The sequence below is a fragment of the Streptomyces griseomycini genome, assembly GCF_014203535.1.
GTDB lineage: Bacteria > Actinomycetota > Actinomycetes > Streptomycetales > Streptomycetaceae > Streptomyces > Streptomyces griseomycini.
Genome location: NZ_JACHJI010000015.1, coordinates 113,091 through 163,727, shown reverse-complemented (window position 1 = coordinate 163,727; position 50,637 = coordinate 113,091). Strand labels below are relative to the sequence as shown.

Sequence of the window (50,637 nt, the reverse complement as noted above, 5' to 3'; positions counted from 1 at the left end):
GCAGCGTCGCACCGATGTCCGACGTACGCGTCGTCGTCATCGACTGCACCGACACCGGGGCGTCCCCGCCCACCGCCACCGACCCGACCTGGATCTGCCGGCTCTTCCGGCGCTCGGCGAGCTTGGTCGGAACGGACGGCATGCCGAGAGAAATCGCAGTCATCTGCTGTGCAACCCCAAGTCGTGGATCAAGGTCCGGCTCCCCGTGAGCAGCGGGCTCCGGGCTCCGAGATTACGGCAAGGGCCGACGCCCGAGCACATCCCGGTCGTAAACCCGTCCAAAGGGCGACGGCCCGGAACGAGAAGGTTCCAGGCCATCGTGAACGGCAGGTGTCGAAGTCCGGGGCTAGGAGATCCGGACCGGGTTCACCACGTCCGCGATCAGTACGAGGAGGGTGAAGCAGACGAAGATCCCGGCCACCACGTAGGCCACCGGCATCAGTTTCGCCACGTCGAACGGCCCCGGGTCGGGGCGGCGCAGCACCTTGGCGGTGTTGCGGCGCAGCGACTCCCACAGCGCGCCCGCGATGTGTCCGCCGTCGAGCGGCAGCAGCGGGAGCATGTTGAACAGGAACAGGGAGAGGTTGAAGCCCGCGAGCAGCATCACGAACATGGCCAGCTGCTGCGAGGCCGGGATGTCGAGCGTGGCGATCTCGCCGCCGACCCGGGCCGCGCCGACGACGCCCATCGGGGAGTCGGGCTCGCGCGGGCCGTCGCCGAAGGCCGCGTCCCACAGGGCGGGGACCTTGGACGGCAGGGCGGCGAGGGAGTCGACGGCGTCACCGACCCGGTCGGTCATCCAGACCACGGAGTCGCCGAAGTCCTGTTTGACGACGCCGGTGGCCGCGCTGAAGCCGAGGAAGCCGGCCTTGACGTACTCGCCCTCGACGTAGGCGCCGCTCGAGTCCTTCTTGGGGACCTGGTTGGTGGCGATCTCCGCGTGGAGGGTGACCTCCTCGCCCTTGCGGTCGACGACGATCGGCACGTCCTTGCCGGCACTGTCGCGGATGAGGTCGGAGAGGGTCCCCCAGTCCTCGGTCCGGACGCCGTCGAAGGCGACGATCCTGTCCCCCGCCTTCATGCCGGCCGCCTCGGCCGGCGACTCGGGGTCGGACTTCCTGCAGTCGTCGCGGTTCTCGCTGAGCGAGATGACGCACGGGGAGACCGAGCTGACGGTGGTGGTCTGCTGCTGGATGCCGAAGCCCATCAGCACGGTGAGGAACAGCACGACCGCGAGGATCAGGTTCATGAACGGGCCCGCGAACATCACGACGACCCGTTTCCACGGCTTGCGCGTGTAGAACAGGCGGTTCTCGTCGCCCGGTCTGAGTTCCTCGAACGCGGCGGAGCGGGCGTCCTCGATCATGCCGCGCCACGGTGAGGTGGAGCGGGCCTCCAGCCGGCCGTCGGGGCCGGGCGGGAACATGCCGATCATGCGGATGTAGCCGCCGAACGGGATCGCCTTGACGCCGTACTCGGTCTCGCCCTTGTGCCTCGACCACAGGGTCGGCCCGAAGCCGACCATGTACTGGGGCACGCGGATGCCGAACATCTTGGCCGTGGACAGGTGTCCGAGCTCGTGCCAGGCGATGGAGAACAGCAGGCCGACCGCGAAGACGACTATGCCGAGGATGAACATCAGGGTCGTCATGCACGCGCCTCCGCGCTCGCCGTCCGGACTGTCAGTTCCCGGGCCCGCGCGCGGGCCCAGGTCTCCGCTTCGAGGACGTCCGACACGGTCAGGGAGGTTCCCGATCGCGGTGTGCCGTGTTCCTCGACCACCCGCGTGACCGTCTCCATGATCCCGTTGAACGGCAGCGCGCCCGCGCGGAACGCCTCCACGCACTCCTCGTTGGCGGCATTGAACACCGCCGGGGCGGTGCCCGCGAGCTCGCCCACGTGCCGGGCGAGGTCCACCGAGGGGAACGCCTCGTTGTCGAGGGGGAGGAACTCCCAGGTGGACGCCTTGCTCCAGTCGAAGACCGGGGCGGCGTCGGGGACCCTCTCGGGCCAGCCGAGGCCGATGGCGATGGGCCCGCGCATGTCGGGGGGCGTCGCCTGGGCCAGTGTCGATCCGTCCGTGAACTCAACCATCGAGTGGACATACGACTGCGGGTGCACGACGACCTCAATGCGGTCGAAGGGAATGTCGTACAGCAGGTGCGCCTCGATGACCTCCAGGCCCTTGTTGACGAGGGTCGCGGAGTTGATCGTGATCACCGGGCCCATGGCCCAGGTGGGGTGGGCGAGGGCGTCCTCGACGGTGACGTGCGCGAGCTCCTCCCTGCTGCGGCCGCGGAAGGGGCCGCCGGAGGCGGTGACGACGAGCCTGCGGACGTCGGCTCGGGTGCCGGCGGCCAGCGCCTGGAAGAGCGCGGCGTGCTCGGAGTCGACCGGGATGATCTGCCCCGGCTCGGCCAGCGCCTTGACCAGCGGACCGCCGACGATGAGGGACTCCTTGTTGGCGAGCGCGAGGGTGCGGCCCGCCTCCAGGGCGGCGAGGGTCGGCGCGAGTCCGATGGAGCCGGTGATGCCGTTGAGGACGGTGTGGCAGTCGGAGGCGGCGAGGTGGGTGGCCGCGTCCGTCCCGGCCAGGATCTCGGGCAGCGGCTCCCCCGTCCCGTACTGCGCGGAGAGCGCCTCGCGCAGGGCCGGTACGACGTCCTCGCGGGCGACGGCGACCGTGCGCACCCGCAGCCGGTGGGCCTGCTCGGCGAGGAGGGCGACCCGGCCTCCGTTGGCGGACAGGCCGGTGACCCGGAAGCGGTCGGGGTTGCGCAGTACGAGGTCGATGGCCTGGGTGCCGATCGACCCGGTGGAGCCGAGGACCACCACGTCCTTCGGGCCGTCTCCCGCGGCGGGGTCGTACACCAGGTGCGGGTCGGCGAGGGGAGCTGGAGCGTCGGTCATGGACCCATTGTGTCCGGTCACCCCCACTGCCGGGGCCCCGCCCCGGCGGCCCGCGTCCGTGTCCCCGCGGTGCCGCGCCGGGCGGCCCGGAAGGGGACCGGCCCCTGTGACCGGCCCCTTCCGGGCCAGAACCGCGGCGGACCGGCCGGTACCCCGTGGGCGGCACCGGGATCCCCCTTCGGCGGTCGCGGGCGGCCGGGCGGCCACCCGGTCGGCGGGCGGGGCGTCGAGGACGTGCGCGATCAGCGGCAGGCCGTCAGGGCCCGTGTCCGGGGCACCGCGCTCGGCCTGCTCGATCCTCCGGCCACCGGGCCCGGTCGGCCTGCCCGGTTCCTCCGTTCCTCCCGGCCGGGTCCCCGGATTCCCGCGCCGCGCGGAGGCGCCCTCCGAGCGCACGCGGCCGGACGGCCCTGCCCGGTCGGGCGAAGGGCCGGGCCGCACGGGTGTGATCCGACCCGGGTGACCGCTTCCGGGGCGTCGTGAGGACCGTGGACGAGGAGCCCGTGCGGCCGCCCCCCGTCTCAGCGGATCGGCCGGTGCACGTTGTCCCGGGTGCTGGGGCCCGGGGCGGCGTCCGCGATCCACGGGCCGTCGCCCGAGGGGTCGACGACGCCCTCCTCCAGCCAGGCGTAAGTGCCCGAGAGCACCCCCTTGACGACCTTGCGGTCGAGGTCGTCGGTGTTGTTCCACAGCCGGTCGAAGAGTTCCTCGACGCGGATGCGGGCCTGGCGGCAGAAGGCGTCGGCGAGCTGGTAGGCCTCACGGCCGTTCTCGCCGCGGCTGCGCAGGAGCTCGGCCCGGACGCAGGCGGCGCTCATCGCGAACAGTTCGGCGCCGATGTCGACGATCCGGCCCAGGAATCCCTGCTTGGTCTCCATCCTCCCCTGCCAGCGGGACATGGCGTAGAAGGTGGAGCGGGCCAGCCTGCGGGAGGTGCGTTCGACGTAGCGCAGGTGCCCCGACAGGTCGATGCCGTGCTTGAACCCGCCGTAGGACCCGGGGAGCTGTCCGGCGCCCGCGACCAGCTTGGGCAGCCACTTCGCGTAGAAGACGCCCGCGTTCGCGCCCGCCCTGGCCTTGTCGGAGAGCGACTTCTCGGGGTCGATCAGATCGCCGGCGACCGACAGGTGGGCGTCGACGGCCTCACGCGCGATCAGCAGGTGCATGATCTCCGTGGACCCCTCGAAGATGCGGTTGATGCGCAGGTCGCGCAGCATCTGCTCGGCGGGGACCGCCCGCTCGCCGCGCGCCCGGAGGGACTCGGCGGTCTCGAACCCGCGTCCGCCGCGGATCTGGACCAGTTCGTCGGCCATCAGCCAGGCCATCTCCGAGCCGTACAGCTTGGCGAGGGCGGCCTCGATGCGGATGTCGTTGCGGTCCTCGTCCGCCATCTGCGAGGACAGGTCGAGGACGGCCTCCAGGGCGAAGGTGGTCGCCGCGATGAAGGCGATCTTGGAGCCGACCGCCTCGTGCAGCGCCACCGGCTTGCCCCACTGCTCCCGGGCCGCCGACCACTCGCGGGCGATCTTCAGACACCACTTGCCGGCGCCCACGCACATCGCGGGCAGGGACAGCCGCCCGGTGTTGAGCGTGGTGAGGGCGATCTTCAGGCCCTGGCCCTCCTCGCCGATGCGGTGCGAGGCGGGGACGCGGACCCGGTGGAAGCGGGTGACGCCGTTCTCCAGGCCGCGCAGGCCCATGAAGGCGTTGCGGTTCTCGACGGTGACGCCCTCGGAGCCCGCCTCCACGACGAACGCGGTGATGCCGCCCCGGTGGCCCTCGGACTTCGGCACGCGCGCCATGACGACGAGGAGGTCGGCGACCACGCCGTTGGTCGTCCAGAGCTTCACCCCGTCGAGGACGTAGTCGTCGCCGTCCGGGACCGCCGTCGTGGCGAGCCGTGCCGGGTCGGAGCCGACGTCCGGCTCGGTGAGCAGGAAGGCCGAGATGTCGGTGCGGGCGCAGCGCGGCAGGAACGTCTCCTTCTGCTCCTGCGTGCCGAAGAGCTTCAGCGGCTGCGGGACGCCGATCGACTGGTGGGCGGAGAGCAGGGCGCCGATCGCGGGGCTGGCGGAGCCGACCAGGGCGAGGGCCTTGTTGTAGTAGACCTGGGTGAGACCGAGGCCGCCGTACTTGGTGTCGATCTTCATGCCGAAGGCGCCGAGCTCCTTGAGCCCGGTGATCACCTCGTCGGGGATGCGTGCCTCGCGCTCGATCAGGGCGCCGTCGATCTCCGTCTCGCAGAAGTCGCGGAGCTTGGCGAGGAACTCCTCGCCGCGCTGGGCGTCCTCGTCGGCCGGGAGGGGGTGGGGATGGATGAGGTCGAGCCGGAAGCGGCCGAGGAACAGCTCCTTGGCGAAGCTGGGCTTGCGCCAGTGCTGTTCCCGGGCGGCCTCCGCGACTTGGCGGGCCTCACGTTCGGTGACGGTGGGCCGAGACGGGGACGGGGGTGTCTCGGGTGCTGCGGACATGAGGCTCACCTCGCCGCGAATAGGATGGTGTCGTTGCGTTACCGATTGGTGCTACTCGATCGTATGTACCCGATTCGTAGCCACCCCACCACCCTTCGTGCGGCCGTTCGGCCGATGCCGCGGCTCGGCACCTGCGGGAAAGAAAGCTGTCGAAGCGCTTCGACAACCTATGGACACCCACCTCCGCTAGGGCTACTGTCGAACCACCCTCACCCGCCCTTGTACGCTCTGCGCACTGTCGAAGCGCTTCACAAAACTTGGAGAGCTGGATGGTCACCCTCGCCGAGGTCGCCCAGCACGCCGGAGTCTCGGCGAGCACGGTGAGCTATGTCCTCAGCGGCAAGCGGTCCATCTCCGCGAACACCCGGCAGCGGGTCGAGCGGAGCATCCGCGAGCTCGGGTACCACCCGAACGCCGGGGCCCGCGCCCTGGCCAGCAGCAGGTCGAACATCATCGCGCTGATGGTCCCGCTGCGCACGGACATGTACGTACCGGTGATGATGGAGATCGCCATCGCCGTGGCCACCACGGCCCGCACGCACGGCTACGACGTGCTGCTGCTCACCGGCGAGGAGGGCCCGGACGCGGTGCGCCGCGTCTCGGGCAGCGGGCTCGCCGACGGGATGATCCTGATGGACGTCGAGCTCGACGACGAGCGGCTGCCGCTGCTGAGGGACGGGGGTGCCCCCGGTCGAGCGGAGTCGGGAGTGGGGGACGACCAGCCGGCGGTGCTGATCGGACTGCCCGCCGACACCACCGGTCTGACCTGCGTCGACCTCGACTTCAAGGCCACCGGCGCGCTGTGCGTGGAGCATCTGGCGACGCTGGGGCACCGGGACGTCGCCGTCATCGGCGAGGCCCCCGCGGTGTACGAGCGGCACACCGGCTTCGCCGAGCGCACCCTCGACGGACTCCGCTCCCGGGGGCGGGAGCTGGGGCTGCGGCTGCTGCACCGGCCGTGCGAGGGCGGGTACGACGCGATGGCCGCGACGCTCGCCCGGATCCTCGACGAACGTCCGGGCACCACCGGGTTCGTCGTCCAGAACGAGTCGGCGGTCGAGCCGTTGCTGGCCCTGCTGCGGCAGCAGGGCCGGGCCGTGCCCGAGGACGTCTCGGTGGTCGCGATCTGCCCCGAGCAGGTCGCCGTCCAGGCGTCGGTGCGGCTCACGTCCGTCGCCATCCCGGCGCAGGAGATGGGCCGGCACGCCGTGGAACAGCTGGTCGCCAAGCTCGACGGGCGGGGCGGCGACGAGGTCGTGCTGCTCGCGCCCGAGCTGACGGTCCGGGCGAGTTCCGGCCCGGCCCCCGTCCAGTAGCCCCGTCTCCCCTCCCCGCTTCTCCCTCCTCCCTTTCCGCCTCCCTCCTTCTCTCCTTCTCTTCGGCCTCTCCTTCTCTTCGGCTTCAGCGAACGCTCGCCCCCACCAGGGCACCTCCATGTCTGCTTTCCTCCAGGAGCACGCCTCGTGACCCAGTCCGCCGAGACACAGCCCAAGGTCAGCCTCGCCCAGTCCTCCCCCACCGTCGGGACGTTCCGTGAGCGGGACGGTGCGCTGGAGTGGAGCGGCCGTCAGGAAACCGTACGGATCGAGCCGTGGGGGCCGGACGCGGTCCGGGTACGGGCCCGGCTCGGCGGCCCGGTGCTCCGGGACCTGCCCGGAGCCCTCCTGGACGGGGCCCCCGCCACCGAGTCCACCGTGAAGATCGAGGACGGCCGGGGCCGGCTGACCGTCGGCGCGCTGACCGCCGAGATCGACGCCGAGGGCATGGTCCGCTTCCTGCGCACCGCCGACGGGGGCGAACTGCTCGCCGAGGAGCGCGCCCACTTCTGGTGGCCCGGCCCTCGCCTGTACACGGCGGTCGGCAACGGTCACCACCGGCTGGAGCAGCGGTTCGCCGCCTACGACGACGAGCGGCTGTACGGCCTGGGCCAGCACCAGCACGGGCGGCTGGACCAGAAGGGCCTGGTCGTCGACCTGGTGCAGCGCAACGCCGAGGTGAGCATCCCGGTGCTCACCTCCAGCCGCGGCTACACCCTGCTGTGGAACAACCCGGCGATCGGCCGCGTGGAGCTGGCGCACAACGGCACCCGCTGGGTGGCGGACTCGGCCCGGCAGATCGACTACTGGATCACCGCGGGCGCCCCGGCGGACGCCCAGCGCCGCTACAGCGCGGTGACCGGGCGGTCGCCGATGCTGCCCGGGTGGGCGGCCGGCTTCTGGCAGTGCAAGCTGCGCTACCGCACCCAGGACGAGCTCCTCGCCGTGGCGAGGGAGTACAAGCGCCGGGGCCTGCCGCTGGACGCGATCGTCTGCGACTTCTTCCACTGGACCCACCTGGGCGAGTGGAAGTTCGACCCGAAGGAGTGGCCCGACCCGGCGGCGATGGTGCGCGAGCTGGACGAGCTCGGCGTCAAGCTGGTGGTCTCCGTGTGGCCGTCGGTCTCCCCGCTGAGCGAGAACCACCCGGTGATGGAGCAGCGCGGCTACTTCATCGGCACCCAGTACGGCCCGATGGCGCACGCCGACTGGCCGGACAAGGAGGTCGCCTCCACGGTCCAGGTCGCCTTCTACGACGCCACCAACCCGGAGGCCCGGGAGTTCGTGTGGTCGAGGATCAAGGAGAACTACCTCGACCCGTACGGCATCACGGCCTTCTGGCTGGACGCCTGCGAGCCGGAGCTGAAGCCGGGCTTCCCGGAGAACCTGCGCTACTGGGCGGGTCCGGGCCTGGAGGTCGGCAACCTCTACCCCGCCGAGAACTCCCGCGCCTTCCACGAGGGTCTCACCGCCGCCGGCGAGGACGAGGTGATCACCCTCAACCGCTCGGCGTGGGCGGGCAGCCAGCGCCACGGCGCCGCCCTGTGGTCCGGTGACATCGGCACCGACTTCGCCACCCTGCGCCGCCAGATCGCGGCCGGCCTCAACACCTCGCTGTCGGGCATCCCGTGGTGGAACACCGACATCGGCGGCTTCCACGGCGGCGACCCGGACGACCCCGCCTACCGCGAGGTGATGGTCCGCTGGTTCCAGTTCGGCGCGCTGTCCCCGCTGATGCGGCTGCACGGCTTCCGCGACCCGGGCATGCCGCTGGGCCCGGACATGACCGGCGGCCCGAACGAGGTGTGGTCGTACGGCGAGGAGGCCGGCGCGATCCTGGAGAAGTACCTGCGGCTGCGCGAACGGCTGAAGCCGTACGTCCTTCGGGTCATGCGGGAGGCGCACGAGGAGGGGCTGCCCGTGATGCGGCCGCTGTTCCTGGAGTTCCCCGGCGACCAGGTGGCCTGGTCGGTGGACGACGCGTACCTGTTCGGCCGCGACCTGCTGGTGGCCCCGGTGCTCACGGCGGGCGCCACGGCCCGCACGGCGTACCTCCCGGCGGGCGCGCGCTGGACGGACGCGTGGACGGGCGAGGCGTACGAGGGCGGTGCGGCCGTGACGGTCGACGCCCCGCTGGACCGCATCCCGCTGTTCCTGCGGGACGGGGCGAGCCTGCCGATCACGGCGCCGGACGCCGCGTAGGACCGGGCCGTGCCGGAGATCCGGCCGCCGCGGTCCGCGGCGGCGGCCGGGGCCGTCCCGGGCGGCTCAGCCGTGCGGCGGACGGGGATCGGTCCGCGGGATGACGCCCCGTCACCGCACGCAGTGCGACCTTCGAGGCATGACGGGTACGGCGCGGGCGACGAACGCCCCCTGGAACACGCGGCGGTGGCGGCGGCCGGAGGGGACACTCCGGGCGGTGACGCTCTGGGCTTCGGTGCACGCCTGCTTCGGCGTGGTCTGCGCGCTGAGCGGCACCCCGGTGCTCCGTTGGGTCGGCGGTCCCGCCCCCTCGGCCCTGGGATGGGCCGTCGCGGCACTGGCCGTGCTGGCCGCACTGGTCTGCGCGGCGGTGGCGCGGTACGGGCTCCGGCCACCGCTGCGGGCTCTGCTGTGGGCGGTCTGCGGACTCGCCGCGGCCACCGCGTTCAGCCTGCTCATGGACATCCTCGTGCTGCTGTTCGGTCAGGCGGTGGACAGTTGGGCGGTCACCGCGAACCGTGCCCTGGCCGCGATCGGGACACTGCTGCTCGCGGCCACCGCCCGCGCCGCCCGCCGCCCTTCCGCGGTGGCCGCCGCGACCACCCCGGCCACCGCCGTCGCGGCTCCGCCCGCCGCCTCCCTCCGGGTCCACCTCGTCGCCTGCGCCGGGACGGCGGCCTTCCTTCCTTACGTGGTGATGAAGCAGATCTGGGCGTCCGGCGGCACCTTCGCCGGAGTGACCGGCGAGGAGACGGCCGCGATCTCCGAGCGCAACGGCGCGTCGGGGCTCTGGCTCACCCTGGAGTCGTGGGGCCTCGACGGCACCGTGCTGATGGCCGCGCTCGGCACCTTCCTGCTCTGGGGCCTGGTCCGTCCGTGGGGCCAGGTCTTCCCGCGCCGGGTGCCGTTCCTGCGCGGCCGGCGCGTTCCGCGCGGACTTCCCCTGACCCCCGCGCTGATCGGTGCCGCCACCCTCGTCCCGTACGGGGTGCTCGGCACCGGCTACGTGGTCCTGGCCACGGCCGGTGTCGTGACGGTGCGGCGCGGCGACTTCCCCACCTCGGCCGACGCGCTGCTGGTCGGCTGGATCGGCATGATCGCGTTCGCCGGGTACGGGACCGCCCTGGCCGTCGCCGCCCGCTCCTACTGGCTCCGGACCCGTCCCGTCGGCCGGGGTGGCTGAGCGGCCGTCCGCCCCGCCCGTGCGCCCGTGCCGTGGACACGGGCCCCGCAGGTCCGGGACCTGCGGGGCCGCCGCGTCCTCGACGGGGCGAAGATCACTCACGGCGCCACAGCGCGGGGACGCGGGGCGGCTCCCAGCCGGTCATGGAGGTGTGGGCCTGCAGGCAGCGGTAGGCGGCGCCGCCGTGGGTCACCCGGTCGCCCGCCGCGTACGGGCGGCCCGGCGCCCAGCTGCCGCTCGGCGGGTCGGTGGGCGGGTCGGTCGGCGGGTCGGTGGGGCCGCCGTCCACGTCGAGCACGAAGTCGAAGGTGGCCTCCTTGCCGCCGCCGACGCTGCGGACGTTCATCAGCAGGGCCGGGTCGAAGATCGTGTCCGTGCTGTTGCGGGGCTCGCCGGGGAAGTACAGCTGGGTGGTGAGCACGGGCTCGCCGGGCGCCTGGGCCTTGACGTGGATGTGCCGGGTGCGGCCCGGGTAGAGGCCCGGCACGATCGTCCGCAGGGTGAAGGCGCCGGAGGCGTCGGTGAACTGGTGTCCGCGGAAGGCGTACCCGACGTTGTCGTAGGCGCCCGCGTCGTCGGCCTGCCAGAAGTCGAGCAGGACTCCCGCGAGCGGGACGCAGTTCCGGCCGAAGACGTAGCCGCCGACGGTGAGCGGGGTGCCGGGGGTGCCCGGTGTCACGAGGTTGCCGCGCAGCGGGGAGTTCGGCTTGAAGTAGGGGCCCTCCATCTGGGGGATCGTGGGGTCGTCGCCGTCGTCGCAGAAGGGGGTCGGCGTGAGGGGCCGTGCCCGGGTGCCGGCGTCCCGGGCGAGCGCCACCGTGCCCGTGGCGAGCAGCGGGACGGCGGCTCCGGCGGCGACGGCCGCCCTGAGCAGGCTCTTGCGGCTGATCCGGCGGTCTGCGCCGGTTCCCGCACCGCTGTCGGTGCCGGGTGCGCCGGGGCCGGGTGCGTCGGGGCCGGGTGCGTCGGGGCCGGGTGTGTCGGGGGCGGATGGTGTCATGGCGGGTTCCTCGGTCTCCTCGGTGGGGCGGAAGGACGGGACATGCCTGACCCGGAACACGCCCGCGCACGCGGGGCGGGCTGTCATGTCACGCGGGCGTGCTCCGACGGTGATCGCCGGAAAACGTAACCGCGGCGGCGACCGCGGAGGGAGATCCCGTTCCGGCCCCTGCACGGCGTTATGGAGACCCGCGGGCCCCCGGGACGCGCGGCCGCGGCCGGCCGGTGCCGGCCGGTGACGACGTGATCAACGCCACTGGCCCGTCCTGCCACCGAGGCGGCCGCAAGATCGTCTTCTTCGTCACCACACCCCTGCGCCGTACGAGCACGAAGGACTTCGTTGACTGCACTTCTCGACCGGATCGGGCGGCCCGTCGCCGCCGTCCTGGCCGTCGCCGGAATCGCCGCCGCCGTCCTGGTCGGCGGGGGCGGTCTGGACACGGTGGTGGGCTGCGGGATCGCGGACGACGACCGCCCCTCCCGGACCGCCGAGGACTGGGTCACCCACGCCGACCGCCGAGCGGGACACCGGCCGGCGCGACTTCACCGAAGGCGCCCTCCGCTACGCGACCGACCGCACGGTGACCTTCCGCACGGACGACGTCCTGTGGTCCGCGAAGAGTCCCCGGCACTCCCTCGGCGAGAACTTCGACATGGTGGCCGCCGGCTGGCAGGTGTACCGGAACGGCACCCGCACGAAGGCCACGACCGCGTACGCGCCCCGTCTGGAGACCGGCCACACCTATCTGCTCGCCCTGCGCCGGGCGGACGACCGGTGGACCGTCCTCGGCGAGGGCGCCGCCGTCCCGTTCGACGACCGCACCGTCGCCCGGGGCGAGTGGTGCGGGCGGGTCCTGGGCGAGGAGGACGTCGCACGGGGCGAGCGCTTCTCCCGCACGGACGACAGGAGTCTGGAGAAGCTCCTGGCCGGCCGGGATGAACAGGCAGTGAAGCGCGCACTCGACAGCGCGGGCGCGAAGGCGTCCGCGCCGAAGCCCTGACGCGGAGGGGCGCACCGGAACCGGAAGGAACCGGGGCGCCCCCGTCGCTTCGCGGTGGACGCCTAACCGCCCGACACCGTCAGGTTGTCGGTGCGGAAGTCCAGTCCGCCGGGCGACGAGGTGATCTCGTACCCGAACTGGACGTCGCCGATGGTCTCGTCGCCCATCCAGCCCTTGGTGTCCTTGATCCACTTCAGGATCGGGAGGATGTTCACCGTGCCGGAGGTGGAGTCGGAGGTGCGCAGGAACGAGAAGACCTCGTTGTGTCCGTTGCTCCCCTTGTAGACGTTCCAGGTGTGGCCGCCGAGGGTCACCGTGCCCTGGGAGGTGCCGAGCGGACCGACCGCTCCGTGGTGGTTCACCCAGAGCATGATCTCGTAGTCGTAGTCCGTGTCCCAGATGTCGTACGAGGTGTTGTACGCGCCCGAGGACGGGACGGTGACGTCGTAGCTGCTGCTGAGCGAACCGAGCGAGGAGATCGGCTTGCCGATCACCTTCTTGGCGTTCGGGTAGGACTTGATGCCGCCGGTGTTCGGGTGGTCGGCCCAGACGCCCCAGTCGGTGCCGGAGTTGGCCCAGACGCACTGGCTGCCGGCGCCGGAGCCCCAGATGTTGTTGTAGAGCGTGTAGCCGTTCAGGCCGGTGTTGCCCCACTGGTCGCAGGAGCTCCAGACGGCGGCGTGCGCGGGGGCGGAGGCGAGGCCGAGGGTGGCGCCGAGCGCGAGGGCGGGGGCCAGCAGGGCCCTGGTGATCCTGCTCGAGATGCTTGTTGCCATGGCTTTCCTTCCATGGGTGGGGGGAATCGCGGGGGTCACCGCGTCTTCAGCGTGAGGACGCGGTCTTCTCCGGCGACGAGGTCGAGGGGCTCGGCGCCGGCGGAAGTCCACAGGTCGATGCGGTGGGTGCGGTCCGGCCGCAGGACGGCGGTGGCGCCGTCCGGGGACCAGGTGAGGTCGAGTGCGGCGCCGAAGCGGGTGCGCACCCCGCGCAGGGCGCCGCTCGGGTACGCCGGCGGCGGGGCGGGCAGCAGGACCAGCCGGTCGGGGGTGGACTGCACGAGCGCCTCGATCAGCACGGCGGGCAGGGTGTGGGCGGCGTCGGCGTTGTAGACGTGGCGGTGGGGGTAGTGCGCGCTCATCAGGGAGGCGTGGAAGAAGTCGCCCTCCAGCACCTGGGCGAGCGCGTGGGCGACCCGCTCGCCGTCCCGCAGCCGCGCCGCGATCAGGGCGTGGTGCAGGTGGCCGTGCGCGGAGTCGTTCTCGGCACCGCGCAGTTCGAGGGCGCGGTGCGCGGCGGCGGCCAGGTCGGGGGTGTCGTAGGGGGTGATCTCCTCCAGGGGCCAGACGCCGTAGAGGTGGCTGAGGTGGCGGTGGTCGTAGGAGTCCTCCAGGCCGGGCCAGGCCCATTCGGCGAGCGCGCCGTCGGCGTTGATCCGGTGCGGCGGGAGCCGGTCGGCGAGCGCCCGCCAGCGGTCGGCGTGCTCGGGGTGGTGGTCGGCGGCGGTCAGCAGGGCGTGCCGGGCCGCGGAGAGGTCCATGGCCGCGTTGATCGCGCCCCAGCTCGCGTTCGCGGGCCGGTTCTCGGGCGAGTAGGAGGGGACCACGACCAGTCGGCCCCCGGTGTCGGTGCGGGTGAGGAAGTCCTCGTAGAACAGGGCGACCTCGGCGAGCGCGGCGGCGGTGCGCGGGTCGCGCTCGCCGCGGGTCTCGTCGTGGTCGACGAGGGGTTTGAGGAGCCAGTCGGCGCCGGCGGTCCACAGGTGGAGGGGGTACTCGCGGCTGAAGTGGTACGCGTGTCCGGACTCGCCGTCGGTGTGCGCGGGCGCGACCGCGCCCCGCGTGCCGAAGACCGCGCGGGCGTTGTCCCGCCAGTCGGGCAGCTGGCGGTGGACGAGTGACGCCAGGGCCTCGGTGACCTCGGGGAGGGCGGCGGCCGCGGCGGAGGCGGTCTGCAGGTTGAGGTTGGCGTCGTTGGTGAAGGCGCCGGACCACGCGGTGTCCCAGTCGCCGGTCCACAGTCCGGTGAGGCGGGGCGGGAACAGGCCGCTGGCGGACAGCAGGTGGTAGCGGCCGGCCGCGAAGAGGCGTTCGAGCAGGGCGGCGCTGTGCGGCCGGGTCAGCAGCGCGGAGCCCGGCAGGGCGCGTTCGGCCGGGTCGGCGGCCAGGTCGAGGGTGACGCGCTCGTACGCGGTGCGGTGGTGCGGCAGGTGGCGGGCCAGGAGGCCGTCGTACGGGCTCCGCCGCCCCTCGCCGTGCGGCTCGTCGAGCAGCCCGCGCAGCGCGCGGCCCTCGGCGAGCACGTCCGCCTCCCCGGTGTGCCGCCGCACCCGGGTGAGCAGCAGGACGGACCGCGCGCCCTCGACCCGGGCCCCCGGAGGGGCGAGCGTGGTCGTGCCGCCGGTGACGACGACCAGGGTGACGCCGGTGTACGCGCGGTCGCCGTCCGGGTAGCGGGCGCGCAGGCTCAGCAGGGCGCCCTCGGGGGTGAGGACGGCGCCGTGGCCGACGCCCAGTGCGGTGGGGGCGCCGGGGAGGCGGTGGTCCAGGGACACGTCGAGGGTGAGTCCGGGGGCGGTGACGTGCTGGACGACCACGTCGTCGGCGCGGGAGACGAAGACGCGGCTGGTCCAGCCGGCGCGGGTCGCCTCCGTGACGCCGGTGGCGAAGTCGACCGTGCGGCGGTACCGGGTCCGGTCGTCACCCCGGTCGTCGCCCGGGGCGTCGTCCGGGCGGCGCAGCCGTACCTGGAAGGCCGGGTGGAAGGGCTGCACCCACGTCAGGGGGCGGCCGTCGGTGAAGTCCTCGGCGGCGGTCAGGTCACCGGAGAGCAGGCGGTCCCGGAGGCCGGGGAGCCCGTCGGCCAGGCGGGGCGGCAGACGGTGCTCGCCGCGCTCCGCGTGCGGGCGGACCAGGGTGTGGTGCGTGACGACGGTCCGGTCGTCGTCCGGATCGCCGAACACGAGGGCGCCGTGGTGGCCGTTGCCGCTCAGGAAGCCGTCCTCCCAGCGGGCGGCCGGATCCGGTTCCCAGGTTCCGTGGACGGGCGTGGCGCTCATGACCGCAGCACCGCCACGCCGTAGCGGCCGAGGGTGAGCCGGTCGGTCACGGCCTCTTCCGCCAGCAGGTCGTGATGGGCGCCGGGGACCTCCACGGTGACCGGCTCGCGGCCGTGGTTGAGCAGGAACAGCAGTTCGCCGCGGCGCACCGCCTCGACCCGGTCCGGCAGCCCGTCGAGCACCGGCCGGACGCCGGCCTCCCCCGCGGCGCGGGCCAGCAGCTCGCGCAGCGCCTCCGGCTCGGGGAGCGTGGAGACGTACCAGGCGCGGCCCTTGCGCAGGACGGCGGGCAGTCCGTCGAGTTCCCCGCCCTTGTAGGGCGTCGTCTCGTCGGCGGTGCCGTCGGGTTCCAGCTCCTCCGACCACAGGGTGCCCCGGAAGCCCTCGCACTCGGCGGTCTCCCCCGCCTCCAGCGGCCACCACTCGTGCAGGGTGCGGATGCCGAAGAGCGCGCGCAGCCGGGCGTCCATGCCGCCGGGCCGCACCCGGTCGTCCTGGTCGGCGACGCCGGTCAGGAAGCCGCAGACCAGGGTGCCGCCGCCGCGCACGTACGCCAGGAGGTTGTCGACGGCCGCGTCGGTGAGGAGGTAGAGCTGCGGGACGACGACCATCCGGTAGGCGGACAGGTCGTGCGCGGGGTGGGCGAAGTCGGTGGTGAGGTGGGCCTGCCACAGCGCGCGGTGCCAGGCGCGCAGGACCTGCGGGTAGTCGACCTCGCGCGACGGCCGGGCCTCCTGGTCGCCGGCCCACCAGGAGTGCCAGTCGTGCAGCACGGCGACGTCGGCGGCGATCCGGCCACCGGTGACATGCGGGGCGATCCGCGCCAGGTCCGCGCCGAGCTGCCTGACCTCCTGGTACGCACGTCCCCGCTCGCCCGCGTGGCCGACCATCCCGGAGTGGAACTTCTCCGCGCCCTGCCGGGACTGGCGCCACTGGAAGTAGCAGACGGCGTCCGCCCCGCGGGCCACGGCCTGCAGGGACCACAGGCGGTTGAGGCCGCGCGGCTTGGGGTGGTTCACCCCGCGCCAGTTGACCGGGCCGGCCGCCTGCTCCATGAGCATCCAGGGACCGCGGGCCTGGGAGCGGGTCATGTCCTGCACGAGCGCGCCGTCCTGGGCGCCGAGGGGGTCGCGGGGGTCGGGGTAGAGGTCGACGGAGACGACGTCCTCCTCCTCGGCCCAGCGCCAGGCGTCCTGGCCGGCCCACAGCGGCATGAAGTTGGTGGTGACCGGCAGGTGCGGGGTGTGCCGGCGGACGATGTCGCGTTCGGCGGTGTAGCACTCCAGGAGCATGTCGGACGTGAAGCGCTTGAAGTCCAGCACCTGGGTGGGGTTCTTCAGGTAGTGCGCGCGGCGGGGCGGCAGCACCTCCGCCCAGTCGCCGTAGCCCTGGCTCCAGAAGGCGGTGCCCCAGGCGGTGTTGAGGGCGTCGAGGGTGCCGTACCGGGCGCGGAGCCAGTCGCGGAAGCGGGCGGCGGCCTCGTCGCCCCAGTCGTAGGTGCAGTACTCGTTGTTGATGTGCCACATCGTGAGGGCCGGGTGGCCGCCGTAGCGGGCGGCCAGGTCCTCGGTGACGGCGGCGGCGAGGCGGCGGTAGGTGGCGCTGGAGTGCGAGAAGTGCTGCCGTCCGCCCCACCACTCGGTCCGGCCGTCCTCGTCGCGGGGCAGGGTGTCCGGGTGCAGGTGGCCCATCCAGGGCGGCGGGGAGGCGGTCGGGGTGGCGAGGACGACGCCGATGCCGTTCTCGTGCATCAGGTCCATCAGCCGGTCCAGCCAGCCGAAGTCGCGTTCGCCCGGCCGGGGTTCGATCCTGGACCAGGAGAAGACGCCCAGGGTGACGGAGTTGACGCCGGCCTCCCGCATGAGGCGGACGTCCTCGTGCCAGACCTCCTCGGGCCACTGCTCCGGGTTGTAGTCGCCGCCGTAGAGGATCCGGCCGCGGGTGGCGTCGGCGAGCGTGGGTCCTTCGTGCTCGGTCACCGGACGGGCTCCCCGTACTGGATGCCGCGTCCGTTGGTGGCGAGGTAGACCCGGCCGTACACGCGCGGGTCGCCGGTGATCGCCTCGCCGGTCCAGCCCCACTGGTGGTCGTCGTCGTTGACGCGCACCCAGGTCCTCGCCTCGTCGTCGGAGCGGTACACGGCGGTGATCGCCTCCGTCGAGCCGACCTGGTAGATCGCCGGGTAGTCGGCGCCGTCGGCGGCCTTGCCGAAGCCGAGGGTGTGGGAGGCCCGGCAGCTCTCGACCCTCGTGAAGGTCCCGCCGCCGTCGGTCGAGCGGTACAGTCCGTCGCCCTTGGCGCTCAGCCACAGGTCGCCGGACCTGCCGGGCGCCGCGACCAGCTTGAACTGGCTGTCGCCGGACGGCAGTCCGCTCGCCCGCGCGGCGAAGGTGCGCCCGCCGTCGGCGCTGGCGAACAGCGTCCCCGTGTCGGTGTCGTACGCGTAGAAGAGCGCCGGGTCGGCCGGGTCGGCGACCGGGGTGGCGCCCTTGGGGAAGGTGGGGACCTCGGACCAGGTGGCGCCGTTGTCCGCCGAGCGGTGGGCCGGGTGCCTGGTGCCGTCCCAGTGCACGAAGGACCACAGCAGCACGCTGCCGTCGGCGCCGGTGGCGATCGGCCCCGGTGCGTCCTTGGCGATGCCGGGCTGGGCCGCGAAGGGCGCCCAGGTCCGCCCGCCGTCGTGGGAGTACGCGCCGTTGCCGTGGTCGCCCCAGCCGGTGCGGACGACGTACGCCGGTCTGCGCGCCGCCTGTGCGAGGCCGGTCGCGGTGCCGAAGACGGGGTCGGTGGCCATGCCGCGCGGCGGGGACGCCGTGAGCCGGTCGTGGTACAGCACGCCGATGTCGCCGCAACCGCTGATCAGGTGCGCCTTTCCGGCCGGGGGCGAGATCAGCTGGCGGACGGACGTCTCCTCCAGGCCGCGGATCTGCGGCGCCCAGTGCCTCAGGTCACGGGTGCCGTAGAGGGTCGCGCCGGTGCCGTAGACGATGTGCCGCGAGTGGTACGGGTCGAGGGCCAGGGCCTGGATCCACCAGCCGAACTTGGGTTCGTCCTCCCCCCACCTCAGGTACGGCGTCTCGGAGACGTCGAGGACGGCTGACTCCTTCAGGGACCGCCAGGTGCGGCCGCCGTCGGTGGAGCGGTAGAGCGTGTCGACCGCCGCCCAGCGGTTGTTGGTGGAGACGACGACGGTGCCGGGGCGGCGGGCGTCGACGGCGACCCCGCCGTAGCCGAAGGTGTCGGCGGACCCTCCCCCACCGGTGGTCCCGCCCGGCCGCACCGGTGTGACCTCGGTCCACGTGCCGCTGCTGGTGCGCAGCTTGTGCACGCTGCCGTCGGACTGTCCGTTGGGTCCCGGGGCGTCGGCGTACGTGACGTACAGCTCGCGGGCGTGCCGGTCGTACGCGGCCCGGATCGGCACGCGGGCGGCGGTGCCGGACGGCTGTCCGGGGACCGCTTCCCAGGTGGCGCCGTCAGAGGTGCGGAACAGGTTGGCCGAGGCGCCGTCGCCGTCGCCCCAGCCGGCGTAGACGGCCCGCCCGGCGGCGACGAGGAGGGTGACGCCCTGGCCGGTGGCGGACGGGACGGCCGGGAAGCCGCTCACCGGCGTCCAGGTGGCGCCCCGGTCGGACGACTTCAGCAGGCCGTCATGCCGGGTGCCCAGCCACAGGGTGTCGCTGTCCCGCGGGTCCACCAGCAGCCGCTCGCCGGTGCCCCGGCCGTCCTCGTTGGCGCCGAGCTTCACGGTGAGGTCGGTCCGCCGCCAGGTGGCGCCGCGGTCCTCGGAGCGCAGCACGGCGCCGTTGCCGGCCCAGGGCTGGGCGTAGGTGCCGAGGGCGAGGTAGAGCCGGTCGGGGTGGGCGGGGTCGATCGCCATCGCCTCGACGCCGAGCAGGTTCCAGTCGTCCCAGCCGATGTGGTCCAGCAGCGGGACCCAGCGGTCGGTCCGGTCGTCCCAGCGGTAGGCGCCGCCGATGTCGGTGCGGGCGTAGGCGAGCCCGCGCACGGAGGGGTGGAACAGCACGCCGGTGATGAACCCGGTGCCGCCGATGACGACGTTGCGCCAGCGGTAGGCGGCGGGGGCCGCCTCGGACTCGGCGGCCTCGGCACGCCCGCCGGGGAGGGGGACGCCGGCGACGGCGGCGGTGGCCGCGGCCCCGGCGAGAACGGCACGTCGGCTCAGAGGGGACGCATACATGACAGAACCTCGTCTACGGGGTGGGTGGAGGAATCTCGGGGACGGGGCTGTGCGGCTCGCCGCGTGGGCGCGGCCGCGGCGGACCGCGGCCGGCGCACCGCGCGAGCCCCCTGCTCGGGCCTCAGCCCTTGACCGCCCCCGTGAGCATCCCCTTCTTGAAGTGCTTCTGGACGAACGGCGACAGCACGGCCACGGGCAGGAGCGCCATGACCATGACGGCCATCTGGACCGCCAGTCCCGACAGCTGACCTGTCTTGATGGCCTGGCCGAGGCCGACCGGGGCCTCCTGCTTCTGCACCAGCTGGATCATGACGTTCTGCAGCGGCAGCATGTCCTGGTCGTTGAGGTACAGGGAGGCGTTGAACCAGGCGCTCCAGTAACCGACGGCGTAGAAGAGCGTGATCACCGCGATCACCGCCCGGGACAGCGGCATGACGATCTGCCACAGGATCCGGAAGTCGCCGGCCCCGTCGATGCGGGCGCTGTCGATCAGCTCCTGCGAGATGTTCATGAAGAATCCGCGCAGGACCAGGATGTTGAAGACGCTGATCGCACTCGGCAGGATCAGCGCGAGGTAGCTGTCCGTCAGGCCCAGCGACTGCACCAGCAGGTAGGTGGGGATGAGACCGGCGCTGAAGAACATGGTGGCCAGCAGCACCATCAGGATCCAGCGGTGGCCGAGGGAGTTGCTGCGGGACAGGCCGTAGGCGCACAGCACCGACACCGCCATCGAGAACAGCGTGCCGACGAGGGTGACGACGAGGCTGATGACCGTGGCGCGGGTGACCTGGCCGCCGCTGAGCAGTTCCTGGTAGGCGACGAAGGTGATGTCCTTCGGGATCACCACCAACCCGCCGGCCTCGTCGATGGTCCTGCGCGAGGACAGACTGGTGACGACGACGATCCAGAGCGGGAACAGGATGCCCAGGCAGGCGAGGAGCAGGACCAGCCCCTTGCCCGCGAGTCCGACCCGGCCGGGTTTCTCCTCCCACGCCGGCCGGGGCGGGGCCGCCCACCGGCCGGGGGTGCGTACGGGCTTTTCCGTCACGGTGGTCACTTCTTGTACACCCCCTGCTCGCCCATGAGGTGGGCCACCTTGTTCGCCGCGAGGACCAGACCGAGGCTGATGACGCCCTTGACGAGTCCGGCCGCGGCGGCGTAACCGAAGTCCTGGTTGCGTACGCCGTTCCACCACACGAAGGTGTCCAGCACTTCGGCGGCGCCCGGCCCCACGGCGTCCCGTTGCAGCAGGATCTGCTCGAAACCGACGGTCAGCGCGTCGCCGACCCGCAGCACCAGCAGCAGGGCGATCACCGGGCGCAGCGCGGGCAGGGTGACGTGCCACATCCGCCGCCAGCGTCCGGCGCCGTCCATCGCGGCGGCCTCGTACAGGTCGGGACTGACCGAGGACAGCGCGGCGAGGAAGACGATGATGCCCCAGCCCGCGTCCTTCCACACGCTCTGCGCGGTGATCAGGAACTTGAAGGTCTCCGGGTCGGTCATGATGTCGAGCCCGTCGTACCCGTGCGCGCGCAGCAGCTGGGACAGGATGCCGGCGCCGCCGAAGAGCTGCTGGAAGACGGCGATGACCAGCACCCACGAGAAGAAGTGCGGCAGGTAGAGGATGGCCTGCGAGATCGCCCGGACACGCGGCCTGACCACGCTGTTGATGAGCAGCGCGAGCAGGACGGGGATCGGGAAGTACAGCACCAGCTGGAGCACGAACAGCACCAGCGTGTTCTGCACGGCGTTCCAGAAGGCGGAGTCCTCGAAGATCCGCTGGAAGTTCTCCAGGCCCACCCAGGGGCTGTGCAGGATGGAGACGACCCCGTTGTCACTGATGTAGGGGTCGTACTCCTGGAACGCGACGACGTTGCCGAGGATCGGCACGTAGTTGAAGAGCAGCACCAGCAGCACGGCCGGCAGCGTCATCAGCAGCAGCACGCGGTCGCGCCTGAACCTCACCCGCAGGCTCAGCTTCCCGGCGGGCGGTTTCCTCGTGGCCCCGGCGGCGCCGCCGTGCGCCGCCGGGGGGTTCTCCTTGACTTCGGCCTCGGCGTCGGCCCGAGGCACCGTGCTGTGGGACACGGCGGTTCTCCTTGCCTCGGTACCTGGTCAGCCGGCCGCCGAACCGTTCTCGTCGAGGATCTTCCGGTACCAGTCGCGCAGCTTGTCCCCGCCCTTGCTCTTCCAGTCGGAGACGGCCTGCTGCACGTCGCTGATCTTCTTGCGGCCCCGGACGACGTCGTCCTCCAGCTGCTCGAAGTCGTTGGAGAGGTTGGTGTAGCGGGCGGGCTCGGTGATCTGCATGCCGTAGAAGGACGACTTCCTGGTGAAGGCGCCCATCCGCTGCTGCCACTCCACCTGCCCCTTGGCGACGTCGGGGAAGTCGGGGTGGGCGATGGTCGGGGCGGGGCTCGCGATCATCACGTAGGCGTTCATCACGTCGATGTTGCCCTGGTCGGTCTTGGTGGGCACGCCGTCCTCGACGGTGTAGTGGGTGCCCTCCACGCCGTAGTTGGTCATCATGTGTTCCTTGGTGCCGTACGGCGCGGCGGTGACGTTGGCGACGGCCAGCACGTCACGGATCACGGCCTCGGACGCCTTCTTGTTGACGAAGGCGAAGATGCCGGCCGGGTTCTGCGCCCACAGCGTCGGGTCGCCGCCGTCGTGCCCGAAGATGTCCATGCCCCAGATCTTGAACTCGGGGTTCTGGCTGGCCTGTTCGGCGGTGCGGCTCCACCACTGCGAGGAGTCCTGGTTGTAGATCAGGAACTCGCCGGCGGCGAACTTGGGGCCGGGGTCGGTGGCGTTGCTCTTGCCCAGCTCGGCGTCGGGGTGCACGACCCCGGCGGCGAACAGCTTGCGCGTCCACTCCAGGGCCTCGAGGTACTCGTCGGTCTCGATGCGGTAGACCAGCTTGCCGTCGATCTCGTGCCAGCCGAGCGACTTCTCGTTGCCGGAGAGCACACCGAAGGCGTTGAAGGCGGTCCACTTCATGTCCAGGCAGGCCCAGCGCTTGGCCCTGGCGTTGGTGGCGTCCTTGGCCAGCGTCATGAACTCGTCGCAGGAGCGGGGTACTTCGTACCCCTCCTTCTCGAAGATGTCCTGGCGGTAGAGCGGCACGATGCCGGTCACGTACGAGGCCGGCATCGGCAGGCCGCGCAGTTTGCCGCCGAAGATGGACCGCTGCCAGGCGTCGGTGGGGATCGCCGCGAGGTTCGGGTAGTCCTTGACCGCGTCGCCGGAGAGGTACGGGCCGAGGTCGGCGAACTTGCTGATGATGGCGCTGGGGATCTTGCCCGTCATGTTCCAGCCGGGCACGACCACCACATCGGGCACCTCGCTGGAGGCGAGCACCGCGCCGAGCTTCTGGTCGTAGGTGTTGCCGTCCTGGTTCTGCCAGACCACGTCGACGCCGATGAGGTCGTTCATCGCCTTGTAATAGGCGTTGCCGTCCTTGGGCGGGGAGCCCCAGAACGGCGACATGACGGTGACCTTGTTGCCCTTGCCGAGCTTCTTCGGCACCGACGTCTTCAGTCCCGCGAGGTCGAGCTTGCTGGTGAAGCCGACCGCGGAGCCGTTCCTGCTGGGGATGTCGGGGGTGACCACGTTGCTGGCCACGTACGCCGGCAGCAGCTTCTTGGCGTCCTTGCCCGACGTGGTGCCGTCCCGCGAGCCTCCGTCGGACCCCCCGCAGGCGGCGAGCAGCGGCATCCCTCCGGCCACCGCTGCGGTGGCGACCGCCGTGGAGGCGAGGAAGCTTCTCCGGCTGGGCCCGGAGGAGTTGGGGGCGGCGTTCGGCGTCATTGCGTCAACCCTTCATGGCGCACCAGGACACCCGGCGGTGGCCGTCGGCTGCGGTGTCTTCAGTGGAACTGGCTGAGCTGAAGCGGACGTTCGGCGGAGGGTGTGCCGGATGGCGGGCCTCTTAGTCGAAGCGCTTCGATGTTGCTGCGAGGTTAAGTGAACACCCCAAGGCGCACAAGGGTCGCTTCCAAGATTCCTCGGACGTATGCGCGATCGCGACCCGGCCGTACACGGTATGGGCTGCCCCGGATTCGCAGGATCTGCCACCTCCGGTCCCTTGACACCCGCCCCCGCTCCGAATGAGCATCGAAGCGCTTCGAAAGCGCCTCATCGCTCCATCCCAAGGGGAACCCCACGTGACCGCACCCACGCCGCCCGCCCTGCCTTTCCGCGATCCGCAACTGCCGTTCGCGAAGCGCATCGACGACCTCCTGTCGCGGCTCACCCTCGACGAGAAGGTCGGTTTCCTGCACCAGTTCGCGCCGGCCGTCGAGCGGCTGGGCGTCGCCGCCTTCCGCACCGGTCAGGAGGCCCTGCACGGCGTCGCCTGGATGGGTCCGGCGACGGTGTTCCCGCAGGCCGTCGGCCTGGGCGCGACCTGGAACCGGGAGCTGGTGCGCCGGGTGGGCGAGGCGGTGTCCCGGGAGGCCCGCGCGATGCGCGCCCGGGACGAGCGCGTCGGCCTCAACGTCTGGGCCCCGACGGTGAACCTGCTGCGCCACCCCCTGTGGGGCCGCAACGAGGAGGGCTACTCCGAGGATCCGCGGCTCACCTCCGCGATCGCCACCGCCTACACCCACGGCCTGCGCGGCGACCATCCGGTGCACTGGCGCACGGCGCCCGTCCTCAAGCACTGGCTCGCGCACAACAACGAGACCGACCGCGACACCTCCTCCAGCTCGGTCCGCCCGCGCGTGCTGCACGAGTACGACCTGCGTGCCTTCCGCGACACCGTCGAGGCGGGCGCGGTGGCCGGGGTGATGCCGGCGTACAACCTGGTCAACGGCCGCCCCAACCACGTGTCGCCGTACCTGCGCGAGCAGTTGCGCGCCTGGACCGAACAGGAGCTGCTGGTCTGCTCGGACGCGGGCGCACCGTCCAACCTGGTCGACTCCGAGCACTACTTCGACACCCACGAGGAGGCCACCGCGGCGGCGCTGCGCGCCGGTGTCGACAGTTTCACCGACCACGGCACGGACAGCACGAAGATCGTCGCGCGCGTCAAGGGGGCCTTGGAGCGGGGCCTGCTGACGGAGGCCGACGTCGACACCGCGGTCCGGCGGCAGCTCTCGGTGCGTTTCCGGCTCGGTGAGTTCGACGAGTCCGGCGGGCCCGGCGAGGGCACCGGTCCGGACGCCGGCGACCACGCCTTCGACACCCCGGAGCACCGGGCGCTCGCGCAGGAGGCCGCCGAGCAGGCGGTCGTCCTGCTCAAGAACGACGGTCTGCTGCCGTTCGCCCCCGGCACCCGGATCGCGGTCGTCGGACTGCTCGCCGACGAGTGCAAGCTCGACTGGTACAGCGGCACCCTCATCCACCGCTCCACCCCGCTGGAAGGGCTCCACGAACGGTTCGGCGCCGAGCGCGTGGAGTTCGCGGAGGGCGTGGACCGCGTCCTGCTGAAGACGGCCGCCGGTACGTTTCTGCACGTCCCGGCCGCGCCCGACGCCCCCGGGACGGCACGCGGCGCCGAGGGCGCCCTCGACCCCGCGCTGCTCGCCGGCCGCACCGATCTGCCGCCGCTCACCACCGACGCGGCCGGCACCGAACTCGCCCTGGTCGACTGGGGCGGGGGCGTGCTGACCCTGCGCGCTCCCGACGGCCGCTACCTCTCGGTCGCCGAGGACGGGTACGTCCGCGCCTCCGCCGACCAGCCGGGCGGCTGGGTCGTGCAGGAGACGTTCCGTCTGGAGCCGCACGGGGACGGTCACCTCCTCAGGCACGTGGGGACGGGGCGCCACGTGCAGGTCGCCGCCGACGGCGTGAAGGTTGCCGAGGCGGACCCCGAGGTCTTCGAACTGGTCGTGGCCGAGCGCGGGGAGGACGCGGTGGCGCGGGCCGCGGCCCGGGCCGACGTGGTCGTCGTGGTCGCGGGCAACGACCCGCACATCAACGGGCGCGAGACCGAGGACCGCACGACGCTGCGGCTGCCCGCCCAGCAGGAGCTGCTGCTGCGCGCGGCCCGCGCCGCCAACCCGAACACGGTGCTGGCGCTGGTCTCCGCCTACCCGTACGCGGTCGACCCGGCGGACCTGCCGGCGATGCTGTGGACCGCGCACGGCGGGCAGGCCGCGGGCACCGCGCTGGCCCGGGTGCTCGCCGGTGACGTCTCCCCCGCCGGCCGGCTGCCGCAGACCTGGTACGCCGACGACGCCGACCTGCCGGACCTCCTCGACTACGACGTGATCGGCAGCCGTCAGACCTACCTGTACTTCGAGGGCACGCCGCTGTTCCCCTTCGGCCACGGCCTGTCGTACGCGGCGTTCTCCTACGGCGCGCTGACGGCCCGCGCGGACGGGTCGACGGTGCGCGTCTCCTTCACGGTCACCAACACCGGGGACGTCACCGCCGACGAGGTGGCCCAGCTCTACACGCGCGCCGTCCAGGCGTCGGTCCCGCGTCCGCGGCGTGAGCTGGTGGCGCACCGGCGGGTGCGCCTGGCGCCCGGGGAGACGGCTGAGCTCTCCTTCGACGTCCCCTTGTCCGCCTTCGCGTTCTGGGACGTCGCCGTGGGCCGGTGGCGCGTCGAGCCGGGCCCGTACGAGCTGCTGGCCGGCGCCTCCAGCGAGGACGTCCGGCTCCGTGCGACCGTCGTGCTCGACGGCGAGCCCGGCGCCGCGCGCCCCGTCCTCGCACGCGGCCTGGACGCCGCCGGCTTCGACGAGCAGCGCGGCACCCGGATCGTCGACCGCACGAAGGTCTCGGGTGACGCGGTGACCCCCGTGGACGGCGGGGACGGGGAACTCCTCTTCCGCCGCTGCGACTTCGGCGGCGGGGTGGCGGAGGTGACCGTGGAGGTGTCCGGCGGGGGCACGGTCGAGGTCTCCCTCGACGGCGGCCCGGTGCTCGCCGCGCTGTCGACGGAGGCGCCCGCCTCCGGCCCGTACGACTACGTCACGCTCACCGCGCCCGTCACCGCCGCCGTGGACGGCGTGCACGACGTGCGCCTCGGGCTGCGCGGCCCGCTGCGGGTCGCGCGGGTCGGCTTCTCCGGCTGAGGGTCCGGACGCGGCCGGCACGAAGAAGGGGCCCGGCACCGAGGAGCATCGGTGCCGGGCCCCTTCGGGAACCTGTGTGACGACGGTCCCCGACGACGGGAGGGCCGCTAGAGGGCGAGGCCGGTCAGGACCAGCACGCGCTCGTACGTGTAGTCGTCCATCGCGAACCTCACGCCCTCACGGCCCACGCCGGACTGCTTGGCGCCGCCGTACGGCATCTGGTCGGCGCGGTAGGAGGGCACGTCGCCGACGACCACACCGCCGACCTCCAGGGCGCGGTGGGCCCGGAAGGCGGCCTGCAGGTCGTGGGTGAACACGCCCGCCTGGAGGCCGTACTTGGAGTCGTTGACGGCGGCGAACGCCTCGGCCTCGCCGTCCACCTTCTGCACGCTGAGGACCGGCCCGAAGACCTCCTCGCAGGCCAGCGTGGTGTCGGCCGGCAGGTCGGTCAGCACGGTCGGCGCGTAGGAGGCGCCGTCGCGCTCGCCGCCGGTGAGGAGCTTCGCGCCCGCGGCGACGGCCTCGTCGACCCACGCCTCCACGCGCCGCGCGGCGTCCTCGCTGACCAGCGGGCCGACGTCGGTGGCGTCGTCGTTCGGGTCACCGGTGACCTGGGCCTCGACGGCGGCGACGATGCGCGGCAGCAGCCGGTCGTACACGGCGGCGTCGGCGATCACGCGCTGCACGGAGATGCAGGACTGGCCGCCCTGGTAGTTGGAGAAGGTCGCGATGCGGTTCGCGGCCCAGTCCAGGTCCTCGTCGCTCGCCCAGTCGGCGAGGACGACGGCCGCGCCGTTGCCGCCGAGCTCCAGGGTGCAGTGCTTGCGCGGCACCGAGTCCATGATCGCGTAGCCGACCTGCTCGGAGCCGGTGAAGGAGATGACCGGGAGCCGCTCGTCCTGGACCAGGGCGGGCATGCGGTCGTTCGGGACCGGCAGGATGCTCCAGGAGCCGGCGGGCAGCTCGGTCTCGGCGAGCAGCTCGCCCAGGACCAGACCGGAGAGGGGGGTCGCCGGGGCGGGCTTGAGGATGATCGGGGCGCCGGCCGCGATCGCGGGGGCGACCTTGTGGGCGCACAGGTTCAGCGGGAAGTTGAACGGCGCGATGCCCAGCACGACGCCCTTGGGGAAGCGGCGGGTGAGAGCGAGCCGGCCCTGGCCGCCGGCGTCGGTGTCGAGCCGCTGGGCCTCGCCGCCGTTGAACCGGCGGGCCTCCTCGGCCGCGAAGCGGAACACGGAGACGGCCCGGCCGACCTCGCCGCGCGCCCACTTGATCGGCTTGCCGTTCTCGGCGGAGATCAGCCGGGCGATCTCCTCGGTGCGCTCCACGAGCCTGCGGCTGACGTGGTCCAGGGCGGCGGCGCGGACGTGGGCGGGGGTGGCGGCGAACTCGTCCCGCACGGCGTACGCGGCGGCCACGGCCTCCTCGACCTGGGCGTCGGAGGGCACGCTCACCGTGCCGACGGTCCGGCCGTCCCACGGGGAGGTGACGTCGAAGGCGGCCTCGCCGGTGACCTGGCGGCCGGCGAGCCAGAAGGCGTGGGTGGAAGTCATAGGGGATCCCGGCCCTTCCGCGTTGGGGTGAGTGCGTGGATTGCTGAGATCCACGGTAGGGGCGGGGTGACGGGGGGTCGTTTGTCCGAGTCGTACTAGTCGTGGACTCCGGGACTCCGCAGTGTCCAGATCAGCAGGGGAGGGAGGAGAGGTCCGTCCGCTCCCCCGCTTTCACGCCTCGCCGACGGGCTGTGCGGACACGACGCGGTCGATGGCCCGCTCGACCGCCAGTCGCCCCTTGCCCGCGTCCCCGAGCCGCCGCGTCATCAGCCGCACCAGCGCGTGCTGGAACAGGGCCGGCCCGCAGGCCGTCCAGTGGTTCAGGGCGTCGGGGCCGAGCATGAACCTCAGCACGTCGTCGGGCTCGGCCGGGACGAAGCGGAACTCGCTGTGCTCCCACTTGTCGTCGATGCCCCGGCTCCACCGGTCACGCAGCCGCTCCTCGTCGAGGTCCGGCAGCACGGCCAGGAAGAACGCCGCCCACTGGTGGCGTTCCGTGTCCATGGCGAACGAGAGCAGCTCCAGTTCGCAGGCGTCGTCCTCGTGCACGGCGAGTTCCTCGCGCAGGGCACGCCGGGCCGCGCCGAACAGGTCGGGGGCCCCGTCCTTGAGGTCGTGCCGGCCGGAGAGTCCCTCGTTCGCCGAAGAGTTCCACTGCCCGGCGTTCCCGCCGACGGTCGCGCTCCGCCGCGAGAACAGCATCTTCTGGTCCCGGCCGGTCACCACGGCCACGTTGGCGCCGAAGCTCGCGGAGAGGAAGCCGTTGACCAGGACGGGGTCCTCGCCCTCCAGATAGTGCTCCCGCAGTGTGAGTCCCGCACCCTCCCCCTCCTCGAGGACCCGGTCCAGTTGCTGGGCGGCGAGGAAGGTGAAGTAGTCGGCGGGCGAGAACCGGATCTCCACGATCGGGTCCTCACGGTCGTCACTGCGGGTGACCGCCACCGTCTCCACGGCGAACCGCGGATGGTTCCAGCGCCGGTCCTGGCCCGCCACCGCGCGGGTGCGCTGTTCGTCCTCGATCTCCTGGCGCCAGCGCCGCACATCCTCCGGCACGTACACGGGCTCGTCGGCGTCGTAGTAGACCTTGAGATTGTGCTCCGAGATGGGCCGGGTGCCATCCCCCTCGTAGACGTAGCAAGGGGTGCGCAGCGGCCCGATCCGAAAGTGATCCCGATCGTTCAACGGTGTCCCCACTCCATCAACGGCCCTGTTCGCGAGAACAGTTGCATACGGCAGTGACAGACGGCAACATTCTCGTCCCACGGTGTGATGAGGGGAGTCGGAGACATGGACGGGGAGCATGGCGAGGCTCTCGTCGTGTCACTGGGCACCTACGACCACCACCCCCACTACGACCTGCCGGACGCCGACCGTCACGCCGAGGAGTTCCGTCTCCTGGCGCGCAGGCTGGGCTTCGCCGCCGACGTCCCGCCCGTGACCGGGACGAAGGACGAGGTGGTGCAGTCGCTGCGCGGTTTCGCGAAGTCACCGGCCCGGCGAAGGCTCGTCTACTGGATCGGCCACGGCGTACAGACGGGGCGGGACCAGACGGTCCTCCCGTGCCGGGACTACAGTCCCGACGGCCTCGACGGACACCTCCGCCCCGGGGAACTGGCGGACCTGGTACGGCGGATGAGCGGCGACGTGCTGCTGGTCATCGACGCCTGTCACGCCGCGTTCACGGCGCAGGACGTCTACACGGACGTCTTCAGGAGCGAGGACAACCACTTCGGTCCACGGCCACTGGCGAAGGGCTCGGCCGACTTCCGCGGCGTGGGTGTGCTCGGCACGGTGCGCGGCGACGAGCGCGCACAGCTCGGCACCTGGCTGAACGCCTTCCGAGCGGTCTGCGACAACCCCCTCTTCGAGTTCCGGGAGCGGCTGCTGTGGACGCCCTACGCCCAGGCGCTGCACGCCGCCGAGGTCATCGAGGCCGTCAACACCGTCCTCGCCGAGGACTGCGTCTACCCGCAGCTCCACGGCGGCCAACGGCTGCTGGGGCTGTTCGTCAATCCGTACCACGACGCGATGGCCCGCCCGCTGTCGGCGGCCGCGCCGTCCCGGCGGCGGGAACTGCTCGACGCCCATGTGCAGGACCTGCTGAAGCGCCGCTTCACCGGCCTGCTCCTCGAGGACGACACCGCGTACTTCACCGGCCGGAAGCACTGCCTCGACCGGCTCGTCGAGTGGCTCGCCGCACCCGACCGCAGCGGTGCGCTGATCGTCACGGGCAGCCCCGGCAGCGGCAAGTCGGCCCTGCTCGCTCAGCTGGCCCTGACGACCGTCAGCCACACCCCGCAGTCCGAGGGACTCTCCCCGGAACGCCGTGGTGCTCTGCTGTACGCCATCGACGCCGGCATCCAGTGCCGCGGCCGCAGTGCCGTGGAGTGCGCCCGCGAGCTGGCGGGGGGACTGCGCGTCAAGGAGCCCGAGGACGGCTGGCCGGACCTGCGTGCGGTGATGGACGACCTGCTCGCCGCCTGCCGGTCCGCGGCGTCCGTCGCGTTCCTCGTCGACGGGCTCGACGAGGCCGACCGGACCCAACTGGACACGCTCATCGCCGACGTCCTGGTGCCGCTCGCCCAGGAGCCCAACGTCCGGGTCCTGATCGGCACCAGGCCGCTCGACGGAGGAGCCGCCCCGCTCCTGGACGGCGCCACCACACTGGACCTGGACACGGCACCGGACCGGGACGCGGACATCGCCGGCTACGTCCGCGCCCGCCTGAGCGGTCCGGCGAGCCCGTACCGTGACGCCGAGGAGACACTCGAGTGGGTGTGCCAGGAGTTGGTGCGGCGCAGCCAGGGCACCTTCCTGGTGGCCAAACTGCTCAGCTCCGCGCTGTTACGCCTGAACAAGCGGGTGGGTCCCGGGGACGCGGCGTTCCGGCGGATTCTCGCCTCGGGGCTGGAGGATGCCTGGGACCACGAGATCCGGGCACTGGACGACGCCGCGCCCGGTGCGGAGCCCGGTTCCGGATGGGCCCTCGGACTGCTGCTTCCGCTCGCTCTCTCCTTCGGCGCCGGACTGCCCGAGGACGACAAGACCTGGCTCACCGCAGCCCGGGCGCTGGCGGCCGCACGGGGGGACGTCCGCGTCTACGGGGAAACCGACGTGATCTGGATCCGGCGCGTCGCCGGGGCGCACATCGTGGCCCACGGTGAGGGCGGTCAGCCCGTTTTCCGACTCAACCACGAGGCCCTCGCCCATCACGTCCTTCGCTCCAGCGGACTGACGGACCAGGTCGCCCACGAAGCGATGACGCAGGTGCTCCGGACGATCCACGAACAGCTGTACCGGGGACGTGTCACCACCAATCCCTACATCGCGCGGTACGCCGCGGCGCACGCCTCTCGCGCCGGCCTGCTGCCGGAACTGCTCGACGACGGCGATCTGCTGGTACGACTGGACCCCGAGCGGTTCGTGGCCCAGCTCGAGCAGTCGGCCGCCACCTCGGCCAGGGCACAGCTGTACCGGTCCGTCGCGGACGACCTGGTCCGCAGGACACCCGAGGAACGTGCCGCCCTCCTTCAGGCGGCGGCGCTGCGGCAGCATCCGGAGCTCCGCGCCTGGGCCCGCTCGGCGGCCCGACTGCACTGGGAGGACCTGTGGACCACCGCCGAGTGGTCGGCTCCCGAGCGCAGCATCGCCCTGCCGTTCGGCGATGTCCTCACCGTCTCCGCCGGCCCGGACGGCTCTCTCCTCTTCGCGGGTGAACGTCTGTGGCGCTGGACCGGTACCCACGGCCGGCCCGACCTCGTGCGCGGGTACCTGCCGGCCGACGCCCACGGCAACCCGGTCCGGCTCAGGGCGCTGGCCACTCCCCCGCGTCTGTGCGAGGTGGAGGCGGTGGCGGCCGATGCGGAGCGGGTTCTGGTGTGGTCGCGGGGCAACTCAGGACGGGTGCACGTGCTCGGCTGGGGGGCTCCCGTCAGCTCCGTCGCCGTCGGCGCGGCGGACGACGCGGAGATCGTCGCGGCCGGCTCCGGGACGTACGCGGCCGTGTGGGAGTGGCGGGACGGCCGCCCCCGGCACCTCGGGTTCTGGGCGAGCGGGGTGGGACGCGTGTGCGCCCTGGCCGTGACGACCCCCGGGCGTGGTCCCCGGCTGCTGGTCGGCGGTGAGCGGGGGGCGGCCGTGCTCGATCCCCGGACGGGCCGGTGCCTGGGCCGGTTCGCGGCGGAAGCCGGACGGATCGAGTGCCTCAGCGCCACCACCGCCGACGGCCGTTGCTGGGTCGCCGCGGTCTGCACCGCCGGCCCGCAGATCCGCGTATGGCTGCTGCAGGAACCCCCCGAAGACGGCCGGGGGACGGACGGGGCGCAGGACACCGACGGCCCGCGCCCCGAACCGGTGCTCGGCGCCTGGCTGCGGCACCCGTCCGGGGCCACCGTCGCCCTGGACGAGAGCGCCGGCGGTGCCGGTCCTCTGCTGGTCGCGGTGGACGGCGGGCAGGTCCGCCGGTGGTCCCTCGCGGACGGGCACGAGCTGGGCCCGCTGACCGGGCACCGGTCGCGCCCCACCTCGGTCACCGTGCTGCGCGACGACACCCGCCGGGTCGCCGTCGCCGACGGCAGGCGGGTGCGCCTGTGGGAGCACGGGTCGTCGGCGGACCCCCGTCGCGGCGGCCGGACGGGGCTCCCCACGATGGGCACGGAGCACGCCGGGGCTCTCGTCTGCCCTTCCCCGGAGCAAGGAGCCGTGGCCCTCGCCGCGGGACGGGCCGCGCGGGCGTGGGACCTGACGGGACGGGTGCTCCACGACGAGTCGGAACTCGCCCTCTACACCTCACTCGACCTGCGTGCCGACGCCTCCGGCACGGTCTGGTGGGCGGCGGGCGGGCAGAGCACCACGGAAGGGCCGGTGGTCGTGGTACGCCGGTTCGACGGCCGCTCGGCCACCACACTGCCTCTTGCTCCGGGCGCGGACGGAGCCGTGACGGCCGTAGCCCTGGCGACCCGTGGCGACGTCCGGGTGTTCGCCGCCGACGACCGCTACATCTACCGCTGGGACGTGCGCGCCTCCAAGATGCTGCCCCGTCTGCACGTGCCCAACGACAAGGTGCGTCACCTCACCTACGTCGAGTCGCCCGCCGGCCGGCCCTTCCTGCTCGCTGGTGCCGGCGACTCGGTCTGGCTGTGGGACGAGGGCCGGGCGGAGTCCCCTCTGCGACTGAGGCTGCCCGAGAAGTCACCCGTCCGGGAGGTCGCCGGCACGCACGACGACCTGGGCGGCCGGCATGTCGCGGTGGCGGCCGACGCGGGCGTCTACACCGCCCGCCTGCCGGCCGAGGACGGAGCGGAACCGCCCTCCGCCGTCTTGCTGCGTCCGCTGAGCACGACGGTGACGAGCGTCCGCTCCCTGGCCTGCCGGAGTCTGCCGGGCAGCCGGGTGCTGGTCATGGCAGCCGACGGCTCGCACGTCCTGCACCTGTGGGAGGTGGGCGAGGCCGCACGCTCGCTCGCCGTGCCGGACCGGGGCTTCCAGGTCGTCGGCGTGCTGGCGCAGCCCGAGCCGAACGGCCGAGGGCTTCTGGTGGCCTCTGTCGGACGGGAACGCATGGACCTGCTGCGCGTCACGCCGCCGGGCCCGTGACGCACCTTCCCCTCCCCTCCCTGTGAGCCGTCAGTTGTCCCACCCCAGTGAAGGAGAGCCGGTACGTGGCGCACGACCTTGTGGTAATCGTCCCCGGAGTGATGGGCAGCGTCCTGCAGGACGCGGAAGGCGACGACGTGTGGAACCTGTCGTTGCGCGTCGGCGGAAGGCTGGCCCTGGGCATGCAGACCTTCTTCCGGCGGCTCGCCCTGCCCAGGGGGCTGGGTGACGAGGCACCCGACGGCCCGCAGGCCCTGCGGCCGGCCGCGCTGCTGCTGGAACCGCGGATCTATCCGGGTCTGCTGCCGCATGTGGCCTACCGCGGTCTCACCCGCCACCTGAAGGAGCTGGACGAGGGCCGGGTGGCCGTCTTCCCCTACGACTGGCGGCTGTCCAACCGGCACTCCGCCCACGCGCTGAAGGCCTTCGTGGAACGCGAGCTGACACGGTGGCGTGAGCGGCGGCGCGCGGCGGGCGACACGGAGGAGCCCCGCGTGGTGTTCGTCTGCCACTCCATGGGCGGCCTGGTGACGCGCTACTACCTGGAAGTGCTGGGCGGACGTGAGATCGCCAGGTCGCTCGTCACCGTGGGCACACCGTTCTCCGGTGCGGTGAAGGCGGTACGGATCCTCAGCGGCACCCTCTCCGGCCGCAAGCTGCTGGGCGTCGGGGACAGGCTGCGCGACGCCCTGGTGGAGGCCGCGCGGACGATGCCGGCCGTGCATCAGCTGCTCCCCACCTACCAGTGCGTGACGGCGCACTCCGACGGCACGCGTCTGGACTCCGTGTCCGTGCCGGACCTCGACAGCGCCTGGGTCGCCGACGCGTTCGCCTTCCGCCGCGAACTGGACACGGCGATGCGCACGAACACCGCCGAGGACCTGCTCGCCGGCCGGCCCGCCCCGTACCGGGTCTTCGCCTCCGGCGGCAAGGGGGAGCCGACCGACGTCACGCTCAGCCTGTCGGCGGGCGGCATCACCTACGCGGACACCTTGGGCGACCGGGACCGCTGGCAGGGCGACGGCACGGTGCCCTGCCTGTCCGCCACTCCGCCCGAGTGGGAGGACGGTGCCCGCGTCGACTGGTTCCGCCTCGGCCACACGGCCCTGCCCAACGACGGTCTGCTCCACCGCCAGCTCCGCGACCGCTACGAGGCGCTGGACCACCGCCCCTACCAGGTCCTCGGAACGAGCTTCGGCATCGACGTCCCCGAGGCGGTGGCCGCGGGCACTCCGCTTCCGGTGACCGCGGTGTCCGAGGACCCCGATCTGCTGCTGGAGGCCCGGCTCGTGTCACCGGACGACGACAAGCCCGTCGCACGCCGGCGTCTGCGCCCCGACGGGGACGGCGGCTACCACGCCGTCCTGCAACCGCCGCCCGGCGTGTGGCTGGTGGAAGCGGCGGCCGTGCACGCCACCGGCATGCCCGTGCAGCGCGAAGCGGTGATGGTCCTGGACTGAGGGCCCGTCACTCGCCGCCGGACGTCGCCTTCAGCGCCAGCCACAGCTCCATGCGGACGTCCGGGTCGTCCAGCGAGCGGCCGAGGATCTCCTCGACCCGGCGCATGCGGTAGCGCAGGGTGTGCCGGTGCACGCCGAGGTCGGCCGCCGCCGCGTCCCACTGCCCGTGCCGGGAGAGCCAGGCGCGCAGGGAGGCGACGAGGTCGCCGCGTCCGGTCGCGTCGTGTTCGTGCAGCGCCCGCAGCAGGCCGTCCGCGAACGCCCGGACCGCGTCGTCGGCGAGCAGCGGCAGCACGGACCCGGCGGCCATCCGCTCGTGCTCCACCAGCACCCGCCCGCGCCGCCGCGCCACCGACAGGGCCTGTTCGGCCTGTTTGTAGGCGGCGGACGCGGCGATCGGGCCGGCCGGTGCGGACAGGCCCACGACCAGGTCGTCCCCGTCGGCGCCCGCGCGGGAGGCGCGGGCGCCCCCGCCGGTGCGGGCCGCCTCCCGTGCGGCGGCGTGGTCGCAGCAGGCGGCCACCACGGCGCCCCCGTCGGCGGCCAGCACCACCAGCCGCTCCCCCTCCGGCACCACCAGGACCGCCTCGCCCGCGCGGGCGGCGGCGGACTCCGCGGCCTCGGCCAGGGCGCCGAGGGCTTCGCCGTTCGTCTCGTCCCGGTCCCGGCCGGCGGACACCGTCCCGGTCTCGGCGACGAGGAGCCGGAACGGCGCGTCCAGGAGGCCGCCGTACAGGTCCCCGGCCACCGCGCGGGCGTGGTCCGGCTCCCCGGCGAGCAGCATGCGCAGCACGGCGGCGCCGATGCGCTGCTCGGCGGCGTGCAGGGAGCGGGAGCGTTCCGTGGTCAGGGTGAGCAGGGCGACGGCGGAGTGCACGGCGTACCGCTCGGCGGTCCCCAGGGCCGCGGCCGTGCCCACGGCGAGCGCGGCCCGGGGGCGGCGGCCGGTGCCCAGGGAGTGCAGCTCGACCCGGTCCTCGTCCTCCGGCCCGGCCACGACGGAGGAGGCGGGCGCGGGCCGCTCCCGCAGCCGCTGGACGTCCGCGGTGAGCCGCGCGGCGCGCCGGCCCGCCCACTCCGGTGCCGTGGCGACCACGGCGCCCGAGGCGTCGTAGAGCGCGGCCCATCCGTCGACCTGGGAGGCGAGCGCGGCCAGCAGCCCCTCCGGGCCGTCGGTCAACGCCTGCCTGGTCAGTTCCCGCTGGGCGGCGAAGCCCGCGGTCACCGCCCGGTACTGGTCGGCGGCGATGGCGGCGGACACGGCCTTGCTGATCGCGAGGAAGGGGGTGCGGCGCGGCACCTCCAGCAGCGGCAGCCCCTCCTCGCGGGCCGCGTCGACGAGGGCGTCGGGGATGTCGTCGTAGTGGACGCCGACGGCGAACCCGAGCCCGACGACTCCCGCTCCCACCAGCCGCTTCACATAGCGGCGCATCGCCGCCGGGTCCTCCGCGTCCAGTTTGAGCGCGGTGATCAGCAGCAGCTCCCCGCCCTCCATGTAGGGGACGGGGTCGGCGAGCTCGCTGGCGTGCGCCCAGCGGACCGGCACGTCGAGGCGGTCCTCGCCCGCGCGCACGGTCAGCTTGAGCGCGGAGTGGTGGACGAGCGAGGCGAGCGTCGGGGGCATGGGACCTTCAGGTCGGTGGACGTCGGGGTGCCGGGAGGGTGGGGGTTCGGTGATCGCAGTGATCTTTTGGCCGCCGCGTATGAACGACCTGTGTCGATTCTGCCTCACCGTACGGTCGCCGCGTCACCGTGCGTCCGCGATGCCCGGCCCGCCGGCTCAGTCCCGCAGGTTCACCAGCAACGGGGGCGCGTGCTCCCCCTCCACGGTCGTCAGCGACAGCACCGCGTGCCCCGGCGGCACCGTGTGCGCCAGCTCGGACGCGGACCACCGCTCCCGCTCGACCTGCCGCACCGTCACCGCGTCCGTCGTCACCGCCTTGCCCGTCACCAGCTTGCGCAGCGCGTGGATGGCCCGGGTCATCGGCTGGTCGGCGAAGACCGTGTGCTTGGCGACCTCCGTCGTCTCCACCCACTCGGTGCCCCAGGTCTGCGCGAACCGGCTGCCGTCCCAGGTGGTGACGCCGCAGAAGGCCATGCGGCAGCCCACCGCCCCGTAGAGCGGGCCGTGCAGCGCCTCGGGGACGTCGCCGAGGGTGCGCAGGGCGAGCAGCACGCCCGCGTTCTGCGACCGCAGCCGCTGGATGCGGCGCACCGACTCCGCGGTGACCGCGCCCGTCGCGTCGTCCAGGACCAGGCAGGCGAAGTGCGCGCGCCGGCCCTCCCGGGCGACGGCGTGGAACTGTGCGAGGACCAGCCGGGTGATCACCCGGCCGGCCTCCTCGTGGCCGCGCTCGGGCAGGTCGATCCGCACCCGCAGGGGGTGGTGGGCGACCGCGCGCAGGGAGAACGGCCGGCTCGGACCGCCCCCGCCGAAGAAGTCCGCGAACACCGGCCGGTTCAGCAGCGCCAGCCGGTCGGCCAGGGTCCGGCCCGCGTCGCCCGGGGTGCCCGTCTGCCGGACACGTGCCTCGAGTTCGCGGCGCATGACGTCGTTCCCGCTCGCGGCGAGCGCCTCCCGCAGCGGGGACAGCGACCTCTCCTCGCCCTCCAGCAGCTCGCGCAGTTCCGGCAGGGAGGGGAAGCGGCCGTGCACCGCCCGGAAGGGGCCGAGCAACTGGGCCAGCGCGGTGGCGGCGCCCTGCGCACCGACCGTGTCGAGGTCGCCCACCAGCGCCTCGGCGAGGATCGCGGCCGCCTCGTCCGGATCGTCGGACTCGGCGTACGGGTCGAGGTCGTGCACCGAGGACGGATCGCCGATCCGCACGATCACGTCGAAGGCGTCGTCCGCGCCGAGCGGGCTCCCGGCGGCGGAGACGGCGACGACGGCGCAGCGCCCGGTGAGCGCCTGCAGCGCGAGCGCCTCGGTCACCGGTTCGACGAGGGTGCGGGTCTTGCCCGACCCGGAGGGACCGACGGCGAGCAGGGAGGTGCCGAGCACGTCCGGGCCGAGGGCCGCCCCGGCGTCGTGGTACGGCTGCGGGGCGCGCTCGGCCGCCACCCAGCGGCCGATGCGCACCTGCCCGGCGAGCAGGTCGTGGCGGGCGGTCCGGCGGGGCAGGTCCCGGGCGCCGGAGGGGTGCGTCCAGGCGGCGCCGCCCCGGCTCAGGACGGTGTCGCGGAAGGCGCCCGGGGCGACGCCGCTCCGGGCGCCTTCCGCGAAGACGTGCTCGACGCGGACGCAGTCGACGTCGTTCATCCGGCCGCCGGCGACCTCGGCGGTGAGCAGCTCGGCGGCCTCGTGCTGGCCGGCGTCGCGGAGGGCGGGCCACTGGGAGCGGGGGCGGACGGGCGCGGGGTCCCCGGGGACGGGGGCGTCGGGGGCACTGCTCGCCCGGCGGGCGGCGAGCAGCCCCTTCGCGTACGGCCACCAGGCGCCGAGGCGGGCGAACGGCCACAGCACGAGCAGCGTGACGACGGTGTACAGCGTGTTCGTGAAGAGGGAGGAGGCCATCAGGTCGTAGCTGTCCGTGAGCAGCACGGTCAGGGAGAGCAACGGGTCGACGACCGGCACCGGTGACCATCCGACGCCGGGGAAGGCGTCGGGGAAGACGAGGCTGAGGGCGAGGAGGGCGAGGAGGGCCGCCACCAGGGCGCGTCCCGGCTGGGGCATGCGGCCCACGTAGTGACGGACGATGGCGCGCCAGCTGCCGAGCACGCCCACCGCGAGAACGAGCACGGCGAAGAAGACGCCGTCGTAGATCATCAGGGCGTCCCACCCCGGCAGCGTCACCGTCCGCCCCTCGACCTGCCGGGGCGTGGCCACCGAGGCCGCCTCCCACCAGTCGTTCGGCGTGAACATGCGCAGGGGGACCTGCTTGTACGGGACGTAGCCGCTCCGCCAGAGCGACCACGCCCCGATCGCGAGGAGGAGCGGGACCAGCATGCCGACGACCGTCACCGGGGCGAGCCGTTCCGGGACCTCCTTCGGGCGGTAGCCGTACCGCCAGATCCCGGGCCGGGCGGCCGGCCTCTCCGCGTCGAGCCAGGCGGCGACGGCGGACGGGGAGCGGGGGGCCTGGTCGGGCAGGGGTGGTGCGCCCGGTGCCCGGCTCGGCCGCGGCGGCACCGCGGGCACGTCCGGAGGTGCCGCCGGGCGCGGCACAGGGTTCGCATGCGTACCCCGCGTGTCCCGGGTCCCGTCGCCGTCCATCGCCCTTGCCCCCTGACCAGCCGCTCCGTCCACCATCAGCGAGTCAATCTAACGCCCCGGCAGGGCGAGTTCACCGCTTACGCGGCCGGGTCCGGCCACGGCGGGATCCCCGTCCCCGCGCCGGAGCCGCACCGCCGCTATGTCCACCGCGGACAACCGGGCCCCCCGGACAACGCCCACATGGAGCATGCCCAGCCCCCTCCCGCCGCCCTAGCCTGCGAGAAAAGAAGGAAAAAGCGTCCGTTACACCCCCAGGAGCCCCGCATGACCGCACTTCCGCAGGAGCGCCGCGTCGTCACCGCCATCCCCGGCCCGAAGTCGCAGGAGCTGCAGGCCCGCCGCACCGCCGCGGTCGCGCAGGGCGTGGGCTCCGTGCTGCCCGTGTTCACCGCGCGTGCGGGCGGCGGGATCATCGAGGACGTCGACGGCAACCGGCTGATCGACTTCGGCTCGGGCATCGCCGTGACCTCCGTCGGCGCCTCCGCCGAGGCCGTCGTCCGCAAGGCGTCCGCCCAGCTCGCCGACTTCACGCACACCTGCTTCATGGTCACGCCGTACGAGGGCTACGTGGCCGTCGCCGAGGCGCTGGCCGAGCTGACCCCGGGCGACCACGCCAAGAAGTCGGCCCTGTTCAACAGCGGCGCCGAGGCCGTCGAGAACGCCGTCAAGATCGCGCGTGCGTACACCGGGCGCCAGGCCGTCGTCGTGTTCGACCACGGCTACCACGGCCGCACCAACCTCACCATGGCGCTGACCGCGAAGAACATGCCGTACAAGCACGGCTTCGGCCCGTTCGCGCCCGAGGTGTACCGCGTCCCGGTCGCCTACGGCTACCGCTGGCCGACCGGCCCGGAGAACGCGGGCCCCGAGGCCGCCGCGCAGGCCATCGACCAGATCACCAAGCAGGTCGGCGCCGAGAACGTGGCCGCGATCATCATCGAGCCGGTGCTCGGCGAGGGCGGCTTCATCGAGCCGGCCAAGGGCTTCCTGCCCGCGATCAGCCGGTTCGCCGGGGACAACGGGATCGTCTTCGTCGCCGACGAGATCCAGTCCGGCTTCTGCCGCACCGGCCAGTGGTTCGCCTGCGAGGACGAGGGCATCGTCCCGGACCTGATCACGACGGCGAAGGGCATCGCGGGCGGTCTGCCGCTGGCCGCCGTCACCGGCCGCGCGGAGATCATGGACGCCGCGCACGCGGGCGGCCTGGGCGGCACCTACGGCGGCAACCCCGTGGCCTGCGCGGGCGCGCTGGGCGCCATCGAGACGATGAAGGAGCTGGACCTCAACGCCAGGGCGAAGAACATCGAGGCGGTCATGAAGTCCCGCCTCACCGCCATGGCGGAGAAGTTCGACGTCATCGGCGACGTCCGCGGCCGGGGCGCGATGATCGCCATCGAGCTGGTCAAGGACCGTACGACCAAGGAGCCGAACCCGGAGGCGACCGCCGCGCTGGCCAAGGCCTGCCACCAGGAGGGCCTGCTGGTCCTGACCTGTGGCACCTACGGCAACGTGCTGCGCTTCCTGCCCCCGCTGGTCATCGGCGAGGACCTGCTGAACGAGGGCCTGGACATCATCGAGCAGGCGTTCGCACGCATCTGAGCCGGCATCGGAGCAGGTGAGCCGCCCCGGTCCGGCGGACCGGGGCGGAACGGCAGAGCGTGTGAAGAACGTGTGCGGGGTGGATGACAGGAGCCCGTTGCCCCTGTCGCGACCCCCTCCCCTGCCGTAGGTTCTAGCCCGGATGAGAGATACACCCCGCCCACAGGGGACTGTGGGCGGTCGGGCCGAGGCCTCCCCAGCTTCGACCTGGTCGTGCCCTCGCGCACACAACCGGAGCCCAAGGCTCCGGGTCTCCTCACGATCGGACGGTCGCCCGCCCCAAACCCCCCGGGGCGCGCGACGTTCCGGTCCGGACGGCCGCCCAGGCAGCACAGACGGCAAGCCGTTCCCCGAAGGGCCGGTGCACACCCCCCCTTGCACTGGCCCTTCGGCGTTCACGGGCGGGGGCCCTCCTCGGTGATGCGGGCCAGCAGGGAACGGGCCTCCCGGATGCGGGGGTGGGACGGGTGCAGGTGGCGCCCGCAGTCGGTCAACGCCCGGCGGGCCGCGGCCTCCGCCTCGCCGCGGCGGCCCAGACCGCGCAGGGCCTGGGCCGTGACCAGGTCCAGCCGCCCGCTGTCCCTGCGGGCCTGGTGGGGCGTGTTCCGGCGGGCTTCGGCCAGGGCCTCCTCGTACCTGCCCTGTCCGTTCAGACTGTGCACCAGCGTGGCGTGCAGAGCGGCGAGAGCGGGTTCCTCCGCACGGGGCAGGTTGCCGCGGGCGATCTCCTCCGCCTCGTCGAAACGGGCCTGCCCGCACAGCGCGGCGGCCAGGTTCCCCAGGGCGCTCAGCTCCAGCTTCCCCAGGGGGGCGGGGTGAGCGAGCCTGGTCACCTCGCGCAGGATGCCCAGCGCCTCGCCCTCGGCCTCCTCGTACCGCTCCTGGCCGACGAGGACCGTCACGCGGTTGTCGCGGACCACCAGTCGCAGTGCGTGCGCCTCGGCGTCGGCCGGCTTCAGCTCGGCGATCAGCGCCTCCAGCTCGGCCATCACCTCCGCCCCTCGTCCGTGTGCGACGGCCGCCCCCGTGGCCAGGGTCCTCGCCTGCCACTGCGGCAGGGGCCGCTTCCGCCAGGGCGGGCGCGGGGCCGCGGCGAACGCGCGCGCCGCGGCCTCGACCTCCTCGTACTCGCCCGCCCTGTACTGGAGTTCGAGCCGGGCGAAGAGCTCTTCCCGCGCGCTGTCCCGTGCCGTTCGTATGCGCTTCACGGGCGATGAGGTTACGTGATCGCGGACCTGCGAAGCTGGGCGTCATGCTGCTGCTCGGACCGCCCGTCCTCCTCTTCGCGCTGATCACCTGGCAGGTCGTCGCCGACGGCCCGCTGGTGGCTCTGGACGAGCGGCTGAGCAGGGCCCTCGTCCACCCGGACCGGGCCTCCGAACTGCTCGCCGACCTCGGCGACGTGCAGGTGGCCGTGCCCGCCTTGGCGACCGCGCTGGCGTACGTCGCGTGGCACGGGCGCGCCACAGGCGTGGACCGCTGGTGGCTGCCGCCGGCCGCCGGGGTCCTGGCGATGGCGCTGGTGCCGGCGCTGGTCGCGCCCCTGAAGGAGTGGACCGACCGCCCGGGCACCCCGGCCGTGCCCCCGGCGGTCGGCTACTACCCGTCCGGCCACACCGCGACCGCCGTCGTGGCGTACGGAGCGGCGACGCTGCTGCTCCTTCCGCTGCTGCGCTCGGCGGCGGTCCGCGGCGGGCTCGTCCTGCTCTGCGCCGCCCTCGTCGCCGGCGCCTCGTTCGGGCTGGTGCGCCGGGGCTACCACTGGCCGCTGGACGTGGCGGCCAGTTGGTGCCTGGGGGCGGTGCTGCTGATCGGCCTGCGGCTGCTGGTCAGCCGAAGTAGCCGTCGAAGGTCCGCTGGAACTCCCAGCCCCCGAACCGGTCCCAGTTGATCGACCAGGTCATCAGGCCGCGCAGCCCGGGCCAGGTCCCGTGGGTGGCGTACGAGCCGCAGTTCGTGCGCTTCGTCAGGCAGTCCAGGGTCTTGGTGACCTCGGCCGGCGACACGTGCCCGTTGCCCGCGTTGGTCGTGGCCGGCATGCCGATGGCGACCTGGTCCGGGCGCAGCGGCGGGAAGACGTTGTCCGCGTCGCCCGCGACCGGGAAGCCGGTGAGCAGCATGTCGGTCATCGCAATGTGGAAGTCCGCGCCGCCCATGGAGTGGTACTGGTTGTCCAGGCCCATGATCGGGCCGGAGTTGTAGTCCTGGACGTGCAGCAGGGTCAGGTCGTCGCGCATCGCGTGGATCACCGGCAGGTACGCGCCCGCCCTGGGGTCCTGGCCGCCCCACTTGCCGGTGCCGTAGTACTGGTAACCGAGCTGGACGAAGAACGTCTCCGGGGCCATGGTGAGCACGAAGTCGTCGCCGTACTTGGCCTTGAGGGTCTTCAGTGCGGAGATCAGGTGGACGATCACCGGGGTCTTCGGATTCTTGAAGTCGGTGTCGTCGGCGTCCAAGGACAGCGAGTGGCCCTCGAAGTCGATGTCGAGGCCGTCGAGGCCGTACTCGTCGATGATCTTCGAGACGGAGGAGACGAACGTGTCACGGGCGACGGTGGTGGTGAGCCGCACCTGGCCGTTCTGGCCGCCGATGGAGATCAGCACCTTCTTGCCGGCCGCCTGCTTGGCCTTGATCGCCGCCTTGAACTCGGCGTCGCTCTCGACGTCCGGGCACTCGGTCACCGGACAGCGCTCGAAGCGGATGTCCCCGGAGGTGACCGACGTCGGCTCGCCGAAGGCCAGGTCGATGACGTCCCAGCTGTCGGGGACGTCGGCCAGGCGCGTGTAGCCGGAGCCGTTGGCGAAGCTCGCGTGGAGGTAGCCGACCAGGGCGTGGGGCGGGAGGTCGGAGGGGCCGCCGCCCGAGTCGGGTTCGGTGGTCGTCGCGGTCACCGTGGCGGAGCGGGCGGACTCGCCGGCGCCGTTCAGGGCGGTGACCTGGAAGGCGTACGCCGTCTTCGGCGTCAGGCCGGACACGGTGGCCGAGGTCCCGCTCACCGTCCGCACCTTGGTGCCGTCGCGGTAGACCGCGTAGCCGGTGGCGCCCGCCACCGGCGACCAGGACAGGGCCACGCTGGTCGAGGTGACGGTGCCGGCCGCGAGGCCGGTGGGCGGGGCGGGCGGCTGCCCGGTCTCGCCTCCGGGGCCGGTGAGGGAGATGTCGTCGGCGTGGTAGGCACCCGTGCCGTACCAGCCGTGGGTGTAGATCGTGACCCGGGTGGTGGAGGGGCCGGTGCGGAAGGTGGTGGTGAGCTGCCGCCAGTCGGGGGCGGACTGGACCCAGGTGGAGACGTCGGTGGTGCCGGTGCCGCTCGCGCCCAGGTGGACGTATGCGCCGCGGACGTGGCCGGAGAGCGTGTACTGGGAGTCCGGTCTCACGGTCACGGTCTGCGCGCACCGGGCGTTGTCGGCGCCGGACGGGGTCGCCTCGAGCGCTGCGCGTCCGCCGTGCACCGGCGCGTTCACGGTCGTGCCGGCCGTACAGGTCCAGCCGTCGAGGCCGGACTCGAAACCGCCGTTCCTGGCCAGGTCCGCGTCGGCCGCGCGGGCGGCCGACGCGAGCGCGGTCACGCCGGTCGCGGCGAGGGCCGTGGCGGTGAGCAGCGCGACGAGGGGCCGGCGGGCGAGAGGTCTGGAGCGTTCCACGAGTGCCTCCGGACATGGGGGACGAGGAGGGTGGAGCGCGCCCAACTTGGTCCAGACCAATCGTGTTGTCAAGACCTCTGCCGCCGACTGTGGCCTCAGCCGCTGTCGCCCGGGCCGCTGTCGCCTCAGCTGTCGAAGCCCAGCCCCAGCCGGTCCATCGTCCGCAGCCACAGGTTGCGGCGCCCGCCGTGCGCGTCGGCCCGGGCCAGTGACCACTTGGTGAGCGCGATGCCGGTCCACGCGAACGGCTCGGGCGGGAACGGCAGCGGCTTCCTGCGCACCATCTCCAGTTCCGTGCGCTCGGTCCGCTCCCCCGCCAGCAGGTCAAGCATCACCTCGGCGCCGAAGCGGGTGGCGCCCACGCCGAGCCCCGTGTAGCCCGCCGCGTACGCCACCTTCCCCGCGTGCGCCGTGCCGAAGAACGCCGAGAAGCGGGAGCAGGTGTCGATCGCGCCGCCCCAGGCGTGGGTGAAGCGCACGCCCTCCAGCTGCGGGAAGCAGGTGAAGAAGTGCCCGGCGAGCTTGGCGTAGGTCTCCGGCCGGTCGTCGTACTCGGCGCGCACCCGGCCGCCGTACGGATAGATCGCGTCGTAGCCGCCCCACAGGATGCGGTTGTCCGCGGAGAGCCGGAAGTAGTGGAACCGGTTGGCGCTGTCACCGAGGCCCTGGCGGTTCTTCCAGCCGATCGACGCGAGCTGGTCGGCGGTGAGCGGCTCGGTCATCAGGGCGTAGTCGTAGACCGGGACGGTGTAGGAGCGGACCCGGCGGACCAGACTGGGGAAGACGTTCGTGCCGAGGGCCACCGTGCGGGCCCGGATCTGCCCGTAGGGGGTGCGGACGGCCATGCCGGCGCCGTACGGCTTCAACGTCAGCGCGGGGGTGCGTTCGTGGACACGCACGCCGAGTTCGCGGCAGGCCCGCTTCAGGCCCCAGGCGAGCTTGGCCGGGTGGAGCATCGCCACGCCCCGCCGGTCCCACAGGCCGGCCCGGAAGGTCGGGGAGTCCACCTGTTCCCGCACCGCTTCGGCGTCCAGGAGGTCGATGCCCTCGGCGAGGCCCGCGCGCTCGACCTCCCGGTACCAGTCGCGCAGCTCCCGCACCTGGTGGGCCTCGGTGGCGACGTCGATCTCGCCGGTGCGTTCGAAGTCGCAGTCGATGGAGTGGCGGGCGACCGTCTCCTCGATGGCGTCGAGGTTGCGGGCGCCCAGTTCCTCCAGCTTGTGGATCTCGCCCGGCCATCGGGTGAGCCCGTTCGGCAGGCCGTGGGTGAGGGAGGCGGCGCAGAACCCGCCGTTGCGGCCCGAGGCGGCCCAGCCCACCTCGCGGCCCTCCACCAGCACCACGTCCCGCCCGGGGTCGCGCTCCTTGGCGATCAGCGCGGTCCACAGCCCGCTGTAGCCGCCGCCGACGACCAGCAGGTCGCAGGTCTCGGTGCCGGTGAGGGCGGGTTCGGGCTCGGGCCTGCCGGGGTCGTCCAGCCAGTAGGCCACCGGCCGGGCTTCGGAAAGGGATCTCGTCCAACGGCTCATGGCGCTAGGGGCCATGATTTCAACTCCCTACGGGGTGCTTCCGGTTTCTTCTCTATGCCTTCTGCCGCTTGCGGCGGTTGCCGACGACCATGGACACCAGCACCAGCAGAACGGCCACGACGAACATGGCCGTGCCGATGACGTTGATCTGCACGGGCGTTCCGCGCTGGGCGGAGCCCCAGACGAACATCGGGAAGGTGACGGTCGAGCCGGCGTTGAAGTTGGTGATGATGAAGTCGTCGAAGGAGAGCGCGAAGGCGAGCAGCGCGCCCGCCGCGATGCCGGGCGCCGCGATCGGCAGCGTGACCCGGACGAACGTCTGGAACGGGCCGGCGTACAGGTCCTGGGCGGCCTGCTCCAGCCGCGGGTCCATCGACATCACGCGCGCCTTCACGGCGACCACGACGAAGCTGAGGCAGAACATGATGTGGGCGATCAGGATCGTCCAGAAGCCCAGCTGCGCGCCCATGTTGAGGAACAGGGTGAGCAGCGAGGCCGCCATGACCACCTCGGGCATCGCCATCGGCAGGAAGATCAGCGAGTTCACGGCGCCGCGGGCGCGGAAGCGGTAGCGGACCAGCGCGAAGGCGATCATCGTGCCGAGCAGGGTGGCGCCGAGCGTCGCCCAGAGCGCGATCTGGAGGCTGAGCGACAGCGAGGCGCACAGCCCGGAGACCCCGCAGGGGTCCTTCCAGGCGTCCGTGGAGAACTCCTGCCACGCGTAGTTGAAGCGCCCCTTCGGGTTGTTGAAGGAGAACACGGTGACGATGACGTTCGGCAGGAGGAGGTACGCGAGCGTCAGCAGTCCCGCGATGACGACGAGGTGGCGCTTGAGCCAGTTGACGAGGGTCATTTAAACCAGATCCTCCGTGCCGGACCTGCGGATGTAGAACGTGACCATGAACAGGATCGCGGCCATCAGGATGAAGGAGAGCGCGGCGGCCGTCGGGTAGTCGAGGATCCGCAGGAACTGCGACTGGATCACGTTGCCGACCATGCGGGTGTCGGTGGAGCCGAGCAGGTCCGCGTTGATGTAGTCGCCGGTGGCGGGGATGAAGGTCAGCAGCGTGCCGGAGACCACGCCCGGCATCGACAGCGGGAAGGTGACCTTGCGGAAGGTGGTCGACGGCCTGGCGTACAGGTCGTTCGCCGCCTCGTGCAGCCGGGGGTCGATGCGCTCCAGCGAGGTGTAGAGCGGCAGGATCATGAACGGCAGGAAGTTGTACGTCAGACCGCAGACCACCGCGAGCGGGGTGGCGAGCACCCGGTCGCCGGCGGTCCACCCGAGCCAGGCCGTCACGTCCAGGACGTGCAGCGCGTCCAGGGCGCCGACCACCGGGCCGCCGTCGGCGAGGATCGTCTTCCAGGCGAGCGTGCGGATCAGGAAGCTGGTGAAGAACGGCGCGATCACCAGGATCATGATCAGGTTCCGCCAGCGTCCCGCGCGGAACGCGATCAGGTACGCCAGCGGGTAGCCGAGCAGCAGGCACAGCACGGTCGCGGAGGCCGCGTAGAGCACCGAGCGGACGAACTGCGGCCAGTACTCGGACAGCGCGTCCCAGTAGGTCGCGAAGTGCCAGGTGACCTCGTAGCCCTCCTCCAGGGAGCCCGTCTGCACGGACGTGGAGGCCTGGTAGATCACCGGCAGCGCGAAGAACACGAGCAGCCACAGCAGTCCGGGCAGCAGCAGGAGGTACGGCGTCCAGCGGCCCCGCCTGCGCGGTGGTTTCGTCCCCGGGGCGGGCGCCAGGGGTGGCGCCTCGGTGACCGTGGCCATCAGGCGACCTCTTCCTCGGCGGTCTCGACGCCCGCGGAGCCCACTGTCCCGGCGAGCAGGGACTGCGCCGCGTCCAGGCCGAAGGTGTGCGCCGGGTTCCAGTGCAGGACGACCTCGGCGCCGGGCACCAGCCGGGCGTCGCGGTCGATGTTCTGGACGTAGACCTCGAAGTCGGAGCAGACCGGGCTGTCGACCACGAACTGCGTGGAGACGCCGATGAAGCTGGAGTCGGCGATCCTGCCGGTGATCCGGTTGCGGCCCTCGGGGATCTCGCCGGCGTCGTCGGCGTGGGTGAGGGAGATCTTCTCCGGGCGCACGCCGACCAGCACCTTGCCGCCGGTCGTCGTGGGCGCGCTGGTGCGGGCCGCGGGCAGGACGAGCTTGCCGCCGCCCGCCTTCAGCACGACCTCGTCGCCGGACGTGGAGTCGACCTCGGCCTCGATGAAGTTGGAGGTGCCGAGGAAGTTGGCGACGAAGGTGGTCCGCGGGTTCTCGTACAGGTCGGTGGGCGAGCCGAGCTGCTCCACCCGGCCCCCGTTCATCACGGCGACCGTGTCGGCCATGGTCATGGCCTCCTCCTGGTCGTGCGTGACGTGCACGAAGGTGATGCCGACCTCGGTCTGGATGCGCTTGAGCTCCAGCTGCATCTGGCGGCGCAGCTTCAGGTCGAGGGCGCCCAGCGGCTCGTCGAGCAGCAGCACCCTGGGGTGGTTGATCAGCGCGCGGGCCACCGCGACGCGCTGCTGCTGGCCGCCGGAGAGCTGGTGCGGCTTCTTGCGCGCCTGCTCGCCGAGCTGGACCAGCTCCAGCATCTCGTCGACCTGCTTCTTCACGCTCTTGATGCCGCGCCGGCGCAGGCCGAAGGCGACGTTCTCGAAGATGTCGAGGTGCGGGAAGAGCGCGTAGGACTGGAAGACCGTGTTCACCGGCCGCTTGTACGGCGGGAGCGCGGTGACGTCCTGGTCGCCGAGGTGGACGGTGCCGGCCGTGGGCTCCTCCAGGCCGGCGATCATCCGCAGGGTGGTGGTCTTGCCGCAGCCGGACGCGCCGAGCAGGGCGAAGAAGGAGCCCTCCGGCACGGTCAGGTCGAGGGGATGCACGGCGGTGAAGGAGCCGTAGGTCTTGCTGATGCCGGTGAGGCGGACGTCCCCGCCGCCGTGGCCGGCCGTGGTGGTGTCTTTCGTCGTCTTCATCTCGTCACGCCCCAGTGAGCTTCGCGAACTTCTCTTCGAACACCGTCTCTTCCTCGGAGCTCAGGGAGCGGAAGGCACGGGACTTGGCCTGCATGGCCCGGTCGGGGAGGATCAGCGGGTTGTTCGCCGCGTCCTCGTCGATCTTCGCGAGGTCGTCCTTCACCCCGTCGACGGGGCAGACGAAGTTGATGTAGGCGGCGAGCCGGGCGGCCGCCTGCGGCTCGAAGTAGTAGTCGATGAGCCGCTCGGCGTTGGTCTTGTGCCGGGCCTTGTTGGGGATCAGCAGGTTGTCGCTGGACATCATGTAGCCGCTGTCGGGGATCAGGAAGTCGATGTCCGGGTTGTCCGCCTTCAGCTGGACGACGTCCCCGGCCCAGGCCACACAGGCGGCGAAGTCGCCCTTGCTGATGTCCGCGGTGTAGTCGTTGCCGGTGAAGCGGCGGATCTGGCCCTTGTCGACGGCCTTCTGGAGACGGGCGAGCGCCGCGTCGTAGTCGTCGGCGGTGAACTTCTCCGGGTCCTTGTCCATGTCGAGCAGGGTCAGGCCCATGGTGTCGCGCATCTCGGTGAGGAGGCCGACGCGGCCCTTGAGCTTCGGGTTGTCCAGCAGGTCGGAGAGGGTCTTCACCTCGACCCCGTCGAGCGCCTTCTTGTTGTAGGCGATGACGGCCGCGATGCCCTGCCAGGGATAGGAGTAGGCCCGGCCCGGGTCCCAGTCGGGGCTGCGGAACTGGGGCGACAGGTTGGCGAAGGCGTTCGGGAGGTTGGCCGGGTCCAGCTTCTGCGCCCAGCCGAGGCGGATCAGGCGGGCGGCGAGCCAGTCGGTGAGGACGATGATGTCGCGGCCGGTGTCCTGGCCGGCGGCGAGCTGCGGCTTGATCTTGCCGAAGAACTCGGTGTTGTCGTTGATGTCCTCGGTGTACTCGACCTTGATGCCGGTGCGTTTCGTGAACGCCTCCAGCGTGGGGTGCCTGCGGCCGCTGTCGTCGACGTCCATGTACTCGGTCCAGTTGGAGAAGTTGACGGTCTTCTCCTCCTTCGAGTGGTCCTCTGCCGAGACGCCGCCCTGGGTCTTGCCGGCCGCGGGGATCCCGCAGCCGCTCAGCGCCCCGCCTCCGCCGACCGCGAGTGCGCCGCCCGCGGAGGCGCGCAGCAGGGAACGGCGCGTCAGCGCCGCCCTGCCGTTGCGGAAACTGCGCCGCATGGCGGCCACCTGGGCCGCGGAGAGGCGGTCGGGCTCGTACTGCTCCATGCGCGTGGTGCCCTTTCGGGAGGGTGGCCGCGGGTCGGGCGGCCTGGCTGCTATCGGTCCCCGAAGATGGTGCGGTGCCAGTCCTTGCGGGCCACCGCGGTGTTGTCGAACATGACGTGCTTGATCTGGGTGTACTCCTCGAACGAGTACGCGGACATGTCCTTGCCGAAGCCGGACGCGCGGTAGCCGCCGTGCGGCATCTCGCTGATGATCGGGATGTGGTCGTTGATCCACACGCATCCCGCCTTGATCTCGCGGGTGGCCCGGTTGGCGCGGTAGAGGTCGCGGGTCCACGCGGAGGCGGCGAGCCCGTACGGGGTGTCGTCGGCCAGGGCCAGGCCCTCGTCGTCGGTGTCGAAGGGCAGGACGACCAGCACCGGTCCGAAGATCTCGGACTGCACGACCTCGCTGTCCTGCGGGGCGTCGGCGATGAGGGTGGGGCGGTAGTACGCGCCGTTC

At 72.6% G+C, this 50,637-nt stretch carries 33 protein-coding genes and 1 pseudogene (1 of these 34 cut by a window edge); 10 read left to right on the top strand and 24 right to left on the bottom strand.

Translation table 11 applies throughout. The annotated features are described in order from the left end of the window. The 4 genes from FHS37_RS31840 to FHS37_RS31825 form a co-directional block, all read right to left on the bottom strand. Nucleotides 1-163, bottom strand: a 163-nt coding sequence (locus tag FHS37_RS31840) for a flavodoxin-dependent (E)-4-hydroxy-3-methylbut-2-enyl-diphosphate synthase (RefSeq protein ID WP_351004190.1), incomplete at its 3' end; no start/stop codon positions are given. A 183-nt stretch (nt 164-346) separates the two neighbouring features. Next, nucleotides 347-1,651, bottom strand: a complete 1,305-nt coding sequence (locus FHS37_RS31835) for a M50 family metallopeptidase (protein WP_506417175.1) — start codon at nt 1,649-1,651, stop codon at nt 347-349. Beyond that, on the bottom strand, nt 1,648-2,910 hold the full coding sequence (dxr, locus tag FHS37_RS31830; protein WP_184827622.1) for a 1-deoxy-D-xylulose-5-phosphate reductoisomerase: 1,263 nt from the start codon (nt 2,908-2,910) through the stop codon (nt 1,648-1,650). Before dxr ends, FHS37_RS31835 begins: the two co-directional genes overlap by 4 nt. Nucleotides 2,911-3,431: 521 nt before the next feature. Continuing rightward, nucleotides 3,432-5,381: an acyl-CoA dehydrogenase family protein gene (locus tag FHS37_RS31825; protein ID WP_184827620.1), complete on the bottom strand. Its 1,950-nt coding sequence runs from the start codon at nt 5,379-5,381 to the stop codon at nt 3,432-3,434. A 269-nt stretch (nt 5,382-5,650) separates the two neighbouring features. Here FHS37_RS31825 and FHS37_RS31820 point away from each other — a divergent pair, with 269 nt between their 5' ends. From FHS37_RS31820 to FHS37_RS40055, 3 genes are all read left to right on the top strand, one after another. After that, nucleotides 5,651-6,697: a LacI family DNA-binding transcriptional regulator gene (locus FHS37_RS31820; RefSeq protein WP_184827617.1), complete on the top strand. Its 1,047-nt coding sequence runs from the start codon at nt 5,651-5,653 to the stop codon at nt 6,695-6,697. 147 nt (nt 6,698-6,844) lie between these two features. Then, the gene (locus tag FHS37_RS31815) at nt 6,845-8,899 is read left to right on the top strand and encodes a glycoside hydrolase family 31 protein (RefSeq protein WP_184827615.1); all 2,055 of its coding nucleotides are present in this window, start codon (nt 6,845-6,847) and stop codon (nt 8,897-8,899) included. Between the two features lie 217 nt (nt 8,900-9,116). Continuing rightward, a complete protein-coding gene (locus FHS37_RS40055; RefSeq protein WP_229890089.1) occupies nt 9,117-10,082 on the top strand; it encodes a hypothetical protein in 966 nt (321 codons plus the stop codon). 94 nt (nt 10,083-10,176) lie between these two features. On the opposite strand, the gene FHS37_RS31805 is transcribed toward FHS37_RS40055, so the two are convergent. Beyond that, nucleotides 10,177-11,082 (bottom strand): dioxygenase family protein, encoded by a 906-nt coding sequence (locus tag FHS37_RS31805; protein WP_184827613.1) that lies wholly within the window; start codon nt 11,080-11,082, stop codon nt 10,177-10,179. Between the two features lie 580 nt (nt 11,083-11,662). Between FHS37_RS31805 and FHS37_RS40050 the strand changes: the two genes are divergently transcribed. Beyond that, a complete protein-coding gene (locus FHS37_RS40050; protein WP_229890090.1) occupies nt 11,663-12,082 on the top strand; it encodes a hypothetical protein in 420 nt (139 codons plus the stop codon). A gap of 62 nt (nt 12,083-12,144) precedes the next feature. On the opposite strand, the gene FHS37_RS31795 is transcribed toward FHS37_RS40050, so the two are convergent. The 7 genes from FHS37_RS31795 to FHS37_RS31765 all read right to left on the bottom strand — a co-directional run bounded on the left by FHS37_RS31795 (nt 12,145) and on the right by FHS37_RS31765 (nt 23,145). Next, the gene (locus FHS37_RS31795) at nt 12,145-12,858 is read right to left on the bottom strand and encodes a glycoside hydrolase family 12 protein (RefSeq protein WP_184827611.1); all 714 of its coding nucleotides are present in this window, start codon (nt 12,856-12,858) and stop codon (nt 12,145-12,147) included. Nucleotides 12,859-12,893: 35 nt separating this feature from the next. Beyond that, nucleotides 12,894-15,137 carry a glycosyl hydrolase family 95 catalytic domain-containing protein gene (locus FHS37_RS31790; RefSeq protein WP_184827609.1) on the bottom strand — a complete coding sequence of 748 codons (2,244 nt, stop codon included), beginning with the start codon at nt 15,135-15,137 and terminating at the stop codon, nt 12,894-12,896. Beyond that, the gene (locus FHS37_RS31785) at nt 15,134-17,116 is read right to left on the bottom strand and encodes a beta-galactosidase (protein ID WP_184827607.1); all 1,983 of its coding nucleotides are present in this window, start codon (nt 17,114-17,116) and stop codon (nt 15,134-15,136) included. The genes FHS37_RS31790 and FHS37_RS31785 overlap by 4 nt, the downstream gene beginning before the upstream one ends. Next, on the bottom strand, nt 17,113-19,335 hold the full coding sequence (locus FHS37_RS31780) for a WD40/YVTN/BNR-like repeat-containing protein (protein ID WP_184827605.1): 2,223 nt from the start codon (nt 19,333-19,335) through the stop codon (nt 17,113-17,115). The genes FHS37_RS31785 and FHS37_RS31780 overlap by 4 nt, the downstream gene beginning before the upstream one ends. 121 nt (nt 19,336-19,456) lie before the next feature. Further along, on the bottom strand, nt 19,457-20,392 hold the full coding sequence (locus FHS37_RS31775) for a carbohydrate ABC transporter permease (protein ID WP_184827603.1): 936 nt from the start codon (nt 20,390-20,392) through the stop codon (nt 19,457-19,459). Beyond that, nucleotides 20,389-21,423 (bottom strand): ABC transporter permease, encoded by a 1,035-nt coding sequence (locus FHS37_RS31770; RefSeq protein ID WP_184827601.1) that lies wholly within the window; start codon nt 21,421-21,423, stop codon nt 20,389-20,391. The genes FHS37_RS31775 and FHS37_RS31770 overlap by 4 nt, the downstream gene beginning before the upstream one ends. A gap of 27 nt (nt 21,424-21,450) precedes the next feature. Next, the gene (locus FHS37_RS31765; RefSeq protein ID WP_184827599.1) at nt 21,451-23,145 is read right to left on the bottom strand and encodes an extracellular solute-binding protein; all 1,695 of its coding nucleotides are present in this window, start codon (nt 23,143-23,145) and stop codon (nt 21,451-21,453) included. 356 nt (nt 23,146-23,501) lie between these two features. On the opposite strand from FHS37_RS31765, the gene FHS37_RS31760 reads away from it, so the two are divergent. Further along, the gene (locus FHS37_RS31760) at nt 23,502-26,363 is read left to right on the top strand and encodes a glycoside hydrolase family 3 C-terminal domain-containing protein (RefSeq protein ID WP_184827598.1); all 2,862 of its coding nucleotides are present in this window, start codon (nt 23,502-23,504) and stop codon (nt 26,361-26,363) included. Nucleotides 26,364-26,470: 107 nt separating this feature from the next. Here the strand turns inward: FHS37_RS31760 and FHS37_RS31755 are convergent, their stop codons facing one another. Both FHS37_RS31755 and FHS37_RS31750 read right to left on the bottom strand, forming a co-directional pair. Then, the gene (locus tag FHS37_RS31755; protein ID WP_184827596.1) at nt 26,471-27,916 is read right to left on the bottom strand and encodes an aldehyde dehydrogenase family protein; all 1,446 of its coding nucleotides are present in this window, start codon (nt 27,914-27,916) and stop codon (nt 26,471-26,473) included. A gap of 171 nt (nt 27,917-28,087) precedes the next feature. Then, the gene (locus FHS37_RS31750; protein ID WP_221500555.1) at nt 28,088-29,098 is read right to left on the bottom strand and encodes a translation initiation factor 2; all 1,011 of its coding nucleotides are present in this window, start codon (nt 29,096-29,098) and stop codon (nt 28,088-28,090) included. Between the two features lie 105 nt (nt 29,099-29,203). On the opposite strand from FHS37_RS31750, the gene FHS37_RS31745 reads away from it, so the two are divergent. Together FHS37_RS31745 and FHS37_RS31740 are read left to right on the top strand one after the other, a co-directional pair. Then, nucleotides 29,204-33,511 (top strand): caspase family protein, encoded by a 4,308-nt coding sequence (locus FHS37_RS31745; RefSeq protein WP_184827591.1) that lies wholly within the window; start codon nt 29,204-29,206, stop codon nt 33,509-33,511. 65 nt (nt 33,512-33,576) lie between these two features. After that, nucleotides 33,577-34,971, top strand: a complete 1,395-nt coding sequence (locus FHS37_RS31740) for an esterase/lipase family protein (protein WP_184827589.1) — start codon at nt 33,577-33,579, stop codon at nt 34,969-34,971. 7 nt (nt 34,972-34,978) lie between these two features. Here the strand turns inward: FHS37_RS31740 and FHS37_RS31735 are convergent, their stop codons facing one another. After that, a complete protein-coding gene (locus FHS37_RS31735; protein WP_184827587.1) occupies nt 34,979-36,595 on the bottom strand; it encodes a PucR family transcriptional regulator in 1,617 nt (538 codons plus the stop codon). Nucleotides 36,596-36,751: 156 nt separating this feature from the next. Beyond that, nucleotides 36,752-39,184 carry an ATP/GTP-binding protein gene (locus FHS37_RS31730; protein ID WP_184827585.1) on the bottom strand — a complete coding sequence of 811 codons (2,433 nt, stop codon included), beginning with the start codon at nt 39,182-39,184 and terminating at the stop codon, nt 36,752-36,754. Nucleotides 39,185-39,448: 264 nt separating this feature from the next. Between FHS37_RS31730 and gabT the strand changes: the two genes are divergently transcribed. Next, nucleotides 39,449-40,783: a 4-aminobutyrate--2-oxoglutarate transaminase gene (gene gabT / locus FHS37_RS31725; RefSeq protein ID WP_184827583.1), complete on the top strand. Its 1,335-nt coding sequence runs from the start codon at nt 39,449-39,451 to the stop codon at nt 40,781-40,783. Nucleotides 40,784-40,925: 142 nt separating this feature from the next. Then, nucleotides 40,926-41,129: pseudogene (locus FHS37_RS40045) on the top strand (phosphatase PAP2 family protein); the annotation flags it as partial. A gap of 49 nt (nt 41,130-41,178) precedes the next feature. Here the strand turns inward: FHS37_RS40045 and FHS37_RS31720 are convergent. Beyond that, on the bottom strand, nt 41,179-41,991 hold the full coding sequence (locus tag FHS37_RS31720) for a tetratricopeptide repeat protein (protein WP_184827581.1): 813 nt from the start codon (nt 41,989-41,991) through the stop codon (nt 41,179-41,181). Nucleotides 41,992-42,035: 44 nt separating this feature from the next. Between FHS37_RS31720 and FHS37_RS31715 the strand changes: the two genes are divergently transcribed. Further along, nucleotides 42,036-42,674 (top strand): phosphatase PAP2 family protein, encoded by a 639-nt coding sequence (locus FHS37_RS31715; RefSeq protein WP_184827579.1) that lies wholly within the window; start codon nt 42,036-42,038, stop codon nt 42,672-42,674. On the opposite strand, the gene FHS37_RS31710 is transcribed toward FHS37_RS31715, so the two are convergent. The 7 genes from FHS37_RS31710 to FHS37_RS31680 form a co-directional block, all read right to left on the bottom strand. After that, nucleotides 42,613-44,427: a chitinase gene (locus FHS37_RS31710; RefSeq protein WP_184827577.1), complete on the bottom strand. Its 1,815-nt coding sequence runs from the start codon at nt 44,425-44,427 to the stop codon at nt 42,613-42,615. The two genes, FHS37_RS31715 and FHS37_RS31710, sit on opposite strands and share 62 nt — an antisense overlap. A 125-nt stretch (nt 44,428-44,552) precedes the next feature. Next, nucleotides 44,553-45,971: an NAD(P)/FAD-dependent oxidoreductase gene (locus FHS37_RS31705; RefSeq protein WP_184827574.1), complete on the bottom strand. Its 1,419-nt coding sequence runs from the start codon at nt 45,969-45,971 to the stop codon at nt 44,553-44,555. A 37-nt stretch (nt 45,972-46,008) separates the two neighbouring features. Next, nucleotides 46,009-46,809: an ABC transporter permease gene (locus FHS37_RS31700; protein ID WP_184827572.1), complete on the bottom strand. Its 801-nt coding sequence runs from the start codon at nt 46,807-46,809 to the stop codon at nt 46,009-46,011. Then, complete coding sequence (locus FHS37_RS31695; RefSeq protein WP_184827570.1) at nt 46,810-47,733, bottom strand: ABC transporter permease; 924 nt, start codon at nt 47,731-47,733, stop codon at nt 46,810-46,812. It abuts the gene before it with no gap. Continuing rightward, a complete protein-coding gene (locus FHS37_RS31690) occupies nt 47,733-48,926 on the bottom strand; it encodes an ABC transporter ATP-binding protein (RefSeq protein WP_184827569.1) in 1,194 nt (397 codons plus the stop codon). Before FHS37_RS31690 ends, FHS37_RS31695 begins: the two co-directional genes overlap by 1 nt. A 4-nt stretch (nt 48,927-48,930) precedes the next feature. After that, entirely contained in the window at nt 48,931-50,178 is a 1,248-nt protein-coding gene (locus FHS37_RS31685) for an ABC transporter substrate-binding protein (protein WP_184827568.1), read from the bottom strand. 50 nt (nt 50,179-50,228) lie between these two features. Continuing rightward, on the bottom strand, nt 50,229-50,637 hold the 3' portion of the coding sequence (locus tag FHS37_RS31680) for a gamma-aminobutyraldehyde dehydrogenase (RefSeq protein ID WP_184827567.1). It continues 1,127 nt past the right edge of the window; 409 of the gene's 1,536 nt are visible here — the last part of the coding sequence; its start codon lies beyond the right edge, outside the window — the gene reads right to left on this strand; the stop codon is at nt 50,229-50,231.

Bases quoted from the DNA above. Each gene is read 5' to 3' on its own strand.
- FHS37_RS31765 (WP_184827599.1), bottom strand. From the start codon at position 23,145: ATGACGCCGAACGCCGCCCCCAACTCCTCCGGGCCCAGCCGGAGAAGC.
- FHS37_RS31685 (WP_184827568.1), bottom strand. From the start codon at position 50,178: ATGGAGCAGTACGAGCCCGACCGCCTCTCCGCGGCCCAGGTGGCCGCC.
- FHS37_RS31835 (WP_506417175.1), bottom strand. From the start codon at position 1,651: ATGACGACCCTGATGTTCATCCTCGGCATAGTCGTCTTCGCGGTCGGC.
- gabT (WP_184827583.1), top strand. From the start codon at position 39,449: ATGACCGCACTTCCGCAGGAGCGCCGCGTCGTCACCGCCATCCCCGGC.
- FHS37_RS31755 (WP_184827596.1), bottom strand. From the start codon at position 27,916: ATGACTTCCACCCACGCCTTCTGGCTCGCCGGCCGCCAGGTCACCGGC.
- FHS37_RS31805 (WP_184827613.1), bottom strand. From the start codon at position 11,082: ATGACACCATCCGCCCCCGACACACCCGGCCCCGACGCACCCGGCCCC.
- FHS37_RS31735 (WP_184827587.1), bottom strand. From the start codon at position 36,595: ATGCCCCCGACGCTCGCCTCGCTCGTCCACCACTCCGCGCTCAAGCTG.
- FHS37_RS31795 (WP_184827611.1), bottom strand. From the start codon at position 12,858: ATGGCAACAAGCATCTCGAGCAGGATCACCAGGGCCCTGCTGGCCCCC.
- FHS37_RS31730 (WP_184827585.1), bottom strand. From the start codon at position 39,184: ATGGACGGCGACGGGACCCGGGACACGCGGGGTACGCATGCGAACCCT.
- FHS37_RS31825 (WP_184827620.1), bottom strand. From the start codon at position 5,381: ATGTCCGCAGCACCCGAGACACCCCCGTCCCCGTCTCGGCCCACCGTC.
- FHS37_RS31745 (WP_184827591.1), top strand. From the start codon at position 29,204: ATGGACGGGGAGCATGGCGAGGCTCTCGTCGTGTCACTGGGCACCTAC.
- FHS37_RS31780 (WP_184827605.1), bottom strand. From the start codon at position 19,335: ATGTATGCGTCCCCTCTGAGCCGACGTGCCGTTCTCGCCGGGGCCGCG.
- FHS37_RS31705 (WP_184827574.1), bottom strand. From the start codon at position 45,971: ATGGCCCCTAGCGCCATGAGCCGTTGGACGAGATCCCTTTCCGAAGCC.
- FHS37_RS31790 (WP_184827609.1), bottom strand. From the start codon at position 15,137: ATGAGCGCCACGCCCGTCCACGGAACCTGGGAACCGGATCCGGCCGCC.
- FHS37_RS31695 (WP_184827570.1), bottom strand. From the start codon at position 47,733: ATGGCCACGGTCACCGAGGCGCCACCCCTGGCGCCCGCCCCGGGGACG.
- FHS37_RS31715 (WP_184827579.1), top strand. From the start codon at position 42,036: ATGCTGCTGCTCGGACCGCCCGTCCTCCTCTTCGCGCTGATCACCTGG.
- FHS37_RS31690 (WP_184827569.1), bottom strand. From the start codon at position 48,926: ATGAAGACGACGAAAGACACCACCACGGCCGGCCACGGCGGCGGGGAC.
- dxr (WP_184827622.1), bottom strand. From the start codon at position 2,910: ATGACCGACGCTCCAGCTCCCCTCGCCGACCCGCACCTGGTGTACGAC.
- FHS37_RS31700 (WP_184827572.1), bottom strand. From the start codon at position 46,809: ATGACCCTCGTCAACTGGCTCAAGCGCCACCTCGTCGTCATCGCGGGA.
- FHS37_RS31820 (WP_184827617.1), top strand. From the start codon at position 5,651: ATGGTCACCCTCGCCGAGGTCGCCCAGCACGCCGGAGTCTCGGCGAGC.